Origin of the sequence: Ruminococcus sp. AF17-12 (genome assembly GCF_003479245.1) — a bacterium.
In the GTDB taxonomy this organism is placed as follows: Bacteria; Bacillota; Clostridia; order Lachnospirales; family Lachnospiraceae; genus Blautia_A; species Blautia_A fusiformis.
The window spans coordinates 1-57,671 of the sequence record NZ_QUGY01000009.1 but is presented as its reverse complement, the minus strand read 5'-3'; the positions used below and the strand labels follow the sequence as shown (position 1 = coordinate 57,671).

Below are 57,671 nucleotides of genomic sequence, written 5' to 3'. Positions count from 1 at the left end.
AATCTAAAAACTGGTATTATGATAATGGAAAGCCATCACATACATGGGGTGGAGCTAATAATTTTTATCAGCATTGGGAATCCAGAGCTGGTATAGCAAAAACATCAGATTTACTTACAGCAGGAGATGTAATTTCAGTAGACTTTACCAAAGATGGAGATATAGACCATACTGCAATTATAACTTCCAATATTAACAATACAAATAAATCTAAATTGTTGACACAACACAGTATTGATAGAAGTGAATTTTTACCTACAGGAGATTATTTTTCTTTAGCAAATCTATATAGTCAAGATTATAAAATATATGGATATGAAATGGATAAAGCACCAATAAAATAAAATACGAAAGGAGCTTTTGCTCCTTTCATTTTTTATTTATTATTGGATAATATTTTCCAGTTACTATCCTTATAAAGTGTTAATTCATACTGTGATACCTGTGCCGCCTTTGTCTGATTGTCAATGAACTTCACAGATACCTTGACTTTCACATTGCCCCCGTCCTTTGTAAACACGGGATTGCCAAGCTCGGAATAGAGATAGTCCCCATTTATCGGTTCAAGGGCATTTCCCTCTACATAATAAGCAAGCTCCGTTTCTGTAGCGGTAGGGTACAGCTTGAAGAATGTTTCCAGAAATGCCGTAGCGTCATTTACGGTATCAGCGTCTACGCTTGCGTCTGCTTCTGGTGTCTTAGGTTCATAGTCTGATTTTTCGATTGCTGGTGCAAGGGTAGGGTTCTGAATGATTACCATATCCCCGTCAGCGTCTACATAGACTTTTACAGTATAGGTTGCTTTCACATAGGCAACATAAAGTCCCACCACTAAGATAATGAGAAGCAGGAAACCGACATAAAAGCCAGAGCTGGAAAAACCGTTCTGTGTTACGCCTGCAAGGGTCTGTATGCTTTTTCCGATACTGTCTGCCATATCATTGATGAAGTCCAGCTTATAGGCTTCCTGCACCACATAGCCCGTAGCATTGCTTAAATAAAGGCTTATCGTCCAGACAAAATTGGTAATGCAGTAAAGCCCGTACTGCACCGATTTTCCAATCCCGTCCAGCCAGTTCCACGGCAACCACGACCAGCTATTATCCACATAAAAATCAAGCTGGTAATTCGACAGCGGATATTTAGAGTAAAGATTTTCTGTGTTTATGGTATCGTCCACAAGCCCCGTCGCATGAGCCACCGTCCCCAGAAGTGAAAGCAGGATAAGGGAGAGTGCCACGACAAACAGAGCCATTTTGAGAACGTGAAGTATCTTCTTTTTTGTGAACGCACCTTTTATCCTTTCTTTCATCACTCCACCTCATTTCTCTGTACGGGCGGTCTGGTATCAAAGGCGTGTAGCAGTTCTTCAAAGACTGGGTGTATCTGCACCACACCGACACGCCCGTATAAGTCCTGCAATAAGCATTGTCCGTTTTCCAAATCACGCAAGCGTTTCTGGTTGTTCTCATCGTCCTTGTCGATACCGAAAAACTCTAAGGTCTGCTTTATCTCGTTTATATCCGTGCTTCTAAATGCAAACTTTAAGCCGATATTGTTTTTCAGACTTTCTTTTGACACGTCCCCAGAAGATTGTGTAACAAAATAAACGCCTGCCTGCATAGCACGTCCAGCACGAACCAGCTTATTTGATAAAGTTTCGCCTTGTGCCACGTTTAAGAACGCCCACGCTTCGTCCAAATCGACAATCTTAAAAATGCTTCTGTCCGAATGGATAAAATCAAGGGCAAAGGTACTAATCACAATCAGCATAGACACCGACAATAATTCAATGGTCGTGTATTCCTCAAAGGTCGTGTCCTTATCTGGCAATACTAAGTCCGCTACTTGAATGATATTGAGTTGGTTATCCAGACTGATTGCATTTTCTACCGTACCGTCTGAAAACAGCAGGTGTGCAAAGTCGTAGTCCGTGAAGCTGTCGATATGGTCTGCGATATTTCTTGCTATGGGCGTATCTTCACGGCGTAGCTCGTCTATCACATGAAGCAACACCTTTTCGATAATACGGTAATCCCCACTTTCTGCACCGACACCTAGCTTTTCTTCAAACTCGTCAACATCTATCGGCAGTTCAAACCAGTATGATATTGTTTCTTCGCCAGTTGTTCCTCTCGTTTCCACCAGCACCCTTGTTTCCTGCATTGTTCCTCACGTCCTTTCTGTTGTTTCATCACATCTTTTATGGTCTGGTACGACATACCAAACACATACTTTGAAAAATCTTCTAACTGTCTTTCTTCATAGTCGGCAGGGTTCAGTCGTTTCATTTCATGCCATACCTTACGCTTGTAAGAGGGCAGGTCAGAAATATAATCACAGCCGACTTTTGACTGCATATCCTTAAAAATATCGCTCATTTCATCACTCCAATCTGAAATTTTGGTAAGAAAAAAGCAGTCAATCCTAAGACTAACTGCTTTGTGTGTATGGATATGAAATTGTCAAACTGGGATTTACGAAAATCTTTTTTGAATCTTATACAGCCATATACTACAAATAACAGCTATAAATAATATAAATATAACTGCAATAGAAATAGCATAATCTTTCGGTAATATAACTGCAATCACTCCAGAGAACAAAAGACAAATTCCTATCAATAAAACAGGCTTTCCTAATGCTTTTGCATATCCTTTTCTGTCGTTTGTGGTTTCAAATACTTTGCCATGAACAGAAGAATAATTTCCTTTTAATAGAGAAAAACTAACAAATATGAGAAGAGCAGAACAGAACCACATCATTATACTAAAGCCTATCATAATATATCCCTCCATCAATTCTAATTTTCTTAGTTCTATAAACTGAAATTTTGTTATTTCATTTTTTCTTGACACTCGCTACATTCTTTATCGTGAATAGAAATAATGCCACCGCACTAATTTGCCGTTTTCTTCATATCCATATTATACCATTCTCATACCAACACCACAATAAAATTTTATGCACCGATAATCTTATTGAACAGCTCTAACAGTACATCTTTCACACCGCCAGCATTGAATACCAAACCGACAGCAATCAAGGCAACTACCAAGAAGCCGATAAGTTTGGAAAACTCACGCTTGAAACCTAAGTAGATACCGATAACTACAATCGCCATAAGCACTAAGCTCTGTGCGTTGCTTAAAAACCATTGATACAAATTTTGCCCGAAATTCATGTTATTTGTCCTCGCTTTCTTTTAATTGTTTCATTTCATAGTCAGCTTCTTTGCCGACATTCAAAATACACATCAAGACTACGCCGATACCCATTCCCATAGATACCAGCAGGAAGTCTTTTAATAATACCCACATTTTTCATCACTCCTAACTTTCTACTAAATCTTTTGCAGGGGTCGTCTGCTGTTTGATTATCATTTCATGCTTTTCACTCAAGACTGCCTGCTTTTCAATCGTTTCCATGTAGTCTGTACCGTTTCCCTTATCAATCTTTTTCAGCATTTTCAAGGTCGGTGCTACCTGCCTTTGTACCCAACGCAATGTGCGGTCTAAGGTATAAGGCTCTGGCTTTGTCGTTAGTTTCAGACTTTGCCGATTATCGCCGATAAACCAAGCCCAGCGGTCATTGAGTTTCCAGTCATTTTTTCGCTTGTCTGGTTCTTCATCAACAAACCGCACATACTGGTTGATGATAGAAAAGGCGGTCTGCTCTGCGTCATAATAGGTCAGCAAATCTCGTACTGCATAATAAGCACGTTCATTTCTAAGCCGTATCTCAAAACGGTTGATAATGTCGGCTTCTTCCAGAGGTGTCCCTAACTTGACGTACTGCTCATAGTCCTTTTCATAGATACAAAAATACACATCTGATTTCAGCGAACCAAGATAAAGGGTACGTCCCATATATTCACTGTCGTCCTCTCTGTGCTTGATAAGCTCGCCCGACTGGTAAAACTTATAACTTCTGGACTTTCCGATATATTCCCGTTTCCTGCATTTTTCCGCAAGCTCTGGAATATCCAAAATGCCCGTATGGTCGTTGATAGCAAGGTCGATACGCTTCATCACGCCACCGTCTACGAGTGCGTCCATGAGAAAGTCATACCAGCTTCTTTGCTGTGCCAGCAGGTAACTTTCAAACTGTCTGCAACCACGCCCCTTTAACTCTAAAAGGACACCTTTTTCTTCGTCAGCCGACGTATAGATAAAGATGTCCCCTAAAGAGTAATGCTCCGTATAACTGTAATGTCCGTAATCTTCATGGAGCATATAATTGATATTCAGTTTTAATATATCTTTGATGATGTGCTGTATATCCAGCGTGGGAAAACGAATTTTTACATAATCAAACAGCATGGTAAGCGGTGCTTCTGGATTGAACCTTGCCAGTTCCTTATGCAGAGTTTCCAAAAGCTCCTTTGACGGCTTCATTTTTCCGCTTTCTATCTTGTTGAGATATTCCCTTGTGATACCAGAAGCCACCGCCAGCCTGCCTTGTGAGATACCGTAAGCAATCCGTTTCTCCCGTAATTCTTTTATCCATTGTTCTTCATTCAGAACCATACCCCCAATCTGTAAAGTGTGAAGTTTTTTAAGACGACTTCACAACTGAATTTTGCCAGGAAATCATGCCAGAAGCCTTATGTTTCCTATGTTTTTTGTCTATTGTCTATTTGCAAACGTACCCCTCTGTTAGATACCGAGGGGTTTTACCTGCTGGCGTGGCTGACGCCACACCAGCAACGGCTAGTCCGTGCCGTCGCCTTTCGCTTCGCACGTCGCCGTCCCGTCCTGCCTTGCTTGTGCAAGAGAGCTGATAGTCTGTAAAAAATCATGTCCTTTTGGGACTAAAGGCGTGTAAAACTCACTTATGACGCTTGTTCCCACATCACAATAGCCACGCCCCTTGATACGCTTCTGGAAAAACTGCTTTTTCACATCTGAACCAAACAGCATACCGTAACCTAATTCGCTGATACGCCCAAGTCCCACACGGAAATTGAAGTTATCTCTGATACCATCTGAAAAATACTTTGCGTCTGGACGCTGGCAGGCAACAATAAGGAAATAACCTGCTTGTCGCCCTAACATAACGATTTTCTTTAACTGGCTAAGTAAGCTCACGCTTTCTTTTGTCCCCAACATTTCAAAAAACGCTACATATTCATCAAAGATAAGAAAGCAGGGTGGAAGTCCCAGATAGGCGTAGTTTTCGCCCGTCTTATAGTTCGGGTGTTGCTTCATTTCCTCACTTCGCCGTACCATGCCCTCATAAAAGGCATTGACGCAATCAATCATTTCTTCTTTGGTGTGATAGACATTAGGCATGACTGTTCCCAAGTCTGCAAGGTCGCTGTTCTTTGGGTCTAAGATATAAAGGACAGCGTTGGTATGCAGTAAGGCTTCAATGAGCGTCAGCAGAAAATAAGTTTTACCGCCACCAGTCCCACCAGCAATCAAAGCGTGAGGGAGTGCGTCATATTCCCACACAAGATTTTTCATCAGCCTAAGACAGCCGTTTTCTGCCCATACTTCATCAATGGTAATGCGGTTTGCTATCATGTCATAAAGCAGGGTGTATTCAATATAGCCGTCATGTAAGGTCTTGTCGGTCAGCTCGCAATACAAGCCACTTTCCAATTTATCCTCTAACCGTAAAAGCTGGTCTTGATATTTTCCTAACGTGATTTCACAGCGGATATGGAGCAATCCCTTTTCCATTTGATAATAAATCTTTGGAAACCAGACGATTTTTTCCCTTGATCTGCTTTGCAGGTCAGTAAAAAAACCGCTGTCTTGTACGGTATCGGCTTCATACCACTTATTTTCCAGTATCATTCGTGCCAGCTTTTGACGGTGCAATAGCTTCTTGAAACTGTCGTAACAGAAGCGGTAATACAGAAAAGCGACCAATGCACAAACACCAGTCCACATCTGCACCCGTATAGGTTTTTCGTGATACCGTATCGGCTACTGGATTGACAAGCTCCACAACTGCATTGTACGGAAATTCCCTTACTGGTACTTCTGGCGGTACAGACACGGGGATAATTCCACCATGCAGACTGCACTTCAAATCATAGATACGCTTTTTAAGCTGGGTACTCGGTGTCCCGTCCTCATTCTGCAAGAATACATCACGCACTGCTGTAAATTTTAATTCTCCAAATGTTTTCTCTTTGTCAATAACAAAACCGTTTGATAATCTCATAATATTTTCACTCCTTTACTTTTCTTCAACTGCTACAATATCATCAGCAAGTAACACATAATCGGTATGTCCCATATCCCCAATTGCGTAACCTCTGCCGTATAATTTCGGATTGACAAGTTTTACTTTCTGTTCATACTTGAAATGCTTTTCGCCAGCCTGCACGGGAATTTCCACGACAACATTTTCGCCTTTCTGCACATCAGAATAAAGGTTGTAGCTTCGTCTGGCTAAGACCCTGCGGTTATTTTTATCTCTTTCAAAGATAGGCTCGCTTTCGCCTGCAAATTCAAGTGTTCCAAAAGACTGTGCCATATCTGGCACGACATATTTCATTTCCATATTGTTTTACCTCGTTTCTTTCTATATTTGATAAGTTTTTGATAGTGATTTCTTATTCTGGCGGTTAGGGAAGTACCAGCAAGTCCCCAGATAGTAAAGGGTAAAATAAATGCTTACGCACCCTTGACTATCCGTGTTCTTGCAGGTAAGTAGCAGACAAGCCAGAATAAGCGGAAGTCTGCCGACACGGTATCGGCGGAGAACGTGATTTTTCTTTTCTCATATCGTTACCGCCTTATGATTTCTTCATTTTACGGCGTTTGCAGAAGAAGATACCTGCCAGTCCAGCACCAGAAGTTAGTAATAATGCAAGCAGTCCGTAAAGGTTCGTGTTATCGCCCGTTTTTGGACTGTCTGTTTTATGCGGTGTATCTGGTGTCTGTGGTGTTTTGGGTTTCTCTGGTTCTTCTGGGACTTCGGGTTTTTCCTTAAAGGTAATCGTCTGTCCCTCGTTGTCAATGTCTTTATGCTCGGTAACTTTCTTCGGCTCGTCTGGATTGCTTAAATCGTACAATTCTTCAAAAGTTACAAGCTGTTTGCCGTCAAGAGAAGTAGCGTCAAAGGTAAAGGCAACTTCCGCTTTCATAGTTTCGCTGTCTGCGGTAAAGGTGTAATCACTTTCCACACGTTTTCCATTGATAAGAAGCTCTGCATTTTCTTCTTTCAACATCTGCCAGCCTACAAGTTTGTACTGTGTGCCGACTTCTAAGCCCTCTAAGGTTATGGTATCAATGATTGTTACCTCTTTTCCAGCTTCAAGCTCTTTGTTGCCGTCCTTATCGGTAGCAGTCGTATGAATTTTGATGATACACCCTCAATGTCTGTATGGATTGTCTTTACCACTTCATTTTTCTTGTATAGCTTGCCCTCAACCAGTACCGCATTATCATTTAAGGAAATGATGTCAAAGGCAGTATCTTTCAAAGTGGCACTTCCTTGTGGTTTTGTATCGCCCGTTTCTAAATCTCGTTTCTGAATTTTCACACCGCCACGGATAACCTTGTCTGATACAGAAAACTGGTTACTTCCAGTCAATACGGCAAGGTCGCCGTCCTCGGTAATCTGTGTTACATATAAGCCCTTAATCTGTTCGGACTTATCGCCAGCCTGCATATATGCACCGTCCAGCAAGTAACCGTTTGGAGCTTTTGTTTCTTCTACGGTTAGTGTTCCAAGTGGAAGAACGGCTTTGCCGTCCTGCATATAGAAACTGTCGCCAGATACCTTGTATGCGTCCGCTAATTTTGTAACATAGTGGATTGTACCGTCGCTGTCTGTTTCGGCGATTGTCTTTGTAACCCATGTTCTTGTAGCTTCGGCAGGGAGATTGTCTTTATTGTAGAAGCCAGTATAATACTTCCATGTAAATTCCGCACCTGCTAAAGAAGCGTTCCCCTGCGGATTGTCTTTCTGTGTTTCCATATCAATCTTGAAGAGTTCAATCAAAGTGTCTGTTACCTTTGGTGTATCTGATACGTTCAAGGTCGCTGTCTTTCCAGCTTCAACCTTTAAGGAATATATATTTGTATCAACCTTATATCCTGCTGGTGCGGATAATTCCTTGATATAGACTGTGTCAGCCGTTACCTCTACGACATCTGTATTTCCGTTTTCATCAGTCGTAAGGGTGGCAAGCTGTTTCGTGCAGTCCTTATCAGCAAAGACACCGTATGTCGCACCAGCGATAGAGTAATTCCCGTTACCGTCTGTAATGCTGGTATTACTGGAAGTCTTTTGAAGTTTCGCATTTCCAACATTGAGTTTCGCCCAGAATTGTCCCAATTCCTGCCCCTCGCCAGAGTAGATATAACCGCCACATTCATAGCGTCCTTTATTCTCTTTGACAAAGGCTTTTGCACCAGCGAAAACTTCGTCCTGCGTTGCCTTTGGAATTTCATCATAAGAAGCTCGCACGTTATCGCATTGCCAGCCAAGATGTACGCTTAATCTCTGCCAGACAACAAGCTGTCTTAAAAGGTAGGCGTGGTTTTTGCTTATTCCGTTGTGGCTGTCTGTGTACTGTTTTACATATTCGATAGATAAGGCAACGTCGCTTATCTGGTCGGCACTCATACGGGTGCTTGCGTCAGCTCTGGTCTTGTAGCCATTCTTAAAGTCTGTGTTAATGTCGATACAGTAAGCGTCCTCGCCCTCAACGGTCAAATGTCCCTCATTAAAGGTAGAACCAATCGAACCGTCATTCATTACTTTTTCAACGATACCGACACGCTCTTTTGACTCCGTCCAGTATTGCTTACTTTCTGCATGAACGGGTGTAGTCGGCAAAGCAGTAACGACAGTTGCAAGAGCTAAGAAGCCCGTACACAATCGTTTTAACATCTTTTTCATAAATCTAATGCTCCTTTCATTTTTGGTAATAAAATAACCGTCCATAATGAACGGCTGAAAATAGAAAAGGAACGTCATTTTAGGCGTTCCATAGTCTATGAGTTATTCAATTTTTCTTGTTTCAATACTGATGTGCTGTACCATATCTTTGCATATCTAGGAAAACTTGCGTATCAAGGCTCATTCAATGGTAGTAAATAAGTAGTAAATTGATGTGTTTGTTTCCTTGAAAATGCTGATAGATACTGTGTTTTAGCGGATAATCAGATTTTTATTGTGTTTTTTACATAAAAAAGTATTTTATATGAAGAAAAAGGGCTGAACCATATAAGGCGGCCCAGCTCTTTTTCAAAATCTCTGTTTATTTTTCTTCCATACGCTTCTGCACATCTTCCACTGTATATGCTTCTGTCAGTGCTTTCATATCATTCGGTGTAGTGTCTGGATTATACGACTTGATCACTTTCATCAGATCTGCACAGCTGTATGCATTTTCATAAATGTCCTGTGTATATCCGTAAAGCTTATTGAAAGAAGCTTTATCGGATGCACTCCAGAAGCCCTGATACAGACGCACTGTATTAGAATCAGCGTCGTCGGTATTTGCCTCTGGATAACCGGTCATTGCATTGTACAGGATCGCAAAGGCAGGACCGCCCATGGATGCATATTTACCGGCAATGTAATCAATTTTAGGATTTCCAAAGGAATCCTCAGTATTGATCTCATCATGGTTTTCCTGGGAGAAGCAGTCAACTGCTCCAATCTTGATATTGGAGCCCTGCTCATCTTCTTTTGCTGTAACGATCTTCATGATCTCATCTACATTGAAGGTACAGAGAATTGCATCATAATTTCCGTCTACAAAAGTATGTTTCAGATTATTGATCCCTTTTGGGGCTGCCATATAGCCTGGACAGATGGTAATGCTGATATCATCTTTTCCTGTATCTGCAACGGTTGTTTTCTCAGATGCCGCAAGCCTCTCAACATCCTCGGAATAAGTCAGCCCCTCCTTCTCCGCCAGAGCTTCCAGAACACCGATCGCTCTCTGAAGATGCATGTAGTTTCCAGCGGAGGAACCACCTGTCAGTACAATATATTTGCTGGTGTCTGCATCTGCAAAATACTCTGCCATATTATAGCCGGCTTCATAATCTGCTTTTGCATCCGGTCCTACGCTTCCAAGAAAATACTGGCCGTTTTTTATCTTGTCATAATCTTCATCACTGATGTTTCCAGAACCAAGAACATAATACATTTCTTCCTCATCGCAAGTTTCTACGATCTTCTGGATATCCTGTCCATAAAAAGAAATGATCCCGCTCACACCCTGCTGCTTCATTGCGCGGATGAAATCGCACTCATCCTCCGCAGAATTGATATTTCCTGAAAAATAAAACTTAACCGGAAACCCCTGCTGGATGTATTCTCTGTAATAGTTCATGAACATGTTCATTTCCGGGCTGTCCTGATTATATACTACAACACCTATTGTATATTGGATATCTCCGTCTTCGACAGCAGCAGAAACTTTTTTCCCGCCAACTGTAAAAACGGCAAGCAGCAACAACAGAATGCCCAGTACTTTAAAGTTTTTAAAAATCATACTGTTTTGTGCCTTTCTTTATTTTTCCGTTACATAATGGCAGGCTACTTCATGTCCGGACTCTACTTCTGTGAGCACAGGGCGGATCGTCCTGCATTTCTCCATACAGTGTTCACAACGATTCTGGAATGGGCAGCCATGAGGAACATCCAGAGGGCTGGGGGCCTCACTTTCGATGCTCTCGATCTTTTTCTCCTGATCCATATGAATGGAAAACTGTGCCCCCAGAAGAGCCTGCGTATACGGATGAAGAGATTTTTTTGCAACGTCCTCTCCAGGAATTACCTCCACGATATTTCCAAGGTACATAACAGCAATCTGATGAGCAAAGGAACGGATCAGAGCCAGATCATGACAGATAAAAAGCATGCTGATGTTTTTTTCTTTCTGGAGACGTACCAGAAGCCGGATCACGGATTCCTGTACGGAAACGTCAAGTGCAGAGGTAGCCTCATCGCACACCAGAATCTCCGGTTCCAGGGAAAGTGCCCTGGCAATACTGATACGCTGACGCTGTCCGCCACTCATGTTATGGGGATAACGGTCTGCAAAATCTCCGGGAAGCTCTACCATTTCCAGAAGCTCTCTGGCTTTCGCTTCCTTTTCGTTTCTTTTCAGCTTTCCGTAATTGATCAGCGGCTCTGTAAGGATATCCACGATCTTCATTTTGGGGTCAAAGGACGCCAGCGGATCCTGGAAGACCATCTGCATGTTCTGACGGTTCAGCCAGGTTTCTTTTTTGGAAAGATCAGAGAGGTTTTTTCCATGGTAAAGGATCTCTCCGCTAGTCGGCTTGTCAAGAGAAATGACCATGCGGACAAAGGTTGATTTACCGCAGCCACTCTCTCCTACGATTCCCAGAGTTTTTCCTTTATAAACGTTCAGGTTCACATCGTTGCAGGCTGTTAAAGTTCTGCCGCCGGAAGCCGGGAACTGTTTTACGATATGTTTTGCACTGAGTACGATATCGGATTCCTTAAACATAACGCCGTCCCTCCATTTCCGGCACTGCAGCCAGCAGTTTCTTTGTATAGTCACTGGTCGGATGCTCCATGACCTCGTCTCGTGTTCCCTGATCCACAACTTTTCCGTTCTGCATAACAACAAGTTGATCTGCCATATAGGCTGCTACGCCAATGTTATGAGTAACAATGATGATACCGGTTCCGAAATCATCACGGAGCTCCATCATCTGGCGTACGATCTGTGCCTGTGTAGTAACGTCCAGCGCACTGGTCGGCTCATCTGCAAGAAGCAGCTCCGGGTTAAAAGTCATGGCCATGGCAATACCAACTCGCTGGCGCATACCACCGGAAAGCTGGTGAGGATAACTTTTCATGATATTTTCCGCGTCCGGAAGACGCATTTTCTGAAGCATGGAGCATCCCTTCTTCCATGCTTCTGCTTTGGATATATCCGTATGTGTACAGATATATTCCACATACTGACTTCCGATCTTACGGATAGGGTTCAGGGTTCCGCCGCAGTCCTGGAAGATCATGGAAATGCGGGTACCCCTTAAATTTCTCCATTCATTCTTTGTATTGGAAAGCAGAGAATGTCCGTTAAACTGAATATCTCCGGTGCTGACCCGGCCACCTCCGGCAAGTGCGCCGAGGACAGCACGGATCACGGTTGTTTTTCCACTTCCACTCTCGCCTACCACACTGATGATCTCCCCCTTCTTCATGGAAAGGTTGAAATGTTCAATGGTAGGTGCCTGTTTTCCGTACTGAACGGAAAGATCCTTGATCTCAAGCATAAATAAGCGCTCCTTTACTCGGCAAGAGTGATATCCTTTGTCAGCCAGTAATAATCCATTGGATACATCTTAACACCTGTTACCTTTTTGTTGGAGAAAAGGTAGGTTGTCTCATAACCAAAGAATACAGTTGCAGCATCATCCATGATATCCTGCTGAATATCGATGATGAGATCTTTTCTCTTGTCCTCATCAAATGTCTGCGCAAGCTCGTCAAGAAGCTTGTCAACCTCCGGGTTATTGTATCCTGCAGTATTGTTTGCAGAGGAGCTGTACCAGTTCTCTCTTAAGTAGTTCTCAGGGTCTCCAGTGTTTGCTACCAGCACGTTCCAGATCAGAAGGTCATACTGACCGGAATCTCTCATGTCAAGAAGTGTCTCATAACTTACTGTGTTCAGGTTTACGTTGATACCGATCTCCTTCAGACTGGCCTGTGCTGCCTGTGCGTATACACCAAGCTCGGCACGGCTTGTGTAGATAACAAAATCAAGAACAAGAGGATCTCCGTCAGGAGTTTCTACAAATCCGTCACCGTCAACATCTTTGTATCCGGCCTCATCAAGGATCTTCTTTGCGCTGTCCGGATCATAGGAATTCTCATCCTTCAGATCATCGAATCCAAAGTCAAGTGTTGGAGGAACCGGTGCTTTACCAGCTGTTGCACCACCCTCGAGAAGAGTGTTGCAGTATGTTTCCTTGTCAAGACCACGAAGAAGTGCCTGGCGAAGAGCCTTATCGCTGAGTGCATGATCCTCGTTCTGGTTCATGAATGCATAGGTGGAACGAAGAGACTGAAGCTCCTGGATGTCGTAATTGTCATTTCCCTCAAACTCAACCAGGTTCTCTGTTTTCAGGTTGTAAGCGATATCGATCTCACCTGTCTGAAGAGCCATGGAACGTGTTGTCTGGTCATCCACACATTTCAGTGTAACTTTATCAAGGGGAACTTCTCCATCCCAGTAGTTCTCATTTTTTACTACGATACAGGAATCCGTCGGGCTGAAAGATTCTACTGCGTAAGGTCCTGTACAGATCGGTCCTTCCATGGCAAATGTAGAATCATCTACATTTGTATCTACGATCAGAAACAGCGGGTCTGCAAGGCATCCGGCCATGTTTGCATTTGCTCTGTTCAGGTGGAAGATCAGGTTCTGTCCATCAACCTCGATGCTGTCGAGATCAAAGAATTCCGGAACACGGTCACTCTTTTCAGCGGTACGCTCGATGGAAGCTTTTACCATCTCTGGTGTCATATCGTCGCCGTTGGAGAATTTTACGCCCTCACGGATCTTGAAGGTCCATGTTTTTCCATCGTCGCTGTTCTCCCATTCTTCTGCAAGACATGGAACGATCTCACCGTTCTCATCGAATTTTGTGAGGCACTCTCCGATCGCATAACGGGATACTACCCAGCTGAAATACTGCTCTGTCGGCTCCAGTGTATCTGCAAAGCTTGTTACTCCGATGGTGATCTCCTTATCACTTTTTTTGTCACCTTTTGCCTGAGCCACTGTTGTCATGGAAAAAGTTATCATGCATGCAAGTGTAGCAGCCAGCACTTTTTTAACTACGTTATTTCTCATTTCATCCTCCTAAAGATAAATAATACTGATCATATGGTGTTGGTTTGTTACAGAGTTGTTTTATTGATCCTGGCGCGGATCCAGTACATCACGGATGCTGTCTCCAAGCATGTTGAAAACAACAACACAGATCACGATAGCGATACCAGGGTAGATCATAAGCCATGGCGCTTTTGCCATGTAGGTCCTTCCTTCATTCAGCATCAGTCCCCATTCCGGTGTCGGCGCGGTTGCACCAAATCCCAGAAATGAAAGGGAAGCCAGTTCCAGCATCATGGTTCCGATATCTGCCGCTGCAGTTACCACCATCTGGGTTACCATGTTGGGAAGAACGTGTACAAGAAGAATTTTCCAGGTCTTTGTTCCGTTTACCACAGCTGCCTCTATGTAAAGACTCTTCTTGACTTTCAAAACCATACTTCTTGCAAGGCGGGCATATTTTGTCCAGCTTACAGCCGCAATGGAGATAACGGCATTGACCAGATTCGGTCCGAGCATACCGGCAATGGCAATGGCCAGAACAAGGCCGGGGAATGAGATCATCATATCCGCGATACGCATGATCACTGCATCCACAACACCACCGAAATATCCGGCGATAACTCCTAAAAATGTACCGATCACAAAGATCACCGCAACCAGACATAAGGTCATGATCAGAGAGGTTCTTGTTCCGAAGATAACACGGGAAAGAAGATCTCGTCCAAGCTTATCCGTTCCGAACGGATGAGCGGAGCTTGGCTCCTGCAGTGATTCGGTCATAACTGCATCCAGAGGATCATATGGTGAGAGCTGCGGCGCAAAGATCGCAACACCGATCACCACGAGACCCAGAATAAAGAAAAGAGTGAACTGTTTATTTTCTTTGAATGTTCGTAATACCTTTTTCAATTATCTATCCTCCTTAAGTCTTGGATCGAGATAAGTATAGGACAGATCCACAAGCAGGTTGATGCACATGTACAGGATCGCGATCCAGAGTACATAGCCCTGTACAAGAGGATAGTCACGACAGGAAATTGCCTTTACTGCCATATTTCCCATTCCAGGCCAGTTGTAAATGATCTCTACAACTGCAGTACCTCCCAGAAGACTTCCAAGGGAAAGCCCCAGCAGTGTTACCAGCGGAAGCATTACATTAGGAAGAACGTGTTTCCAGAGAATGACGCTTTCCTTGATCCCACGCATTCTTGCACCTGTGACATAATCCTGGTGAAGTTCCTCCAGTACTGCACTTCTTACCTGTCTGGTATACTTTGCAGACATGGCAAGTGCAAGTGTCAGCGCCGGAAGGATCATGGATTTAAAATCTGTACTGCCTCCGGCAACATTGATCCAGCGAAGCTGAACACCAAAGATGCTGAGAAGGATCAGGCCCAGCCAGAAGCTTGGAACAGATACTCCCACAAAGGTAATTCCTCTTACAAAATAATCCGGGAATTTGTTCTGATATACAGCGGCCAGTATTCCAAGCGGTATGGAAATAATGACCATCATCAGAAGTGCCAGCAACGACATCCTCAGCGTCGGCCAGAAACAGGATACCAGTTTATCCGTTACCGGCATTTTGAAAGAATAGGACTGTCCCATATCTCCTGTTACAACACCTTTCAGCCAGGAACCATACTGCACAAGAAATGGCTGGTCAAGGCCGAGATCATGTCTTGTCTGTTCCAGAAGTTCCGGTGTTGGAAGATTACCACACTCTGTCAACATGATCTCCGCAGGATCACCAGGTGACAGGTAGGTCAGTCCAAATGTGAAAAAGCTGATTCCAAATAATACAATGATAATCTGGAGAAATCTTTTTCCTACTTGTTTCTTTGTCACGTTTTACTCCTTTCCTCATTTGATGCGATTTTAACATTGCCGTTTTAATTTAGTTAGATAAAAGAAACTATTGGATTCTTAATATGCAGAATATGCATGGAATTTTAGAAAATTTGCACGAAAAAAGCCCGTGACGAAATACGGGCACACAAAATAAATATGCTTCCTATCTTCCGTAAGAATCATTTTAAAACAATTGCAAGCAGGTCTCCTGACTTAGGATCCTTACCCTCAGACACCTTCCCGGTCTATTTCTCACGCACTCGACCAGTGGTACTTTGTCTGAGGATTTCCCCTTACAGTGACGGGATCGTACCGGATTTACACCGGTTTCCCTATTAATCCTCTCAGAACTTACAACGGCTGATGTGAAAATCAGCAAATGCTGTCAAATTACTGAAACATTATATGATAAAACTATAGTTTATGTCTATGGAAAAATGTTATATTTTTAGAAAACTCATAAATTTTGTTAAAGATGCTTGAATTGTATATATCCCCCATGGGGGATTTGACAATTGGATTTATCTGATCTGCTAAAAAAACACGGATTTTACCTCGCTATTTTTACAAATAGAATAGCAAATGGTAAAACCCGGTTTTCTTACTGTTTCAATATGATTTCAGACAGAAGCGTTCTGAAAAGGTTGTTTACTATCAGGTCAGAGTCTCCGTGATCGCTGCATATGCGATCATTGGTCCGTCTTCAATAATGTTCAGACTGGCTGTCTGATAAAGTACGACTCCGTTTTCAGTTGCAATAGATGTGTAAAGTAAATTTCCATAGTAATCTCTCAGTTCACCCAATTCTTCTCCCTTAAAGAAGTACTCTCCAGGCTTCTTGGATGGATACCAGCATCCGGTATACGGCGCATATTCATAGACTACATTTTCAAGAAGCATCTGACGGTAATGCTTCAGACCATGACACGCCTTTCCCTGGAGATGAAAAACAAGGTGACGGACGTCTCTTTTATCCTGTTCTACTTCCTCCCAGGTCCAGTAGCTGTGTCCGCCTCTTTCGATAAGAATACTTGGAATTCCAAGAGAAGAAGCATAATTGTAGGCGCCACCTGTGGCAGTTGTGGAACGGACCACATATTTTACGCCGATATGCCGTGCCATATGTAATGACTTCTCTGCTGTTTTTTCATCTACAACCCCTACATAATAAACATAGGGATGAAGCTGTTCGAACCCATCTCCACTATGCAGGTCGATATAATAATCTGCTATAGAAAAAAGTTTCGTCACTATAGTATAGGCAATACGATCTGCAGCTGTTCCCTCAGGATCTCCGGGGAAAACGCGGTTCAGGTTCTTGCCATCCTCATAGACCAGACTCATAGTGCGATGCTCAAAGCCGCTGACATTGACCAGTGGAACGATGATCACATTTCCCTTCAGTTCTTCCGGCTGAAATTCTTTTGCAAGTTCCATTGCCGCCTGGATCCCCACATACTCCGCACTGTGTATTCCTGCTGTGATCAGTATCGTCGGTCCGTCTTTCACTCCGCATATCACAGTTGCCGGCATTGCTATGCCGTATCCTGTGATCTTAATTTTTCCCTGTGCCTTCTCTCCTTTTTCAATCACCCAGTCATCAATTTTGATCATTGGTTGTTTCCCTTTTCCTTTTTTATATTTCCGCACTTTTGACGATAAGTATATCATGCCTAACCGAAATTGTACATATTCTTTTAAGATTCCGGGAAAACAGAAAAAAGCTTTCGTAATCGTTCATTTTGATCCGACGTACAAAAGCTTTTTTCCTGAATGATATATAATTTATCTTTTTACCAATTCTTTGGTAATTTCTTCCCAGCTGACTCCTTTTTCAACCATGAGTACCATCATATGATAAAGAAAATCTGAAATTTCGTATTTAATTTCTTCTTTATCCGGATTTTTGGCTGCAATGACGATCTCTGTGCATTCTTCACCGACTTTTTTCAAAATCTTGTCGATTCCTTTATCAAAAAGATAATTGGTATAGGAACCTTCCTTTGGATGTTCTTTTCGGTCAGTGATCACATCATACACATTCTGGAACACGTGAAGAGGATTGGTATCATCGTACTCCTTTTTCATCAGCGGTTTGAAGAAACAAGTACGGTTTCCTGTATGGCAGGCTGCGCCCACCTGCTCCACTTTGGCAAGGATCGTATCATTATCACAGTCAATGGTAAGAGACTTTACATACTGTACGTGGCCGGATGTCAGACCTTTGGTCCAGAGCTCATTCCGGCTGCGACTCCAGTATGTCATTTTTCCAAGCTTCAATGTTGTGTTAAAAGCCAGCTCATTCATATAGGCCAGCATCAGTACTTCATCCGTCCGGTAATCCTGGACAATAACCGGAACCATTCCGTCACTGTTTAATTTAAAGTCCGACCATGCAATATTACTTTTATATGTGTTTACCGGAATTCCGGCTTCTTCGCAGGTTTCCTTAAATGTATGCAGATCATTTTCAAGACTGCTTACATAAGCACCGCAAAGTCCGGACACAGCTGGTTCTCCTAAAAGCTCCAGAACGTTCTCAGATCTGTTTTCATCGGTATGAAGAACAATGGAAATCTGAGAAATCTCTGCAATTTCATTTTCGACAGTGTCCAAAGCCAGAACAGTGTCTGCATATGTTTCGATCAGATCCTGATTTTCTGTGAATTCTCTCAGATCAGAGATGCTGATCATCATACGCTCTTTTCCAAAGCGCCGGGATACTTCTTCCAGAAGCTTGATATTATTCTCTTTCGAAAAATTCAGTACAACTTTGGCACATCCCGCATAGATCAGCTTTTTTACATCTTCCATACGTTTGATATTTCCCGCTGCGATCACCGGGATCTCAGATACCTGACAGATATCACGGATTTTTCCGATCGCACGGTCATGCTCTGCATCTGCGGAAGAAAAGTCAAATACTAGAAGCTCATCTGCCCCATTGTCACCGTAAAATTTTGCAAGTGTTTCTACATTTCCGTCTCCGAAAAGATTTCTCTGTCCAAATCCTGTTACCGCCTTTTCTGAATGAAGATAAAGGCATGGGATCAACTGTTTGTTCATAAGTGGTCTCCTTCTGTATCAGAGGCTTCCCTTGGTAGAAAGCACGTCTGTGATCCGGGAATCGTACTGTGTTGCTGCATCAAGGGCTTTCGCAAAGCTTTTAAACATGGCCTCTGCCACATGATGGCTGTTTCCTCCGGAAAGAACCTTGATGTGAAGATTCATTGCTGCGGAATAGGATACTGCATAAAAGAATTCCTTTACCATCTCTGTAGCCATATCTCCTATTTTTTCCGTAGAAAACTCTGCATCCCATCCAAGATAAGGTCTTCCGGAAAGATCTACTGCGCAGAGCACAAGCACTTCATCCATAGGAAGGATACAGCTGCCGTAACGTTTGATCCCTTTTTTGTCGCCAACTGCCTCACGGATAGCGTTTCCAAGGACGATCCCTGTATCTTCAATGGTGTGATGATCATCTACATTCAGATCACCGTGGACTCTCAGCGTAAGATCATACAGTCCATGGCGCGTAAAACCGTCCAGCATATGGTCAAAAAAGCCAATACCTGTATCAATATCGGAACTTCCTGTTCCATCAATATTCAGTTGCAGACGTATCTGCGTTTCTTTTGTGTTTCTTTCGATCAGTGCTTCTCTTGCCATTATTCGTTCTCCTTGTCCTCTTCCTCAAAACGGACTGCAATGGAATTTGCGTGTGCAGTCAGCTGTTCCGATGTGGCAAACTGGATGATGTCCTTGTGGATCTTTCGGAGTGCTTCCCTGGAATAATATACAATACTGGATTTTTTGATAAAATCATCTACAGAAAGTGCGGAGAAAAATTTGGCAGTTCCATTGGTAGGAAGTACATGGTTTGGTCCTGCAAAATAATCTCCAAGGGGTTCAGAGCTGTGCTCTCCGATAAAGATCGCACCTGCATTTCGTACCTTCATCATATCTTCAAAAGGATTCTTTGTGACGATCTCCATATGTTCAGAAGCAATTTCATTGGCAGCCTCAATGGCCTCGTCCATATCTTCTGCGATCAGGATATAACCAAAGTTCTCCAGGGATTTCTCAATAATGGCTTTTCTGGAAAGTACCTCAACAAAACCTCTGACTTCTTCATCTACCTGATCTGCAAATTTCTCATTTGTTGTGATCAGGATCGCAGATGCCATCTCATCATGTTCTGCCTGAGAAAGAAGATCTGCTGCAATATAACGAGGATTTGCAGTCTCATCTGCAAGAACGAGGATCTCGCTTGGGCCGGCAATAGAATCAATGCTTACGTATCCATAAACTGCCTTTTTTGCAAGCGCAACAAAAATATTTCCGGGTCCTACGATCTTGTCAACCTTTGGAATACTCTCGGTTCCATATGCAAGTGCTCCGATGGCCTGTGCACCACCCACTTTATAGATTTCATCTGCTCCGGCTTCGTTAGCAGCAACAAGTGTGCTTGGATTTACTTTTCCGTCTTTTCCAGGAGGTGTTGTCATTACAATACGGTCAACACCGGCAACTTTTGCAGGAACGATATTCATCAGCACGGAAGACGGATATACAGCCTTTCCACCGGGAACGTAAACACCTACACAGTTCAGAGCGGTTACCTTCTGACCAAGCAAGGTTCCGTCTGTTGTGCTTGTGAACCAGCTGTTCTGAAGCTGCTTTTCGTGATAGCTGCGGATATTCACCAATGCTTTTTTGATCACATCGATCAGGGAAGGATCTACCAGCTTGTATGCTTCCTCGATCTCCTCAGGGGTTACACGGATCGTATCCTTTGTCACTTCGACTTTATCAAATTCTCTGGTAAATGCAAATAACGCGGTATCTCCCTCTGCTTTTACTTTGGCAAGGATATTTGCTACTGCATCCTCGTATTTTCCGTAATTATTAGGGCTTCTTTTTAAGAGAGTTTCCAGAATATCTTTTGTAGATTCTTTGGTGAGTTTTACCTTACGCATAATAAATTCTGCCTTCTTTCTGTATTTTGGAGGTTCATCTGTTGTTCAGTTTATTTGATCACACTTCGAAGTTCCGTGATCAGTTTGCGGATCCGTTCATCTTCCATTTTCATGCTGACCTGATTGACTACCATACGTGCAGACAGCGGGCAGACTTCTTCCAGCACCTTCAGGCCATTCTCGCGAAGGGTGCTTCCGGTTTCCACGATATCCACGATAACCTCGGAAAGTCCTACGATCGGTGCAAGCTCGATGGAACCGTTCAGCTTAATGATCTCCACAGTCTGATGCTTTTTGTTATAGAAATAATCCTTTGCAATATTTGGATATTTTGTAGCTACACGGATCAGCTGATTGTTATTCAGGACTTCTCTGGCGCTTTCAGGACCGCATACGCACATGCGGCATGCTCCAAATCCAAGATCCATAACCTCATATAACTTTCTTCCTTCTTCCAGAATGGTATCCTTACCTACGATACCGATATCTGCTGCACCATACTCTACATAAGTCGGCACATCCGGACCTTTTGCAAGGAAAAACTTCAGCTTCAGTTCCTCATTGGTAAAGATCAGCTTTCGGGAATCTTTGTCACGCATCTCCTCACATGTAATACCGATCTTCTCAAACATATCCAGTGTTTTGTTGGCCAGACGCCCTTTTGTGAGGGCAAATGTAAGATATCTCATCAGTCCTGCTCCTCCTTTGCCGGGCACAATGCCACTTTTTTACCTTTATTCCGAAGCTCCATTGCTTCCTGGATCGCTTTTTTCAGATTTCCCGGATCATAAGTGATCACAATGGTTTTATCGCCAGCCGGAACGGTCAGCTTCTGTCTGGAAAGCGCGAGCATCAGGTTATCAACCACAATGGCAAATCCAATGGAAGAAGCCGGTTTTCCGAAATGCTTCATCAATTCGTTGTAGCGTCCGCCCTTGATCAGGGGTTCACCGGTTCCATATGTATAAGCCTGGAAAATGATCCCTGTATAATAACGGAACTTACTGAGCATTCCAAAATCAAAAGCAATGTATTTCTCACAGCCGTATACTTTCAGGATCTCATAAATTTCTTCCAGTCGTTTTACTGCAGAAAGTGCTTCCGGATTGGAGGTGAGCTTTTTTGCTTTTTCCAGCACTTCTGCTGAACCGAACATCTGAGGCAGTTCAGCAAAAGCCTTGGAAAGGTTATCGCCTAAATTCTGTCCCTTAAGAAGCTCTTCCACACCAAAATAATTCTTCTGAGAGATCAGCTCACGAAGATGCTCTTCTATCTCCGGCTCCAGATCTGCCTCTGCAAGCAGGGATTTATAATAATCTACCTGACCTACGCTAACCTGGAATTCGGTAAGTCCTGCTGCCTTCAGACACTCCACGGTCATAGCAAGGATCTCAGCATCTGCTGCTGCAGAATCATCTCCCATATGCTCAACACCCATCTGAGTATTTTCCTTCATCTGACCTCTGTAACTGGAATTGTTGATAAATGTATTTCCGGTATAACAAAGTCTTACAGGTCCCTTTTCCGGATCAAAATAAGTTGCACATGCTCTGGAAACAGACGGTGTAAAGTCAGGTCTGAGAACAAGTGTGTTTCCCTCTCTGTCAAAAAATTTATATAAATCCTTGGATGGGATCGTTCCTACTTCATTGCTGAACACTTCAAAATACTCAAATCCCGGTGTTTCTATATCTTCATATCCATATCTTGAAAACACCTGGTGGAGCTCCTTCTGGAGCCGTTTTTTGCGGCTGCATTCCTCTCCATAAATGTCCCGCACACCTTCAGGTGTATGAAAAATACGCTGCATGTTCATTTCCTCCGTAACACGTTTTGAGATTTCCTGTGCTTCACTTTAATTCGCTACCATGCTACCACAGAAAAACTTAAATTTGATTATATAGGAAACCTTTCCAAAAGTCAATCCCGTAATTGCAGATCTTTCTGGATCCCTTCCAGATAAGGAACCAGAAATCCATTTTTTCCAGAAAGATAAAATTCCTCGTCCAGCTCTTCCCGACGAAAACTTTTTCGCCCGCCGTCTTCCATTCTTTTCCAGAATTCCTTCAGCTTACGAAGGGTAAGATAATAAAAAACATTATCTGCGCTGAAATAGATCAGAAAAAAAGCAATCCCCTTCTGCTTTTCAAACTCATCCATAAATGCTACCTGATGAGGATGAATATTCGCAAGGGGAAAAGTTTTTACACAGCATTCTTTTGCATCGAAGCAGACAGGGATTCCCTGTACTGCTCCGATATAATCTACGGTACTTTTCTGTTCAAAATATGCCAGCGTGATATGCCGGGAGGTTTTATCCATTTTAACCGGAGTGATCGGCGTCGGGATTTTCTGGATGAGAGCCAGTCCCTTTTCCCTGTACTGCTCATTGGTACGATTGATAAGTTCCTCCAGAGTAGAACCACGAAGTCCTCTGCTGTTCCATGTTGCCATAAAGTCTGCCCTTTAATTTAGAAGTTTGATGGATGGGAAATAACGGATCTCCGCTTTTCCGACGATCTGATCAAACTGTACATATGTATTCTGCCAGTATCGGGAATCCTTGGAATTGTTACGGTTGTCTCCCATCATAAAGTAACAGTTTTCCGGTACTTCGTATGGTCCGAAGCTTCCAAGAGGAGTTTCCGACACAAAGGAATCATCCAGAGGTGTCTCTGAATCATTGATATAAACTTTACCATCTTTGATCTCTACTTTATCTCCAGGAAGACCGATGATACGTTTGATGAACAGCTGGGACTCATCATCCGGATATTTGAAGATCACAATGTCAAAGCGTTCCGGATCTTTCCATTTTTTTGAGATCTCGTGACCAAATACATCCATATTCAGACCATAGGCCAGACGATAGCCAAAGATACGATCCCCGGTCATAATGGTATTTTCCATAGATTCTGACGGGATCTTTGCATTGATCAGTACTACATTGTTGATAACCAGGACTACAACTACCACGATGATGATCATCTTGACGTAATCCCATATTTCATTCCAGATTTTCATAATAACTCTCCTCCAACTTTTCCTCTTTTAGTGTTCTGAGAAAGATTTCCGGAAGCGGTGCCATAAAGACCTTCCCGGATAAATATGACAGGCTTCCTTTCATAGATGGAAACTCCATTCGAAAAGAATGAAGCAGCTGTCCTTTCAGCTTTTTATCGGCTTTTCCATATTTGGGATCACCAACAATCGAATGTCCCTCCGAAGCAAGGTGAGCTCGAATCTGATGTGCACGTCCTGTGATCAGTTCAACCTTAAGAAGAGTACGGGTTCCATTGGTACCCAACGGATAATACTTTGTTTCCACTGGAAGGGCATTTTCTTTCTCTTGTTTATAGATGGTTACTTTATTGCTTTTTTTATCTTTTGCCAGATAACCTTTGATATATCTTTCTTCTTTTAAAACTCCCTCCACAAGACAGAGGTAATATTTATGAAGTTCCCTGGACTTGAACATCCCTGAAAGTTCCTGCAGACCGGAAAGGCTTTTGCCTGCCGCTATAAGCCCGCTGGTATTGCGGTCAAGGCGGTTGCATACGGAAGGACGAAAGGTTCTCAGATCATTCTCTGTAAGAGAGCCATTTTTCAGAAGATAGCCAGTCAGATATTCTACCAGTGAAGGGGTTCCGTCATCAGCAGGCTGAGAAAGCATTCCTGCCGGTTTGTTGATCAACAGGATATTTTCATCCTCGTAAATGATATCCAGAGCATAATGTGCCCGTGGAGCAGAATCATTTCCGCTGAATTTTTCAAATGTTTCATCACTTAAAAACAGTTTTACATGATCTCCTGAAAACAGCTTTTCATTCCCGGTGGCTTTTTTTCCATTGAGCGTGATATTTTTTTTCCGCATCATTTTGTAGAAAAAGCTCTTTGGAGCTTCACGGAGAAGCTTGGCCAGATATTTGTCAAAACGCTGTCCGGCCTCGTTTTCGTTAATGATAAATTCTTTCATTATATAATGCTCCTACAGACAGATTGCCAGGATCGTATGTTTGATCAGTTCTTCCCTGGAAAGATCCGGGTATCGCTCATCCGGCGTGAATTTAATCCCGTTTCTTAAAGATTCTTTGTGCTCATTCATGGAATCCAGACGTTCCAGATAGGGTTTCAGGTCCCTCAGGATCTTTACATCTACTTTATATCCGTTTTTACGGATGATTTTCTGTGACTGCTCTGCAAGGTAGGCGATATCTGCTTTTGGATCACTGGTATAACCCACTACTGTATTTCCGCACACGGCAACAGCGTCCAGATAACCGCTTTTCTCATAAAAAGTCATGTACATTTCATAGGACATGACCAAGTCACCGGCATGCTTGCGGATCTCTTTATAGAGCTTTTCATCCATAGGATGACGTAACAGGATCATGATCAGGCTTACCATGGATTTACATCCTGGCAGACAGCCTACTACGGTCAGAACCGTCCAGACTGTCATTCTTGTTCCGTTGACGGCCCACGCCACAAAGAAAATGAGCAGTGGAAGCGAAAATAATCCTGCGGTGATCAGGAGTCTTCGTTTTTTTTCGCTGTTAAAATAACCGAAATCACCTTTTTTTGTTTTTCTTTTTCTGGTATCTTTCATGTGCCGAACTCCTTGTCTGTGTTTTTTTGGCTTTTTTATGAAGCTCTCTGGGACGGATCAGACATTTCGGTCCAAAGCCGACCAGATCCATACGTCCGGTCATCTTAAGTCCTTCCAGGACCAGTTCGCGATTTTCCGGATTTTTATACTGCATCAGTGCTCGCTGTATTGCTTTTTCGTGTGGATTTTTCGGCACATATACCTTTTCGCCTGTCAGCGGATGGATTCCTGTGTAATACATACAGGTAGAAAGTGTTGATGGCGTTGGATAAAAATCCTGAACCTGCTCCGGCGTAAATCCAAGATCACGGACGTATTCCGCAAGCTTCACGGCTTCCTTCATTGTACACCCGGGATGGGACGACATGAAATACGGAACGGCATATTGCTGCTTACCAGTCCGCGCATTTGCTTTTTCATATTCCTTCAGAAAGCCCTCATAAACCTCGTGCCTGGGTTTGCCCATAAACTTCAGGACTTCATCAGAAACATGCTCCGGTGCTACTCGCAGCTGACCGCTGATGTGATATTTCACAAGCTCATTAAGAAAAGTTTTATCCGGGTCTGCCATCAGATAATCAAACCGAATGCCGGAACGGACAAAAACTTTTTTAACTTTTGGGATATTCCTGACCTTTCTGAGAAGCTGAAGATAATCCTTGTGGTCTACCGTCAGATTCTTACACGGAGAAGGAAACAGGCACTGCCGCTCCTTGCAGACTCCTTTTGTCAGCTGCTTTTTGCAGGAAGGATAACGAAAATCAGCCGTAGGGCCTCCTACATCATGGATATAGCCTTTAAAATCCGGATCCTCCGTCATCTTTTTAGCTTCTTTCAGAATGGAATCGTGACTTCTTGTCTGAAGGATACGGCCCTGATGAAAGGTCAGCGCACAGAAATTACAGCTTCCAAAGCATCCTCTGTTGCTGGTCAGACTGAATTTGATCTCTTTCAGTGCCGGAATCCCGCCTTCTTTCTGGTACATGGGATGATATCGTCCTGTATAAGGCAGATCGTAAACATCGTCCATTTCCATCTGCGTCAGAGGCTGAGATGGTGGATTCTGTATCACATATCCACGGTTCCCATAAGATTCTGCCAGAGGCTTTGCTGTAAATGGATCTGTGTTTCGGTACTGAATGGCAAAGCTGTCCGCATAAGCTTTTTTATCGGTCTGTACCTGTTCAAATGACGGAAGGACCACCGGATCGTAAACCCTGCTGATATCGTGGCTTTTAAAAACCGTCCCTGCCACATATGTGATCTCCTGGACCGGAATCCCGCTTTGCAGGGCTTCTGCGATCTCCAGGATGGAATGTTCCCCCATTCCATAAGAGATCAGATCCGCACCGGAATCGATCAGAATACTGTGCTTGACCTTATTTTCCCAATAATCGTAATGTGCCATTCTTCGAAGGCTGGCTTCGATCCCGCCAAGAATGATAGGCGTATGTTTATAGGTCTGCCGGATCAGATTGCTGTATACAACAGAAGCCCTGTCCGGTCTTAATCCCATTTTTCCTCCCGGAGAATAGGCATCTGTGCTTCGGTGCTTTTTGGAAACCGTATAATGATTCACCATGGAATCCATGTTTCCTGCTGTAACGAGAAAACCCAGGCGCGGTTCCCCGAACACCTGGATGCTCTCTTTCTTTCGCCAGTCAGGCTGAGGGATCATGCCTACACGATATCCTCTGCTTTCCAGAAGACGTCCAATGATCGCAGATCCAAAAGACGGATGATCCACGTAGGCATCTCCTGTCACGTAGACAAAATCCAACTCATCCCAGCCTCTTGACTTCATATCTTCTCTTGTAACTGGTAAAAAATCCTGCATTTATAATTCCTCGTATGTATGTGTATTAGTACTGTCTGCCCTGTGTTCATATGCTGTGATGGACTGCCTGGGCACGATAACCCTCTGCAATGATATCCAGCTGCCTGTGGAAGCGTTCCAGCTGACGCAGATCCTTGGTTTTGAATACCCGCAAGAACTCATCCTGTATTTTGCTGACTTCCCGTTCACTGGAAACACGGTAGAGATTTTCAATATTATTCAAAATATCCTTTACAAGATTGGACTGCATCTGAGATGAATTCTGGGCATCCATGATCTCATTGCGCACAGAAGACATTTCATGATCCAGCGAAATGATCGCATCGGATGCTTTACTAAGACGTTCTGCTACATGAGGAGGCATATCACCTTTGTATTTATACTGAAGGGAATGTTCGATCGTTGCCCAGAAATTCATTGCCATGGTACGGATCTGTATTTCTACCTGAAGCCGTTTCGGCCCATGAATAGTCTCCACTGTATAATAAAGGATCATGTGATAACTCCGGTAACCGCTCTGCTTGATATGCGTCAGATAGTTCTTTTCACTTTTGACTTCCATATCTGTTCTTTTTCGGATGATCGCAGCAACGGTATCGATATCTTCTTCAAACTGACAAATGATCCGTACTCCTGCCAGATCTTCCATTTCTGTTTCCAGCTGTTCGATCGGGATATCTTTACGCTGCATTTTCTCCAGGATACTGGAAACGCTTTTTACTCTTCCACTGACTTGTTCAATGGGAGAATAACGATCATTTTCGTGATACTCTTCTATCATATGTTTAAACTTGACTGTCAGTTCTTTGACAGCCAGCTCGTAAGGGCACAAAATACTTCGCCATAACTGTATTTCCATGTTGCTCGCTCCTTATCATCTGCCGCCAGTCTCTTTTTGGTTTTGGTGACAGCGGCATACATTTTTTATTATAACATATGTTTTGAAAAAAAAGGGATTGTTTATCAATTTTTTATTAAAAAAATATAGAATTATTTTCCTTTTTGTGTGATGCATCCACAAATCTATATATATGTATAATTCTGTATTTTATGAATATTTTTTATCAGGGCATAAAAATACCCTGGAGAAAACTTACGTCTCTCCAGGGTAAAAGTTCGAACATACTCCGAACGGGATCAGTCTTTCAGATTTTTGAGAACCTGTACAAGATAGTTCCATACTCTTTCTGTGGAAGCAATGCTGAGAACCTCCTCGGATGTATGGATATCCTTCATATCCGGTCCAAGGGATACACAGTCCAGTCCTTCCATTTTTTTATAGAAAAGCCCGCATTCAAGGCCTGCGTGGATCGCTACGACTTCAGGCTTATGTCCATACATTTCTTCAAAAACTGCAACCATTTTATCTCGTAATGGAGATTCCTTTCTGTACTCCCATGCCGGGTATGCACCCTGTACTTCATAGTCACCACCAAGAAATTCTGTGAGATATTCAATCTTATCAGATAATGCACTGCATGCAGCGTCTACAGAGCTTCTTACACTGGAACTTGCAAAAAGCTCGTCCCTATCCAGACGGAGGATACCGATATTGCTGGAGGTTTCCACCAGGCCTTTGATGGTTCCGCTCATTTTCTGGATTCCGAATGGTACATTCTGCAGATAAAATACGATCTTTTCCTGACTTGTAGGATGAAGAACCTCTGCTGTTGCAGTACCCTTTTCTGTTATTTCAAAAGTAATGTTTTCGTCAGAACCAGTATATTCTTCACGGAGCTGCTCCTGGAGCTCTTTTGCGTAAGCTTTTACCTCAGCAACGGAATCCGTAAGAAATTCTGCGGTGCACTCTCTTGTAATGGCATTGTCTTTCTGTCCGCCTGTAAGAGAAATAAGGGCATATTCCGCTTTTTTCTTAAGTCCGTAAAGAAACCGTCCCATAAGTTTATTGGCATTCGCTCTGTTCTTGTCAATCTCGGCACCGGAATGTCCGCCCATAAGTCCACAGACTTTGACCTGTACCTTTTCTCCTTCTCCTTCTACGCGCTGGACAGGGATATGGCTGATACCGGAAAGACCGCCGGCACAGCTGATCCAGAGACTTCCCTCCGCTTCAGAATCCAGATTGATAAATCTTCTTCCCTTCAGCACGCTGCAGTCCAGACCGACTGCACCAAGAAGACCAATCTCCTCATCAACCGTGAGCAGTACTTCAAGAGGAGGGTGTGGAATATCTGTACTGTCAAGAAGGGCAAGGCCATAAGCAACTGCAATACCATCATCACCGCCAAGCGTTGTTCCGTTGGCTGTGATATAACCATCTTTTACAGAGATGTTCAAACCATCTTTTGTAAAATCATGATCTACATCCGGTCGTTTTTCACATACCATGTCCATGTGGCCCTGGATGATCACTGTGGGAGAATTCTCATATCCTGATGTGCCTGGCTTGTAGATCACTACATTATTCAGCTCATCCTGTACATATCTGAATCCATGATCCTTCGCGAATTCCACAAGGAAATCACTGATCTGTTTTGTATTTCTGGAACCATGAGGAATCTTGCAGATTTCTTCAACATAATGAAAAACTCTCTTTGGTTCACAATTTTCTAATACTGGCATAAATTCTGCCTCCTTCTGCTTCATAAATTCATTTGTCTTTTATAATAATCATATACTGTAAAAAAAGCAAGGACCTGTTTTTATGAAACGAAAAATAATCATATTTTTCTATATCTGCCTGTTGTTTTTTCTGCTTTTTCACCCAAAAGAAGCTCTTACCGGAGTAAAAAATGGACTTGGATTGTGGTTGAATATCATGATTCCCACTCTGCTGCCATTTCTGATCCTGACAGGAGCATTATTAAAAACTGGAAATATCCGGAAGCTTCTGAAACCATCTGCTTTCTTCTGGAAAACGTTTTTCGGGCTTTCACCTGCTGGAGCCTATGTTCTGATCCTGGGTCTGTTATGCGGATATCCTATGGGAGCCAAACTGGCACATGATCTGTACATAGACCAGCAGATTTCCCGCAGAGAAGGGGAATATCTTCTTACGTTTAGCTGCAATGCAAGTCCCGCATTTATCATTTCCTATCTTTCCGGGATACTCTTGAAAAATAAGATATCAGCAGTACAGATGATCCTCACTTTTCTGGCGGCAGATCTCTTTTGTATGCTGTTTTTTCGTTTCGTTGTATATCGCGGGCATACCGTGGACTCTGTCTGCGTAAACAAGATAAAAAAAGAGACATACCAACAGGACTCCATAGGAGTCATCCTGGATGTCTCGATCCTGGACGGATTTGAAACCATCACACGTCTCGGGGGCTATATTCTCCTCTTCTCACTGATACTCGCCAGTATCAGCTTTTACTGGCCATTTCATGCACAAAGCTGTATGTTGTTCACAGCACCACTGGAACTAACTACCGGGCTGAAACAGATTGCCGGCGCACCGCTGCCATGGAAAAGCAGATACCTTGCTTCTATGCTCCTGACTTCTTTTGGTGGCTTTTGCGTCATGGCTCAGACAAAAAGCGTATTGGAAAACAGTTTGTCACTGATCCCCTACGCTATTTCAAAATGTCTGAACGCCAGTGCGATATTCCTGATCCTAGTTTTCTCCGATATCGTCTAACAGATCTTCGTCTTCTTTTGTTATAGAAGAACTGTCATCATCCTGGAAGGTATTGGAGATTGCCGCTGCCTGAGCAGTCTGTGGTGCAAGCTCCTGACGATTATGATTAACAACCTCAAGGCAGCTCTGCAGAGCATCAATAAATGCTTTATATTTACCACCGGCATCTTCAAGTGTCTGATTCAGGACAGAACCGATATTAGCCATCATATCATCTGTGTATGTGATCGCACTGAGACGAATGCTGTTTGCATCCTGTGTTGCAGAATCAAGAATCTCCTGAGCCTGCTTGTTTGCAGCATTTATGGTCTCATTTGCCTGTGCATATGCTTTCTGCATGATCTCATGCTGTGTAACAAGTTCCTGAGCTTTGGCCTGAGCATCTGCGATCAGACTGTCAGCTTTAGCCTGAGCATCCTCAAGGATCGCATCCTTATTGCTGATGATCTTCTGATAACGTTTGATCTCATCCGGAGTTTTCAGACGAAGTTCACGTAAATACTCCTCAATCTCTTCTTTGTTCACTACGATCTTGGTAGTGGAAAGAGGCTGGAATTTACAGCTGTCCACATACTCTTCAATCTCCTGAATAATCTGTTCAATTCTGCTGCTCATAATACACTCTCCTTATTTCTCTGTTTCTCTTTTTTTCAATTTCTCTTCGACTGCATCCGTAATCTCACGTGGAGCGAATTTGCTCAGATCTCCTCCGAAATTAGCAACTTCTTTCATGATCGTGGAGCTTAAGTATGCATATTCCAGACTGGTTGTAAGAAAAACGGTGTCCACATCCGGTGCCAGAACACGATTAGTCTGGGCCATCTGCAGTTCATATTCAAAATCCGTGACAGCACGAAGCCCTCGAACAATCACCTGGGCATGGTTTTCCCTGGCAAAGTTCACTGACAGGCCCTCGAATGCTTTCACCTCCACATTCGGGATATCTTTTGTCGCCTTTGTTAGTATCTTAACACGTTCTTCTACAGAAAACAACGGACTTTTTGCAGAATTATGCAAAACTCCCACTATAACCCGGTCAAATGAAATGCTTGCCCGCTTAATGATGTCAAGATGGCCATAGGTTGCCGGGTCAAAGCTTCCCGGGTATACTGCTGTTATCATATGTCTGTCTCTCTTTCATTTTTTTAGGAAAACATGCTTGTTGGTTTTATATTCCTTGGAACGTACCAGATGATATCCAAGGTCCTCTACATAAGAAAAATCCGTATGTAGATCTTCCTCCACAACGATCAGCGTGTTTTCATCTGCAAGAGTGCTGTCAGCCAGATACTCAAGGACTGGTTGTTCCAGATGCTGTTCGTATGGTGCATCCATAAAAATACAGTCAAATGGTTCTCCGCCTTCCAGTGAACGCAGTGCCTGAAGCACATCCATGTTCAGCAGTTTACCACCATCCGTGAGTTTTGTAAATGAAAGATTTTCGCGGATGCAAGTACATGCTTTGGGATTTTTTTCCACAAACACGGCATACTCGGCTCCACGGCTCAGAGCTTCAATACCGATCGCTCCGCTTCCGGAAAACAGATCCAGAAACCGACAACCCGGTATTTCAGGCTGGAGAATGTTAAAAAGAGTTTCCTTAATACGGTCTGTTGTTGGTCGTGTCTCATTTCCGGGAATGGTTTTTAAGTTTAATCTACGTGCTTTTCCTGCTATGACTCTCATTTCAGATTTAATCTCCAATCCAGATCACCGCGGGCCAGTCCAAGGATCAGAAGTTCCGCAGTGGCAATATTTGTAGCAACCGGAATGTTGTACTGGTCGCAGCGTTTGACAATGCTCATGATATCCGGCTCTACCGGGTCCATCATGACAGGGTTATAAAACAGGATCACCATATCCAGATCCTGACGCTCTACCATCTCCATAAACTGCTTGTCTCCGCCTATACTTCCGGCAAGAAACTTGTGAACGTGAAGACTGGTTGCTTCCTCAATTCTTCTTCCTGTTGTTCCGGTTGCATATACTTCATGTTTGGCAAGGATATTCTTGTATGCAATACAGAAGTCTTCAATCAGAACTTTCTTACTGTTATGCGCAATAATTCCTAAATTCATAATTCACCTCTCCATTCTCTGCCCTTGGGTTACATCCCTTTTCTCCCCTTTATATAGGTAAAATCATATAACTCTGTAACTGATTCTAGCATAACGCCCAAAAAAGTGCAATTTAATTCATGTAAATTCATGAAAAATTAATATTTTCCCCGGCGTTGCTCCATATACTCTATTCTTCCCAGCTGTTTCCTGTAGTATAATCAATTTCAATTCCCGGCTGTATGTTATAAACAAAAACATGGAAAGATATCTTCTGGTCTTTAACGGATTCGGCTTCCATTTCCACACCCCGGGCTACCAGTTCATCTCCCTTAAAAAACGGAGTTACACGATACATGCAGGGATTTCCTGTACTGTGCACGTAATCTGCAACCTCATTTTCAAAAGGAAGCATTCCCGTCACATTGAGATATCTGGTTCCTGTGATAAGATTTTTCCTGTTTGCATTCTCTCCAGTCAGCTGATATCCGATAAGATGGCAGCGATTATACAGATACCTGCCATCTACATTTTCATATTTTACAGTATGCCATCCTGTAGGCTTCACCATTCCGATCGCTCCTCGCTCTTCATCAGGCATCAGCTCCGGTGTGACCTTGGATTCTGCATAACCACAGCGCCCCAGGGAATCTAGTTCACTATAAAATTCGTATGCAGGTCCTGCGCTTTTTTCATCAGAAAAAGAGGGTATATTTCCATTGATCTCCACATATGGACTGCCGCTGTATTCCGGAATCTGATCCAGAGAAACAGATTCTGTCTGCCCTCCTGTCTTTGTCTGAGATTGTTTCAGTAATCCTGTCACTGCATCGGAAGCGGATTCCGAAATATCTTCCCAGAGGATCTGCGCATTTTCTTCTATATATGTAAGAAATACCTGTCCGAAGATCCGGCTTTGATCTTTTACCTCTTTCAGGCTCCGCGGCGGCATCCAGCCATTACATACTGCAAGGATGACACACAGGATAATGGCTGTGAGTATTTTTCGCCTGGGCTGTTTTTTTCGTTTATATTTTCGCTTGTATGTAGGATAACGCTTCTTTTTCACGGGACCCCCTTACTTTTTTTGTCTGACAGATATTATATGTGATGCAGAGATTATTATAACCGCAACTCCCATCAAAAAGCAACCATACATTCGGTTTTTTGCCGCGGTATAATTTATGAACGGAAATATTTTTATATGTTAAATTTCCTTTAACTGCCAGTGTATTATTTTATGGTTTTCACATACTAGCAATGTAACATCAAACCAAATAACAACCAAGGAGGAAATGAATTATGCCAAGTAACACTTCTTCTAACAAAGCAGTTGTACCGGAAGCAAAGGGCGCACTTGACCGTTTCAAATATGAGGTAGCAAACGAGCTGGGTGTTCCGCTTACAGACGGATACAACGGAAACCTGACTTCCAAACAGAACGGATCCGTAGGTGGATATATGGTCAAAAAGATGATCGAAGCACAGGAACGCCAGATGTCCAGCGGCTCCCAGGGCGGCCAGCAGTACTAAATCTGTACGCGCAGGTAGATCTATTACTATGCTGAGTTGATCTAAGCTCATGCAAAAAAGATGCTGTCTGACAGAACTGAAAAACTGCCAGACAACATCTTTTTATTTTATATAAGATCCAAAAGTCTTAAAATCCTATATTTATTTACAGCAATTCCTGTACTTTTCGATATACAACCTCTGCAAATTTCTTATGTCCTGCTGCATTCAGATGTTCCTGATCTGCGTCACAGCAATGTACATAGGATGCTGCCGGAAGGAAACTGATATGACGTTCAGCTGCGATTTTTTCATAAACAGGCTGCAGATTTCTGGAAACAATCACAGACTCTCTGGAAAACTCCTGGTCATATCCTTCCTGCCATACTTTTTCTCCCAGGTAGATCGGAGCCATGAGAAGGACTTTCGCTTTTGGCGCATATTCCTGGACCTGATCCAGCAATCTTATGATTCCCTTTCCGATTACATCTGCGGATGCTCCGAAAACAGTTTTACAGTCATTGGTTCCCAGCATCAGCGTGATCACATCCACCTGGGCATGTGTTTCCAGAAGTGTGGGAAGAAGTGCAGTTCCTTTTCTTCCGTCGCGGAGCGGATCTTCGAAAACCGTTGTTCTTCCGCACAGTCCTTCCTCGATCACGCGGTATTCTTCTTTATTCAGTTTTTCCTGGAGAAGGCTTGTCCAGCGTACTCCCCACGGTAGTCTCTCTCTGCTCTCTCCGTCATATCCCCATGTATTGGAATCTCCAAAGCATAATATCTGTTTCATTTCACCATATCCCTATCTAATTAGTATGTTTATTTGTTAGGTGAATCATATCATGCTATTCTCATTTGGTCAAATACACAAAAAAAATAGCCTGCTATAGTTTGGCTCTATAGCAGGCCATCTTACATACTCTTTTATATACTTTTTATCAGAGATTCTTTTTACAGTCCGATAAATCCTGTAACATCTCCGTTGATCACATAATGTGCACCATTATCTTCGGGTTTAATGTAGATTTTGAGATCTTTCAGTTCAGAAGCTTTTTTGCCCATATCCTCTGTCCAGATCTTTTTGATCCTGTCAGCAACCTCTGAAGTATGTATCTCTTTGCCCCAGTACTGAACATATACTTCTGTCACTGGCTCAGCTTTCTTAGCTGCTGTTGTCTTAGCAGCCGTCTTGGTTGTTGTTTTCTTAGCTGCAGTTGTTTTTCGTGTTGTTGTCTTCTTGGCAGCGGTTTTCTTAGCTGGCTCTTCTGATTTTACAGCTGTTGTTTTCTCTTCAGCAGATTTTACTTCTGCTGTTTTTTCTTCTACTGGTTTCTCAGCGGCAGGTTTTACCTCAGCTGTCTTCTCAGCTGCTTTTGTTTCTACAGAAGCTTTTGCATCGTCTGTCTTCGTTGTCTCAGCCTTAACGGCTTTCTCTTCGGATGCGGTTACTACAGATTTTGCAGGAGTCTCGCTTATTGAAGCCGTTTTTACAGTTGTCTTGGTTGCAGCTTTCTTTGTTCTAGCCATGTTTATAGCCTCCTTACAAGGGATTTGTTAATCTTTTCTCATGCAATACAATACTACGATTTGAAAGTTTTGTAAAGAAAAGTTTCAAAAGTCTATTAGTTAAGGCTGTAATTTACAGCATGTACACGATAAGTTACACTGCTTTTACTATATGTCCAGTTATGACGCAGCAGACAATTATGATGACGTCCGTCCCCATCCAGATTACACTCTATCACTTTAAATGAATCACTGTAAACTTCTGTAACGATAGCCGAATGTCCATTATTATTGATGCGCACATAGTCTCCTACCTGAACATTATTATCATATATTCTCTGAAGGCCTGATACTCTCTGCCCTTCCCAGATATCATAAAATACTTTTCTTGCAAACCCATCACACTGGATAGCCCCGTCAAACTTATTGCAATCATACTCGCCATTACCTGGTATCGGATCAATTCCGCTCTGAGTTCCGTGATGTTTGCATGGAACATCACTGATCGTATCCTGAAATCTTTCAGGAGCTCCGCTGCTGTCCAGATTATCTGTCAGATCTGAATAACTGTTTACAACATGGTTCCAAAATTTCCCATCAGGAAATTTGATTTTTTCATCTTCAATTCTCTGCTGCAGATTTTTCTTTTTAATAACAGTAAGATTAACAATTACCGGCTTCGCTGCATTATAAAACGTTGTACTTTTTGTAGTAACTGTGATCTGCACTTCTCTCTGAATATCGTTTTCTTGCCATTCCTTCAAAGTAACCGTTCCATCAGAAGCTACCGATGCAATAGCACTGTTGCTGCTGGAATAAACCAATGTTGCATTCTGATCTGCTTTTGCCCCGAGATTGAATGCTCCATCATAGATCTTACGTTCCTGCTGCTGTACACAGCTGACAGATGGAGTTCCTTTTACCGTAGTGATCGTCAGTTTCCTGGTTGCCGGAGCATAGGAAGAAGATTTCGCTGCAGTGATCTGGATTGTAACTTTTCCAAGCTTCTTTGCCTTTTTAAAGTTCAAATTACCTTTGGAATCCACAGAAACAATACTGGTATCTAAGGACTTATAAGTAAGTTTCCCACCTTCTGAAGGAACTTTGGCACCAAGAGATTTCATTGTAGTGGAATACGCTATTTTTGCCCCATTCTTTACAGCAGTGGTAATATTCTGTCTTTTCAGCACATTAATCTTAATTGCAATATTCTGTGCCTGATAATGTTTGGTCGCCGCAACTTTTACAGTAACTGTTGCCACTCCCTCTCCATTAAGCATAATCTTGCTATTTTTTACAGATGCAATTTTTGCATTAGTGGTTGAATATGTCACTTTTGCAAATTCTTTTTTTCCTGAAACACTGATTTTGTAGGATTTGCCTTTGTCTGTATAAAGTTTTGTAATACTTCCTGGTGTAACTTTTACCGGCTGTTTTGCTTTGCTGATCTTATAAGCTATTTTTTTTGTACCTGTAAAATTGCCCTTTCCTGTGATTTGTAAGGTTGCTGTTCCAGGTTCTTTATTATTAAGATATTTATATGTATAATCTTTTTCATTCTGTAATGAGATCATTCCGGCCGCATTGGCTTTCGGCATATAAATAGAAAATGCGGGAGTTTTTGCCTGTCCATCCCAGGTGTAAATCGTTGTCTTCAAATTAACTTGAACTTTACCGTCAAGACTGCATGCTTTGATGGTAAAATATTTAGAAACAGAATCTTTGTAACTTCCCTTTCCTGTGATTTTTGCAACAGCTTTTGTTCCCGTTTTTGTATTATTAGAATAAGTTACTGTATAATCTGTGCCGCTTTTTAATGTTGTATTTCCAAGTTTAACAGTTACACCTGGCTTCTGCGGACTTCCATTGTAAGTTGCGGTTTTTACAGTTACCTTTGCCGTTTTGATGCTCTTTCTAACTACTGGTTTTGAAGCAACTACCTTTAAAGTGATACATTTACTGTTCGTTGGCATGGTCGTATATTTTTTGCCTGAGCTGTCTGACATGGTAAATGGAAGTTCTATAGAGCACTTCAGGTTCGGGATCGTTTTCAGTGTTTTAAGATTATCCATATAGTACAGCATATATCTTGCATCATTGACGCTAGATGTATTAAACTTACTGAGGTTTAGAGATTCCAGGCTGCTACAGGAGTTAAACATATATCCCATCTTTACCACTTCAGAAGTATTGAAATGGCTCACGTCCACAGCTTTTAACGCATAGCAGCGTGAAAACATTCCTTCCATAGATTTTACTTTTGATGTGTTAAATTCAGAAACATCCAGAGAAGTCATTTTTTTAAGCTCGCCAAACATAGAATTCATATCTACTACCTTGGATGTATCAAAATTTTTAATATTGAGGCTTGTTAAAGACTCATTTCCATAAAACATGAAATACATATTCTGTACATTAGAAGTATTAAAACTGTTCAGATCCAGAGACTTGAGCTTGCTCATAGTACAGAACATTTTGCCCATATCTTCTACATTTGATGTATTAAAGTTTCGTACATTTAACTGTGTAAGACTTTCGCACCGTTCGAACATACCGTTCATATATACAACATTTGCTGTATTGAAATTACTGACATTCAACTGTGTAAGGCTTTCACAGCAATAAAACATCTCCTCCATAGTCGTAACATTCGCTGTATTAAATCTACTGACGTCCAACTGTTTAAGATTCCGACATTCACGGAACATTCCGCTCATCCTTGTCACTCTGGAAGTATTAAAATTCCGGACATTCAGCTGTGTAAGGCTTTCACAGCCTAAAAACATGCTATTCATATCATTAACTTTTGAAGTATCAAATTTACTGACATCCAGAGTTTTTAATTTACTGCAATTTCGGAACATTCCCTGCATATGAGATACATTTCCGGTTTTCAATGAACCAGTATCCAGCCGTGTAAGGCTTTCACAATCTGAGAACATAAAGGCCATGTCTGTCACCTTACTGAAATCACAGTTTTTAAAAGTGATCCTGGTAAGATTCCTGCATCCCTTAAACATAGCTCTTGTCTTTGTGATTCCGGAAATTTCAACTATGGCTGTTTTAATATCATCCTGCCATTTACTCCAGCCCCTTTCTGCATCCCAATAATAATCTGAGGTATCATAGTCACCGTTTCCTTTTAATGTAAGACATCCGGATGTATCAATTGACCAAGCAATATCTCCGGTGATTCCTCCATCCATCATGCTTGCGGAAGCACTTACAGCATCTTCTTCTCCATCAGAAAAGTCATCACTTTCTGCCATTTCTTCTGTTTCCGGTTCTTCCGAAAGATTTTCAGTGTCCTCCGACATTTCTATATTATCCGCTTCTTCCGGCTCTTCTTCTAATTCCTGTTCTGTGCTATCAGGTAATTCTGCTGCTTCATCGTCTGCTGAGATTCCATCTTCAAAAATATCTTCCTCAGAAAAACTTTCCTCTGGACTGTCAGTCTCCTCATTTACATTTTCCTGGACTGTTTTCGGTTCTGTCTCTGAAGCCATGGTTATCCCTGCATTGCCAAAGATCATAGACCCTGATAAAACGACACACAGAAGTTTTTTGATCATTTTTCTCCTCATCCTGTTTTCTCCCTTTTTCTTTTTATACTAAAACGAAGTTCTGATTCTTCGCTTTGCTCCATCCAATTAGATCCCCAGATTTTCCAGTTCTTCACTCATATACCCTTTGAGATGCTCCTTTAAAGCCTTATGCTGAGGCAGGATAAGATCAAAATCCAGTGCCAGGATCTCACCAGCTGCTTCACTTGCATTCTTCAGGATTCCCGCATCATTGTAGATATCACCGATCTTAAATTCCATCAGTCCGCTCTGGCGGATACCGAAAAGATCTCCTGGGCCCCGAAGCTTCAGATCTTCTCCGGCTATATAAAATCCATCATTGGATTCATTGAGGATCTTCAGACGTTTAGAAGTATTTTCTTCATTATTTCCCTGGATAAAAATGCAGTAAGACTGATGCTCTCCACGCCCTACACGGCCCCGAAGCTGATGAAGCTGGGCAAGCCCGAAACGTTCTGCATTTTCCACCATCATAACGGTAGCATTTGGCACATTCACTCCAACCTCCACAACTGTGGTAGATACCAGTACCTGGATCTCGCCGGAAGCAAACGCCTCCATGATCCTGTTTTTCTCTTTTGGCTTCATCTTTCCGTGAAGGATTTCTACTTTGATCTCCCCCGGAAGGATCTCCTGAAGCTTTCTGGCATAATCTGTAACATTCTCTGCCTCCAGGCCTTCGCTCTCTTCCACCATAGGACAGATCACATAAGCCTGCCTTCCCATCTGCACCTGCTTTTCAATAAAAGAATACGCCTTGGGACGGTAGGAAGTTCCTACTACGCAATTCTTGATCGGAAGTCTTTTTGCAGGAAGCTCGTCAATGATCGAAATATCCAGATCTCCGTATAAAATGATCGCCAGTGTCCGGGGAATGGGGGTTGCGCTCATAACAAGTACATGAGGCGGATTTCCTCTGGTCGTCAGCGCTTCCCTCTGGCGAACGCCGAATCTGTGCTGCTCATCTGTGATCACAAGCCCCAGATTCTTATATTCCACCTTTTCCTGGATCAGGGCATGAGTTCCGATGATCACATTCACTTCACCGTCTGCAATCTTCTGATAGATCTCACGCTTCTGTCTGGCTGTGGTAGATCCTGTCAGAAGCACCGGATGGCAGGAAGCGATATTCTGTTCTTCCATCAGCCTCAGAAAGCCTTCGTAATGCTGATTTGCCAGAACCTCTGTCGGTACCATCAATGCACTCTGAAATCCATTCTCTGCTGAAAGTACCATAGCTAAAAATGCGATCACGGTCTTGCCGCTACCAACATCCCCCTGTACAAGCCTGGACATCAGCTTATGACCGCTCAGATCCCGTTCGATCTCATGCCAGACATTCTTCTGGGCTCCGGTCAGGTCATAGGGAAGCCCTTCTATGATTTCCTCGGTTGTCCATACTGGTTTCATTGGAAAAGTGTTTGGAGCCTCTTCTGTTTTCTCCTTCAAGAGCTGTATTGCCAGCACAAAAAGCAGAAATTCATCGAATACCAGACGTTTCCTGGCTGTGAGAAGCTCCTGCATATTTTTCGGGAAATGGATAGTCCGGATCGCATAATTGGCATCTGCGAGCTGATAGCGTTCCCGTATCTCCTCCGGCAGATATTCCCCATGGAGAGGCCTTGTATCCAAAATCTGATGGACCAACTTCGTGATCATCTTGTTGGAAAGTCCTTTCGTCAGACCATATACAGGCTGCATACTGTGAATGATCTCCTCATAAGCTGCCGGGGTAAAAATCTCCGGATGTTCCATCTGCGGACGGCCTTTTTTTCTGATGATCTTTCCTCTGAGGATAAACACACTGCCCTTTTTGAGTGTTCCCCTCAAATAAGGCGCATTGAACCAGGCAACCGGCAATCGGCCGCTTGCATCTGCCACAGTTGTTGTCAGAACCTGGAGATTGCGTATCTGGTTAATATAAATACCTGTTGCTATAGTGGCACGGATAGAGACTGTTTTGTCCTCCTCTGCTGATGCAATCTCCACAGGCTCCTCATATATATCGTAAGTCCGCGGATAATAACGGAGAAGCTCTTCCGCAGTCGTGATCCCGATCTTCTGGAAAAGCTTCTCTGTTTTCTCACCCACGCCTTTTAATTCACGTAAAGGTGTCTTATCATTCATTTTTTTTGCTCTTTATTCTACAGAAATCAGATAGTAGTAAATTGGCTGTCCACCCTGGTTCAGCTCAACCTCGCACTCCGGATATTTCTCGGTAAGAGAATCAGAAAGTGCCTCTGCATCTTCCTCAGATACATCTTCACCATAGTAAACACTGATAATCTCAGATTCCTCGTCAACCATCTCTGCTACCATCTCCTCTGCTACCTGAAGTCGATCTCTGCCTACTGCAAGGATACCTGCATCACCGATTCCCATGATATCTCCCTCATGGATTTCCTTGTTATCAATGCGTGTATCACGGACTGCATAAGTAATCTGTCCAGTCTTCACTCTGGAAATCGCATCGGTCATGGAAGCAAGGTTCTCCTCGCCGCCCTTCTCCGGAACAAAGCTGATCATTGCGGAAATTCCCTGTGGGATTGTCTTGGTTGGTACTACAATGATCTCCTTGTCCTCAGTCAGATCTCTTGCCTGGTTAGCTGCAAGGATAATATTCTTGTTATTCGGGAAAATATAAATTGTTTTTGCATTTACTTTCTCAATAGCATTGAGCATGTCTTCAGTACTCGGATTCATAGTCTGGCCGCCTTCGATCAGATAATCTACGCCAAGCTCACGGAAGATCTGAGAAAGTCCCTCACCTACGGATACGGAAATAAATCCATGATCCTTTGGAGGTTCTTTGTTTTCTGCCTGTTCTTTTGCAAGTTTTTCCGCATCTTTGATCAGTTTTTCCTGATGTTCTTCTCTCATATTGTCAATCTTCATACGGGAAAGCTGACCATACGTGAGTGCGCGTTCAAAAGCCTGTCCCGGATGATTGGTGTGCACGTGTACCTTGACAATCTCATCATCAGCCACCAAAACAATGGAATCACCGATGGAATCCAGAAATTCACGGAAACGGTCGATCTCATCCTGTGGAAGCGGTTTTTCAAGAAGGATAATAAACTCTGTACAATATCCAAATTTGATATCTGCCTCTGCCTGAGGAGAAATCTTTGTGATCTTAGGAGCTGCTGCCTCAAACTGGGAATAATCCACTTCTTTTCCATGATATCCGTCGATGGCACCACGGAAAACTTCCAGAAGTCCCTGTCCGCCAGAATCCACAACACCTGCTTCTTTCAGGACTGGAAGCATCTCTGGTGTTCTGGCAAGAGTTTCCTCTGCATGCTGAAAGATCCCGTCGAAAAAAGCATCCAGATCTTCTGCAGTATCAGCAAGCTCTGCTGCTCTGTCTGCTGCAGCTCTGGCTACAGTAAGAATGGTTCCCTCTTTTGGTTTCATAACTGCTTTGTATGCAGTTTCAACGCCTCGCTCCATAGCTGCGGCAATGGCAGGTGCATCCAGATCTGTAAGTTTACGCACACCTCTGGTAAATCCACGCAGAAGCTGTGACAGGATAACACCGGAATTACCTCTGGCTCCACGGAGGGAACCGGAAGAAATTGCCTTTGCCAGGGATTCCATATCCGGATCTGTAAGAGCACCTACTTCAGAAGCAGCAGACATGATGGTAAGCGTCATATTGGTTCCCGTATCTCCATCAGGTACAGGAAACACATTCAGTTCATTAATCCACTCTTTCTTCGCTTCCAGATTCTTTGCTCCGGACAGAAACATTCTGGAAAGTATTTTAGCATCTATGGTTTTGTTATTCACCACAAGTTCCTCCTCTAAAACTAATCTATTGCACGCACGCCCTCAACCATAATGTTGATCTTTTCAATCTCCATTCCTGTAAAGGCTTCGACTTTATATTTTACATTGTTGACAAGATTGTCCGCAATAGTACTGATATTCACGCCATATGCTACGATGACATGAAAATTCAGCCGGATCTTATTATCATCCGTGATCTTAACACTGATACCATGTTTCAGGCTGTCAATACGCAAAAGCTTGACCAGGCCATCCTTCATACTGATAGCTGCCATTCCGATGATACCAAAACACTCTACCGCCACACTGCCGGCATAAGTCGCAATGACATCTGTATCAATTACGATCTGACCCAATCCGGAATCTATACGTCCATTCATATGGTTACCTCCATTGTTTCATTCAGATTAAATTATATAAAACCATTATAACCTTTTTTTTATAATTACGCAATGATAGAGTTCAACTTGTTTTATCTTATAGAAAATTAAGCTCATCCACTCTATTGAAGGGGAATCCAGGATTGTGATGGAGCATGCCGACCGATACTATGAAGCCGGTTTTTCTTTTTCGTTTATCTACTTATAATCCTTTTACAAACGCAACTGCATTTTTTATATCTTCTTCATCTGGATGCCCTTTTGCAATTCCACCAACCAGTTTAAATGGACCAAATGTGTCATAACCCTTGCACCCGAATTTTCCTATCACTTTAGAACGCTTCTTATCCAAAATCTGCTCAATGGATTTATAATTCGCACTTCCACCATAAGTACAGATCAGAAATACCTTTTTGTCGTCCGGTAGATTCTTCTCTGCAAATCCCAATATCGACTGATGAAATTTTGAAAAATAGATTCCTGATGCAAACCCAATCATATCATAACTGCTCAGATCTGCATCGGGTTGTTTTACAGCATCAATCAAATCGATCTGGCACGCTTCTGCTATGCTCTTTACTAATTTTTCTGTATTTCCATGATGTACCGATGCATATATGATTGCTTTTTTCATTTGTTTTCCTTTCTGCCTGCGCCATCAATCAGGTCATAACTCATGTCCAAAAAGTCCAGTATCTTTGCTTTACTGACCGAACCATCCAGTAAAATCGTGATCCAGTGCTGCTTGTTCATATGGTATCCAGGTAAAAATCCATGAGTCTGAATAATCATATTCGTCATGTCCGGATCACACTTTACATCCATGATATCAACCGGATCTTTTCCTTCTAATCCCAGTTTTGATTTTTCAATAGTCATGATCACTGCATACCATTTTCTGTTTTTATGTCGAAGTACTGCACTGTCTGGCGATGTACTCCATAAATATTCCGGGACTGTTCCGTACTGTTTCTGCACATATTTAAAGATTTCTTCCGTCTTCACAATCTATTCAACTCCTGACGTTTCTGATATCCTACCTATAATCATACCACATTTTCGGATTCCGAACTACCTGGTGAATTCTTTTGCATTTTCCCGTTTTTCCTATCCTCATATGCCAGTTCAACAAGAATATGTTCTATTCCGATTCAGGAAAGAGACCAGGCCAAAGAAAAAACGATAAATTAATTCGCACTGGGTAATTTTCTATGTTTCAAATTGATCTAAACCATACACACAACGCTTAATTCCACCATGATCCGCCCTGTTCCCGGAGGTATGGAATACTTTCCTTAAAACTCTTTGCAGAATTTTTGATAAATTTCCTTTTTTTGCTTGCAAAAGAGCAATTCATCTGTTAAAATGGTGACTGTTGATAAAAGGAGGTGCTATTCATGGCTAAATGTGCAATCTGCGATAAAGGAGCTCATTTCGGAAACAATGTGAGTCATTCCCATAGAAGATCCAACAAAATGTGGAAATCTAACGTTAAATCCGTCAGAGTAAAAACAACTGCCGGCGGAGCAAAGAAAATGTATGTATGTACTTCTTGTTTAAGATCCGGAAAAGTTGAAAGAGCGTAAGTAATATCGTATGCCCCCGTAGAATGCGGGGGCTGTTTTTTTATCTTCAAGACAGATAAATCACAAGCGGGAAGCATGCCAGGTGCATACTTCCCGCTTATCTGCAAAACATATGATATCCGCACAGCAGACATATGACTGCCATTGCGATTACAATAAAATTCTCTGTAATAAGGATACCAAGAACCATACCCACACCAATAAAAAACAGCATAAAACCAGTTAGCTTTCCCACTCCTGTCTGCTCATTTCCTGTTTTTTTATTACAGTATATGCATGAAATCTAAATGGAATACTACTCTTCTTTCCCGTCAGTATCCTCTGTATTGCCTGCACCTGGCACAAAACGGTTCACAAAATCCGGCACCATATCCAGAACCTTGGTAAGGCCATCCTGATTTTTTACGTTTACAAGTTTGGTGCTTCCATTCTGGATCACAAGTACTGCACAGGGAGACATCTTTCCGGCAAGACCTCCGCCGCCGTTATTCTTTTTATCCCCTTCAAAAGCTCCGGCTCCCACGCCGAAGGATACATCGACCAGAGGAAGGATAATGGTATCACCTACATGAATGGCATCGCCAACCACTGTTTTGGCCGATACAAAGCCATCCATTCCTTTAAATAATGAATTCACGGTATCTTTGAAATTATTCTCTTTCTCCATGTTTTACCTCCTTATGTCTCCATCGGTGGATGACGTATTTTATATTTTTATTGAAATAAAGCTCTGCTGCTGTTTTGAGAACTACAATTCCATAAATCCTTCCCTTTAACAGGATCTCTCCCTCAAGAACATTTTCATCATCAAAAAGGGGCGCTGCTTCGATCTTGTTTTTATGAAAAGGAATCGTCATTCCTAATACAGCCAATACCATACCTGTAACTGCCGGATCTTCATTGCCAAATGTGATTTTTCCGGTGATCCTTGTCGGAAGCACATGATAAATCAGTTTTTTTGCATTTTTCCACAGAAAGGAAAGAGCCTCTCTGGTTCGGGGATGGTCTAAAAATTCTTTCCACCAGTTTATCTTATCACAGAAATTCCGGATTGTTAATGCAAGACTTTGAATTTTTTTCAGAATCCTTTTGGGGATTCCAAGAAAATTCTGTACGATTCGGATCAGATTTCCAACTGCAGTTTTTATTCTTCCCACTATATTCAAAATTAAATCTGCAATCTTTGTCCGAAGCTTCTTTTCATCTTCCGATTCTTCCGATATTTCTTCGGAAATCGATATCGGCTCCATTATTACATTTTCCAAAATTTCATTTATATCTTCAACAGTATCTTCCTGAGGCTCAGACATTTGCAACTCTGCGGTATCGTTCTGATTTTCGTTTTTTGATGTCTTTTCATGGCTTCTGGAAGCCTCTGCCTGTTTTTTGGCATTTTGATTTCCGGAGTTGGAAAGAGCTCTTGGTTTCTTTTTTTTACGAAACAGATTTTTTAATTTTTCCAAAGGAATCCCTAAAAAACATAATTTTGTTTTCAGAACGCCCTGCTCCCAGAATACCTGTGCAGATATTATATGAAGCAGCCAGCTCACTTCACCGAAAGCATGTATTTCCCGAAGACTATCCGTTCGGTCTTTTTTTATTTTCCCTCTGTATCTGATCGGACAGAATAAAAGAAGCAGCAGGATCATAAGAATCAGCCCGATCAGGATCCCCAGAAGGATCAATATCCATTTTATTATCAGCCATAATATATGCAGCATTGGTTCACCTGTTTTTCAGATATTCTTTTATTTTAAAATTTCCAGTTTCGGTATAAACCTGTTCGATCATATCCTGTACCATCTGTATAGCACCGGATTTTCCTCTGGCCATTCCAACGATCAAAGGACAGGTGGCCCTGGCTCCTCGTTGGACAAGCATGCCTGCCGGAAAAAATTCTAAAATATTTCCGGGATTATCAGACAAAGTAACAACGTAGATATCCGGCACGAATTTGCCAGCAGTGATCCTGGTTCTTATTCTAGTAGGATTTTTTACATCATTTCCTATGTAATAGTTTTTCATCCATTTCAGCAATCTGCCCTCACCTCCGTTATAATGCCAAACAGGGCTGCGTATGTACACAGCCCTGTCCTGTTGTTAAAAATACTTCTGCTGTTTCGCCCAGACGCCCTCACTTCGCATTTCCAGATACTCCTGATAGGCCTGTTCCACGATATGCTTCTCGTTGGAAAAACGGAGAAGATGATAGATCTCATGAAACTTATAGTATCCGGAATCTACAAAATATTCCTCTCGCTGGGGTTTGCTATGATAATTATCAGCTATCATGAGATACCAGTGTACCTCTTTCATTACCACATCCTCCGGAACGGTGAAATTATACTGGCTCTTGCCGATATATTTCACGATAGAGGCCCGAACACCTGCTTCTTCCATTACTTCACGTAAAGCAGTCTGCTCAAAAGTCTCTCCTTTTTCTACAGTTCCTTTGGGAAGCACCCATCCTTCATAACGGTTCCTGTAGGATTTATACAATGCCAGGATCTTACCCCGATGAATTACCACACCGCCACAGCTTGTTGCTTCTATCATATTGCAATCCTCCTGTAATGCGTGTGTCTTTTGCACTGGCTATAGTATACCTCTTTTTCACCTTATAGGCAAGGGGCAAGAAGCAGATACTGTTCTCAATTTAATCGAAATAATATGCATCAAAAACATCTGCCGCAATGGGAACTGCCGCTTCACTTCCGGTTCCGCCGTTTTCCACGATCACTGCAATGGCGATATCCGGATCATCTACATTAGAATAACCCACAAACCAGGAATGACTGGAGCCATTTTCATCAAACTCCGCAGAACCGGTCTTTCCGGCAACAGTATATCCTCGTCCGTTCAATGCAGAAGCCGTACCGTTTTCAACTACATTTTTCATTAGTTTTCCAAGGATATTGGCTTCATTTCTTGTCATCAGACGTTTGTATTCTGTTTTTTCTGTTTCTCTGACCGTATCACCGGAATTCTTCACGATCTTATCGATCATGGTTGGCTTCATCAGTACACCATCATTGGCGATGGCACTTGTGATCAATGCCATATGCATCGGAGAAACAAGAGTGTTACCCTGGCCGATCGAGGTCTGCATCACAAGTGCATTCGGAGAATCTTTATCAAGGGTAAAGCGGCTGGTTTTATAGGAATTCAGCGGAAGAGCCCTATTAAAGAGCAGATCCTCTGCAGTACTTTTCAGAGTATCTCCTCCCAGACCAAGTCCCATATCTGCAAATGCACAGTTACAGGAATGTGCAAATGCGGAATAGAAATCCTCCTGTCCATGTACTGCACCATTGTAACACTGGATCGTGTGGTCATCCACTGTGATACTTCCCTGACACAGATAGGAATATCCCTCCAGTGATCCCTTTTGTCTGAAATAATCCAGTGCCGTGACGATCTTAAATGTTGATCCCGGAGGATAAGCTCCATTGGTTGCACGGTTTAAAAGGCTACTGTTACTTTCATCATTAACAAGGGTATCCCAGTTCTGTGCGATCGTGTTCGGATCAAAATCCGGTTTGCTCACCATAGCCAGGATACGTCCGGTGGATGGTTCCAGTACAACTACCGCTCCTCTGCGGTCTCCCAGAGAATTGTATGCCGTTGTCTGAAGATCTGCATTCAGACTGGAGATCACGGTATCACCCTGATTCTTTTTTCCCAGGAATTCATTTTTCATCTGTTCCAGAAAAAATGAATGGGAGGTGAGAAGCTGGAAATTTGCTTCCGATTCCAAACCACTCTTACCATTGGTATCATATCCTACTGCATGTGCAAAAATATTGGAAAACGGATACGTTCTCTCTTCTGTTCCATCTTCATACACATTGGTCTGTGCCAGAACCTCACCATCCGAAGACTGGATACTTCCACGTACTACCCGGTCCGAAAATGTATCCTGACGGGTGTTGTACGGGCTGTTGATAAAATCTTCGCTTTTTATGGCGTCAAAATAGACCAGATATCCGATCAGACTGACAAAGATCAATATAAAGAAGGCCGATACAAAAGTTAAAGGCCGGTTCTTTTTTCTACGGAGTCTGGCGATTTCTCTTTCTCTCAGGCGTTGCTCTCTTTCCTCTTCTTTCAATCGTTTCTTTTCGCTGCGTTTCAATTTGTTCGTCCTCATCTTCCCTCAGAATATACAGTCCCTGAATGATCGCAAGCATCAGGATGGTACACATGACAGAACTGCCTCCGTAACTCACCAGCGGAAGTGTAACTCCTGTCATTGGAATAAACTTGGTTGCACCGCCGATGGTCAGAAATACCTGAAAAGCATATTCAGTTCCGAGCCCCAGTGCGATCAGTTTATAAAACGGATTCCTGATCTTTAGTGCAATAGTAACGATCATCAGAAAAAAGCTTGTGCATACAAGAATCAGGCAGATGGCAAAAATGCCACCCAGTTCCTCGCAAATAGCACTGAAGATAAAATCATTTTTTACGACCGGAATCTTCTCCGGAGAGCCCTGACAAAGTCCCATTCCAAACCAGCCTCCGGTTCCGATCGCAAACAGAGACTGCACGATCTGATAACCTTCATTTTGATAGACAGCCATCGGATCCTTCCAGGCACTGACTCGCTGACGGACATGTCCAAAAAGATGATATGCGATCACCGAACCAAAGCATCCTCCGCCAAGTCCCAGAAATAAATAGCTCGGATTTCTGGTTGCCACATAGATCAGTACAAGGTAGGTGACAAAAAAGATCACTGCACTACCCAGATCCCTGGAAAGAACCAGGATCCCTACATGGATCACTGCAACGATCGTAGCCAGTACTACTTTGCGAAAATCCACCTTGGTACACAGAAGTGATGCCATAAAAAATACGAAGGTTATCTTGATCACCTCGGAAGGCTGGATTCCCATAAGGGAAAGCTTTGCACCGTAGCTTGTGCTTGCCAGAACAAGAACCGCCGCCAGAAGTACAATACCAATTCCCGCATAAGCCCATGTAAGATCCTTTAAAAATTTCATTTTTCGTATCATTACCGGTATCACCAGTGATACTGCACTACCTGCGGCCACGATCAGAAGCTGCTTAGTTGCAGACGGAAGTGAAAGCCTGCAGAGCATGATAAATCCTACGCTCAGGAGCATGCACATATTATTTAAAAGAAGCAGCGATGCATTCGGATAAATAATTCGATAAAGGATCTGGATCGCTGCAAAAAAGATCATCATTTCGATATAGAACAGGATGACCCTGAAATCCATGCTTTTTAAATAGATCACAAGAAATGCTGTAAAATCAATAAAAAAGATCATGGTCAGCTGCTGATGGAGCAGTTCTCTCTTTTCTTCCTCATCCTGCCGCCACACCATATAAAAACAATGAAAGGTATAGACGATCATCAATGTGAGGATCACATACTTAGATAATTCTGTAATTACATTAATCATACACTTTTACTCGGCTCCTCTTTTAAAATGGCCTTTTGTATACCTGCGTCCGGAAGGTTTTCCGTTTTCCTGATAAACCGTCCGGAATTCTTTCAGGATCGCTTTTGCTTTCTCTGGCTCTTCGATCGTAAATGCCAGTCGCAAAGAGTGAAGGTTCATTTTTTTTACCTGATCTTTTTCACCTGGAAGTCCGTAAGGAATGCTGTTATAAATGATATTATAACAATATTTTGCTTTTTCGGAGATGTTTTTCCCCCATGGATCACAGCTGCATTTTACCGGAAATTCACTGTTATAGCGGTCTTTCAGATAAGCCGTCTCACATTTTCCTGTACATCCGAAAAGATTTTTCCTTACACACTGCGCGGAAAGCATCAGTGGGATATAACCATATAAAAGCAGCTCCGAAGAAGTATTGTCTCGGTGTTTCAGTTCACCCTCATTCAACTCAAGGGGAACTGTATTTCGAAGAACTCCCTCTTCCCGCCAGAAACCAACACTCTGATCATTCCAGGTATACATGGATGCATCCAGGACACATTTTCCACCATATCCCATTTTTTTCAGTACTGCGTAAGATTCCAGGTTTCTTACCAGAAAACCCTTCATACCCTGCTCCAACCATTTTTGAGCTGATCGAAGCCACTTTTCGGGGATTTCTCCGCGATGGATATGTGGCGTAGAAAGATATAATTCACTGCTGGCAGCAAGTTCCGGTGAAAAATACTTTTCCATAGTATCAAAAGGAAAATAAAAACCTGTAATCCCTGTTTCGTTCAAAAGTATTTCCGCAGTATCCGAACGTTCACAGGATACATATACAGGCAGGCTGTCTGTCACCTTTTTGTGACAGGCAGTCTGATGCTGAGATTTCGTCTGCTGCTTCGTAACCTGTGCTCTCTTCTGACATCCGATCAGTGCTTCCCGCATCTGCCCCAGAGCATCTCTTCGTACTTCATTGAGAACTTTAACCGGAACAAAAATCCTTCCATTTATTTCAATGTTCAGATCCTCCCACTGAAAATCTGTATTTCCCAGTTTCTCCATCTGCTGACGGATCCTCTGTTCTTCCATTGGCTGATTTTTTGCAAACTGTACCTCACCGCCCATAGCAGTTACTGTCTGGCCCTTGCAGGTTATTTCAAGTATAACAGGACTTTCAGGAGAAAGTATTAAATTCCCATGAATTTTTTCTTTAATTTTTCTGATCTCCGGCTGGATATTACCGGATTTTTTTTCATTGGCAAAAGCCATCATTTCCGGCCCACGATACATATCATAGTATCCTTTGCAGGATCCTCCCCGGCTGAAAAGCTCAAGAAGATACTTCCGGTCTTCTTCCAGAACGTGATATTCTTTTCCACTTAAATACATATCCAGATATTTTCGATATACTGCCGTGACGCCCGCTGTGTACGCCGGCTGTTTCATACGTCCTTCGATCTTCAGAGACATAACACCCGCCTCCAGGATATCCGGAAGAATATCCAAAGTGCAGATATCTTTCAGGCTTAATGCACAAAAATCCTTGTCTCCTTTATATTTTCTGTGATCCATGGTTACACTGTAAGGAAGCCTGCACGGCTGTGCACAGCGGCCACGGTTTCCACTTCTCCCACCGAAAATACTGCTCATCAGACACTGGCCGGAATAGCTGTAACAGAGAGCTCCATGGATAAAAGTCTCTATTTCCAGAGGACTTGCCTTATGCATGGCAGATATCTCTTCCAGAGAAAGCTCTCTGGCCGGAACCACACGCGTTGCTCCCTTTCCCTCCAGAAACCGCATTCCTTCAGGTCCGGTTACTGTCATCTGTGTGCTTGCGTGAATATCCAGATCCGGAAAACTCCGGCGTATAAAAGAAAATACCCCCAAATCCTGTACGATCACCGCATCCAGACCAGCCTCATAATACGGAAGCAGATATTCAAACAACTGATCATCCAGTTCACGGTTCTTCAAAAGTGTATTCACAGTAAGATATAATTTGCGGTTATGGATATGTGCGGTCTCAATGGCAGTGATCAGCTCTTCCTGGGTGAAGTTCTGCGCATAAGCTCTTGCTCCAAAAGCCGGTCCACCTACATATACCGCATCAGCTCCGGCACCAATAGCTGCCTCAAAGCTTTCATAAGAACCTGCCGGCGAGAGCAGTTCTGTTATCATATTTTTCAAAGTATTCCCTCATCTCCCATCTGTTAATCAAATCTGATGGCCATAAAACAAAAGAGGATTACCGAAGCAATCCCCCATCCTTATTTAAGCAGTTCATCAAGTTCTTTCTCCAGTTCTTTCACTTTACCATCCAGAAGATTCTTCTGTTCCTGAGCTTCCTGTTCTGCCTTCTTCGCCTCTTCGATCTGCATTTTCAAAGAGATCAGTTCATGCTTCAGATCATACATCTCCTGGTCTTTCTGCTGCAGATCCTGTTCAAAAATCTCCGCCTGCTTCTTTGCCTTAAAATAATCATCTGTAATATTCAGACTGAGCAGTGTATGCTTGGTCTCCATGGCCTGTCTGGAGTATCCCGGCATCTGACTCAGCTCACTGATCTTATTATTCATATAGGCTGCAACCTTCTGAAAATATTCCTCGGACTCATACCCGCCCAGAGTAATGATCTTTCCATCGATAACAACCTGTGCTGTATTCTTTACCGCCATTCGTAAAGCCTCCTGAATTTATCTGTTACTGGTAATTTCCTCAATAACATTCCTCTGCATTGCCGGTCTTACAACCCACAATTTCTTTTATTATAACTGATTCCCGCAAAAATGTATAGAAGTTTTTCTATTATTTTGTCGATTACAATATTTTCCTTAAAGATGCAAATGTTTTTCTCAATTATGAGTGTTGGCTTTCATGTGTTCGATCACCCTTTTCCAGGAATCAATACCGCAGGTTCCACTTACCTTTACGCCTGTGTTTTTCTGGAAAACTTTCAGAGATGCTTCTGTATCGTCTCCGAAATGGCCATCCACAGTAACACCAAGTACAGACTGCAGCACAGAAACTGCAACGCCGGAATTCCCTTTCCGGATGATCGGAAGCTGGGTCTCAAATTTTCCTGTCAGAACTACTGCCTTTTCTGAAGTCTGTACAGGATACACTGCTTTTCCGTTCCAATCATAGATGGTGTAGCCCTGTTTCCACTCTTTCTTTGCATTCTCAAGGCTCTTGTATGCTCCAATCTGGCTCTTGCTGTCAGCCCAGGACTTTCTTGTGCGATAATACTTATCTACCGTTGGCGTGGTGGTCTCAGCCCCGATCAGTTGCTTGAACCGGTTCCAGTCACCTTTTGCACGGATCGCTGACGGGCAGTTCTTTGCACATACATCATAATGCTGCACAACTCTGTCTGCCGAGATTCCCAGCTGTTTCATAAGCTGTTTGCACACCTGGACTGTATTCTGGAAAGCTTTCTCATAGTTATAGCCCGCCTGGACGCACATCTCGATTCCTACTGAATTTCTATTGTTGACAGTACCGAACAGCCGACCGCCGTAGTTGACGCCCACGTGCCATGCTCCACGGTTGTACGGAAGCGCCTGATACGCCTCTGTGTCATCCACATATACATGTGCAGAATAGCCTTTAAAGTTTCCATCATGTTGAGCCTTAGCATGTGCTTTCGCATTTGCACCCTTGGCATAGTTATCTGTGTTGTGAATTACGATATATGCCGGTTTATGACCTGCATAGCTGTTGTTGTTACTGATAAGACTTGTGTTGATATTCATGGTTGTACTCTCCTTTTCTGTTTTTGATGTCTTATTTGATGCCTTAATAGATAATATGCCATTCAAAATGCTGATGATCTTCTGACCATAATTCCTGCCGGATACCTGAGCTTTTCCCATAATCTTTAACATATGTTTCCTCCAATAAAAAAAGACGATTACTCGCCTCCTAAAAATACTTGAATTATTTTTTTCGAAATGGTATATTGATAATACAAAGGAACAACCGCCCACAAGGGGTTGAACTCAGTGAATAGCGAAATAGAAATTCCACCCTACACTCAGCCAAAGTTTTGGGGTGGTTTTTCTATGTAGAAAATTACTTACAAAACGTCAAAACGAACGTAAGCAATGCCAGAATGAACATACCAAAAGCCATGAGGTCTTTGAAATCAAAATGATTCTTGTCCATCAGCACCACCTCCATTCTATGTAGAATAGAGGTCAGCCACCCTGCAACACGATTGCTCCGTGTTCTATATTATCATATCGTCCTTTGATGTTCAACGAATTTCACAAAGGGATCACTCGCCCTCTGAATCTTTGTATTTCGTCCTGTCCCAGATACCTTTTACTTTTTCCCAACCGCCGGTCGCAACCAAATACACTACAAACGCCGCAATAATCGATGCGAAAATATAATACCAGGTGACAGCTGTCTTATAATACGTGCACAGGACTGCCAGTGCCACCGGACACAGGATCAGTGATGTGACCAGTGCTACAATACTTGTCGGGATCTTATTAAGTCCCGGGAGCTCTTTGATCACCTGCACAATAATCGATACCAGGAACGCCAGCACCCCGATCAGCGCCAGACCATATGTTACATACTGCATCATTACATTTACATTCATGTTCATTCTCCTTTTCTTTCCAGATCTTCTATTCTATGACATGAGCAAATGATTGTTTCCATGTAGTGTTTCCCTTCTCCGACTGTTGCACCGGCGCAATTACAGTTTAAAGCACATGTTTTGAAATTTCTTATAAGCATCAAAGTATAACTCGTGCTTATCTCCGTTATATGTCAGCTCATAATACATTCCATCCGGCACAGTCGTGCTCAGAAGTGCTTTACTGTTCTGTAATGTCTTACAACTCCATACCACGTACACATACTGTACTGTGATCTGTTTTCCATCGATCTTATCCATGTGTGAATTGGTATATTCAGCTACTTTTACTTTGCAAAGTCTTAAAAATTCTTCATTTCCCATTCCTTACCTCCTACACATGGTCAATTCTCGGAATTCCATACTCAACCGCACGCTCATGTTCGATCTTGCATCCTCTTGCTTTCTGCCAGTCTTTTGCAAAATAGGCGATATCGGCATCAGATAAAAACTCCAGGGACTTTCCAATGAACCACAGAGGTTTTGCTCCTACCGGTGCTGACTGGAAGAAAGAATCAATAACCTCTACAGGTTCTCTCAACAACTCTTCTGCCGCTTTGATTGCCACCTTTCGCTCTGCAAGAATCTCCTCGTCTGCTTTGCCACTCATTGGCTGACTGATAAATAATTTCTTCATTTCTTGTCCTCTCTTTCTTAAAAAAGTGTATAAAAATACCACCTGTCATTTTCTGACTGGTGGATAATTATTGTTTATTTTAAGTCTTGCATTCTTGTGTATATTATCGTAAAATACACATAAGATATCTTAATAAGAACCATTCGCAGTACCCATGATCTTTTAGATCGTACAGCTGAATGGTTCTTATTTTTTATTTCTTTGATAAACACCAATTATTTTTCTATCCTTGTACAATACGATCTCTTCCAAAAAAGGAGAGATGTGTTGATCTGAACAGATTATTGACCTGCTCCATTATTTCGCCCTCTTTCAGCGGGCAATCCGTTATATCAAAAATAAAGTTTCCTGCCTGGCGCTTTTTCTTTTTTACCGCATTATACAGAACGTTTTTTCACCTGTGCTAATAGTCTTCAATTCAGATTCTCTGGTAACTCAGTTACCGAGTAATTCACTTTTTTATGACCTTTACTTTGTCGATAAATCAGGACGAGGATATCCAAGATGGGTATATGCCAGCACGGAAGCCATTCTTCCACGTGGAGTTCTGTTAAGGAAACCTGTCTGCAAAAGATAGGGTTCATACACGTCTTCCAGTGTTCCGGAGTCTTCTCCGATCGATGCGGCAAGTGTTTCAAGCCCCACGGGGCCGCCCTGAAAATTCAGGATCAAGGTCTGGAGAATGCGGCGGTCTGTTTTATCAAGGCCATACTGATCTACTTCCAGAAGATCCAATGCGAAGCAGGCAACATCGTAGGTGATCACACCATTATACTTCACCTGGGCGAAATCACGTACTCTCTTCAGAAGACGGTTGGCCAGACGGGGGGTTCCTCTGGAACGCTTGGCGATCTCGGCAGCTCCATTGGGTTCGATTTCCACGCCAAGCACCTGAGCGGAACGTAGAATGATCGTCGTCAGTTCTTTTTTATCATAAAACTCCAGTCTCTGTGTTACGCCAAAACGATCACGAAGCGGCGCGGAAAGAAGACCTGCCCTCGTTGTTGCACCTACCAATGTAAACTTCGGAAGATCCAGACGAATGGAACGGGCGGATGCTCCCTTGCCGATCATGATATCGATAGCAAAATCTTCCATTGCCGGGTAAAGAACCTCTTCTACCTGTCGATTCAGTCTGTGTATCTCATCTACAAACAGCACATCTCCTTCCTGAAGGTTGTTCAGGATCGCAGCCATTTCGCCTGGCTTTTCAATCGCAGGACCTGATGTTACCTTCATATGTGTTCCCATCTCATTGGCAATGATCGCGGAAAGTGTAGTCTTTCCCAGCCCCGGAGGTCCATAAAACAGCACATGATCCAGTGAATCATGACGCTGCTTTGCTGCTTCGATATAAATTTTCAGGGTATCTTTTGTTTTCTGTTGACCAATATACTCATCCAGACTCTGAGGCCTTAAATTTCCCTCCAGGGAAAAATCCTCTTCTGTAACATCTGTTGTAATGATCCTGTTCTCCATTTGCTATGCTCCGTTCTATTTCATTTCAGTGCGAGCATGTTTGCTCTTACTCACGGCGGTGACATGCTCCCACCACTTAAATCTTACGATTTTGAAGTGGGGGCTTCCTGCTCGATTACCCTTTAGGGCAAAGCTAAAACAGGCTATCCCCGCGTGTCCCGCGGTTTTGTTTTTTATGTTTATCCGGTTACGGATTTTTTTCTTGTGCCGTCAGGCACATTCTTTATAGATTCTTTTTCCTTCTTCACGGATATTGACTGCTGCATTCACATCCCGGTCCATCCTATTTCCACATCCACAAACATACATTCTATCCGACAATGCCAATTCCTTTTTCTTATGTCCGCATACACTGCAGATCTTGCTGGATGCAAAATAACGGTCTA

General features: G+C 42.7%; 60 protein-coding genes, 6 pseudogenes and 1 riboswitch (1 of these 67 running past the window's edge). Of the genes and pseudogenes, 4 read left to right on the top strand and 62 right to left on the bottom strand.

The features are described 5' to 3' along the window. Positions 1-344, top strand: partial view of an amidase domain-containing protein gene (locus DWW77_RS11145; RefSeq protein ID WP_117632411.1) — the end only. Its footprint begins 793 nt before the window's first position; the window shows 344 of its 1,137 coding nt (coding positions 794-1,137); its start codon lies beyond the left edge, outside the window; it ends in the stop codon at positions 342-344. Between the two features lie 32 nt (positions 345-376). Here the strand turns inward: DWW77_RS11145 and DWW77_RS18645 are convergent, their stop codons facing one another. The 34 genes and pseudogenes from DWW77_RS18645 to DWW77_RS10980 form a co-directional block, all read right to left on the bottom strand. Next, positions 377-808, bottom strand: coding sequence for a conjugal transfer protein (locus DWW77_RS18645; protein ID WP_502696230.1), 432 nt, complete (start codon positions 806-808; stop codon positions 377-379). Then, a pseudogene (locus DWW77_RS18640) lies at positions 809-1,312 on the bottom strand (CD3337/EF1877 family mobilome membrane protein); the annotation flags it as partial. It abuts the gene before it with no gap. Further along, a pseudogene (locus DWW77_RS11130) lies at positions 1,312-2,013 on the bottom strand (ATP-binding protein); the annotation flags it as partial. The pseudogenes DWW77_RS11130 and DWW77_RS18640, both read right to left, overlap by 1 nt. Further along, a pseudogene (locus tag DWW77_RS18635) lies at positions 2,011-2,145 on the bottom strand (antirestriction protein ArdA); the annotation flags it as partial. The pseudogenes DWW77_RS11130 and DWW77_RS18635, both read right to left, overlap by 3 nt. Then, positions 2,085-2,381: a conjugal transfer protein gene (locus tag DWW77_RS11125; RefSeq protein ID WP_077746906.1), complete on the bottom strand. Its 297-nt coding sequence runs from the start codon at positions 2,379-2,381 to the stop codon at positions 2,085-2,087. The gene DWW77_RS11125 and the pseudogene DWW77_RS18635, both read right to left, overlap by 61 nt. A 96-nt stretch (positions 2,382-2,477) precedes the next feature. Continuing rightward, complete coding sequence (locus DWW77_RS11120; protein ID WP_021425049.1) at positions 2,478-2,783, bottom strand: hypothetical protein; 306 nt, start codon at positions 2,781-2,783, stop codon at positions 2,478-2,480. 179 nt (positions 2,784-2,962) lie between these two features. Beyond that, the gene (locus tag DWW77_RS11115; protein WP_002323342.1) at positions 2,963-3,184 is read right to left on the bottom strand and encodes a hypothetical protein; all 222 of its coding nucleotides are present in this window, start codon (positions 3,182-3,184) and stop codon (positions 2,963-2,965) included. Between the two features lies 1 nt (position 3,185). Next, the gene (locus DWW77_RS11110; protein ID WP_021651360.1) at positions 3,186-3,320 is read right to left on the bottom strand and encodes a DUF3789 domain-containing protein; all 135 of its coding nucleotides are present in this window, start codon (positions 3,318-3,320) and stop codon (positions 3,186-3,188) included. A 12-nt stretch (positions 3,321-3,332) separates the two neighbouring features. Continuing rightward, positions 3,333-4,529: a MobT family relaxase gene (gene mobT / locus DWW77_RS11105; RefSeq protein ID WP_117839143.1), complete on the bottom strand. Its 1,197-nt coding sequence runs from the start codon at positions 4,527-4,529 to the stop codon at positions 3,333-3,335. 183 nt (positions 4,530-4,712) lie between these two features. Beyond that, a pseudogene (locus DWW77_RS11095) lies at positions 4,713-5,897 on the bottom strand (FtsK/SpoIIIE domain-containing protein); the annotation flags it as partial. Further along, positions 5,788-6,177 (bottom strand): YdcP family protein, encoded by a 390-nt coding sequence (locus DWW77_RS11090; protein ID WP_286188013.1) that lies wholly within the window; start codon positions 6,175-6,177, stop codon positions 5,788-5,790. The pseudogene DWW77_RS11095 and the gene DWW77_RS11090, both read right to left, overlap by 110 nt. A 15-nt stretch (positions 6,178-6,192) precedes the next feature. Next, positions 6,193-6,519, bottom strand: coding sequence for a YdcP family protein (locus DWW77_RS11085; RefSeq protein WP_003059926.1), 327 nt, complete (start codon positions 6,517-6,519; stop codon positions 6,193-6,195). Positions 6,520-6,754: 235 nt separating this feature from the next. Beyond that, positions 6,755-7,318 (bottom strand): VaFE repeat-containing surface-anchored protein, encoded by a 564-nt coding sequence (locus DWW77_RS18630; protein ID WP_502696229.1) that lies wholly within the window; start codon positions 7,316-7,318, stop codon positions 6,755-6,757. Continuing rightward, positions 7,300-8,868, bottom strand: a pseudogene (locus tag DWW77_RS11075) (SrtB-anchored collagen-binding adhesin); the annotation flags it as partial. The pseudogene DWW77_RS11075 and the gene DWW77_RS18630, both read right to left, overlap by 19 nt. Before the next feature lie 361 nt (positions 8,869-9,229). Further along, positions 9,230-10,477 carry a type 1 periplasmic-binding domain-containing protein gene (locus tag DWW77_RS11070; RefSeq protein WP_118608708.1) on the bottom strand — a complete coding sequence of 416 codons (1,248 nt, stop codon included), beginning with the start codon at positions 10,475-10,477 and terminating at the stop codon, positions 9,230-9,232. A gap of 18 nt (positions 10,478-10,495) precedes the next feature. Then, positions 10,496-11,461, bottom strand: coding sequence for an ABC transporter ATP-binding protein (locus tag DWW77_RS11065; protein ID WP_118608707.1), 966 nt, complete (start codon positions 11,459-11,461; stop codon positions 10,496-10,498). Further along, on the bottom strand, positions 11,454-12,239 hold the full coding sequence (locus tag DWW77_RS11060; protein WP_118608706.1) for an ABC transporter ATP-binding protein: 786 nt from the start codon (positions 12,237-12,239) through the stop codon (positions 11,454-11,456). The genes DWW77_RS11065 and DWW77_RS11060 overlap by 8 nt, the downstream gene beginning before the upstream one ends. A 14-nt stretch (positions 12,240-12,253) precedes the next feature. Beyond that, on the bottom strand, positions 12,254-13,822 hold the full coding sequence (locus DWW77_RS11055) for an ABC transporter substrate-binding protein (protein ID WP_118608705.1): 1,569 nt from the start codon (positions 13,820-13,822) through the stop codon (positions 12,254-12,256). 60 nt (positions 13,823-13,882) lie between these two features. Next, complete coding sequence (gene nikC / locus DWW77_RS11050) at positions 13,883-14,713, bottom strand: nickel transporter permease (RefSeq protein WP_118071437.1); 831 nt, start codon at positions 14,711-14,713, stop codon at positions 13,883-13,885. Further along, a complete protein-coding gene (gene nikB, locus DWW77_RS11045; RefSeq protein ID WP_118062895.1) occupies positions 14,714-15,652 on the bottom strand; it encodes a nickel ABC transporter permease in 939 nt (312 codons plus the stop codon). A 184-nt stretch (positions 15,653-15,836) separates the two neighbouring features. Then, positions 15,837-16,025: riboswitch (cobalamin riboswitch) on the bottom strand. Positions 16,026-16,309: 284 nt separating this feature from the next. Next, on the bottom strand, positions 16,310-17,269 hold the full coding sequence (locus tag DWW77_RS11040) for a M14 family metallopeptidase (RefSeq protein WP_059085712.1): 960 nt from the start codon (positions 17,267-17,269) through the stop codon (positions 16,310-16,312). A 171-nt stretch (positions 17,270-17,440) separates the two neighbouring features. Beyond that, positions 17,441-18,019, bottom strand: coding sequence for a bifunctional phosphoribosyl-AMP cyclohydrolase/phosphoribosyl-ATP diphosphatase HisIE (hisIE, locus tag DWW77_RS18625; protein ID WP_044961526.1), 579 nt, complete (start codon positions 18,017-18,019; stop codon positions 17,441-17,443). Between the two features lie 327 nt (positions 18,020-18,346). Continuing rightward, positions 18,347-18,721, bottom strand: a pseudogene (locus tag DWW77_RS18620) (HisA/HisF-related TIM barrel protein); the annotation flags it as partial. An 18-nt stretch (positions 18,722-18,739) separates the two neighbouring features. After that, positions 18,740-19,327: an imidazoleglycerol-phosphate dehydratase HisB gene (gene hisB, locus DWW77_RS11030; protein WP_021976578.1), complete on the bottom strand. Its 588-nt coding sequence runs from the start codon at positions 19,325-19,327 to the stop codon at positions 18,740-18,742. Next, positions 19,327-20,637: a histidinol dehydrogenase gene (gene hisD / locus DWW77_RS11025; RefSeq protein WP_118608704.1), complete on the bottom strand. Its 1,311-nt coding sequence runs from the start codon at positions 20,635-20,637 to the stop codon at positions 19,327-19,329. Before hisD ends, hisB begins: the two co-directional genes overlap by 1 nt. 50 nt (positions 20,638-20,687) lie before the next feature. Then, entirely contained in the window at positions 20,688-21,326 is a 639-nt protein-coding gene (hisG, locus tag DWW77_RS11020; protein ID WP_021651484.1) for an ATP phosphoribosyltransferase, read from the bottom strand. Beyond that, positions 21,326-22,447, bottom strand: coding sequence for an ATP phosphoribosyltransferase regulatory subunit (gene hisZ, locus DWW77_RS11015; protein WP_114002513.1), 1,122 nt, complete (start codon positions 22,445-22,447; stop codon positions 21,326-21,328). Before hisZ ends, hisG begins: the two co-directional genes overlap by 1 nt. Before the next feature lie 110 nt (positions 22,448-22,557). Then, complete coding sequence (locus DWW77_RS11010) at positions 22,558-23,091, bottom strand: Holliday junction resolvase RecU (RefSeq protein WP_015524919.1); 534 nt, start codon at positions 23,089-23,091, stop codon at positions 22,558-22,560. A gap of 12 nt (positions 23,092-23,103) precedes the next feature. Next, complete coding sequence (gene lepB, locus DWW77_RS11005) at positions 23,104-23,661, bottom strand: signal peptidase I (protein ID WP_022426337.1); 558 nt, start codon at positions 23,659-23,661, stop codon at positions 23,104-23,106. Beyond that, positions 23,645-24,613, bottom strand: coding sequence for an RluA family pseudouridine synthase (locus DWW77_RS11000; RefSeq protein ID WP_114002512.1), 969 nt, complete (start codon positions 24,611-24,613; stop codon positions 23,645-23,647). The genes lepB and DWW77_RS11000 overlap by 17 nt, the downstream gene beginning before the upstream one ends. Positions 24,614-24,625: 12 nt before the next feature. Then, positions 24,626-25,246 carry a hypothetical protein gene (locus tag DWW77_RS10995; protein ID WP_021651487.1) on the bottom strand — a complete coding sequence of 207 codons (621 nt, stop codon included), beginning with the start codon at positions 25,244-25,246 and terminating at the stop codon, positions 24,626-24,628. Then, a complete protein-coding gene (locus tag DWW77_RS10990) occupies positions 25,209-27,083 on the bottom strand; it encodes a YgiQ family radical SAM protein (protein ID WP_110103520.1) in 1,875 nt (624 codons plus the stop codon). The genes DWW77_RS10995 and DWW77_RS10990 overlap by 38 nt, the downstream gene beginning before the upstream one ends. Before the next feature lie 46 nt (positions 27,084-27,129). Beyond that, positions 27,130-27,942, bottom strand: a complete 813-nt coding sequence (locus DWW77_RS10985; protein ID WP_015524915.1) for a GTP pyrophosphokinase — start codon at positions 27,940-27,942, stop codon at positions 27,130-27,132. A gap of 278 nt (positions 27,943-28,220) precedes the next feature. Next, complete coding sequence (locus tag DWW77_RS10980; protein ID WP_118608703.1) at positions 28,221-29,666, bottom strand: aminoacyl-histidine dipeptidase; 1,446 nt, start codon at positions 29,664-29,666, stop codon at positions 28,221-28,223. A gap of 82 nt (positions 29,667-29,748) precedes the next feature. Between DWW77_RS10980 and DWW77_RS10975 the strand changes: the two genes are divergently transcribed. Beyond that, positions 29,749-30,684 carry a hypothetical protein gene (locus DWW77_RS10975; protein WP_118608702.1) on the top strand — a complete coding sequence of 312 codons (936 nt, stop codon included), beginning with the start codon at positions 29,749-29,751 and terminating at the stop codon, positions 30,682-30,684. Here DWW77_RS10975 and DWW77_RS10970 read toward each other — a convergent pair. The 5 genes from DWW77_RS10970 to DWW77_RS10950 all read right to left on the bottom strand — a co-directional run bounded on the left by DWW77_RS10970 (position 30,661) and on the right by DWW77_RS10950 (position 33,810). Continuing rightward, positions 30,661-31,299 carry a F0F1 ATP synthase subunit B family protein gene (locus tag DWW77_RS10970; RefSeq protein WP_015524911.1) on the bottom strand — a complete coding sequence of 213 codons (639 nt, stop codon included), beginning with the start codon at positions 31,297-31,299 and terminating at the stop codon, positions 30,661-30,663. The two genes, DWW77_RS10975 and DWW77_RS10970, sit on opposite strands and share 24 nt — an antisense overlap. Before the next feature lie 12 nt (positions 31,300-31,311). After that, positions 31,312-31,806, bottom strand: a complete 495-nt coding sequence (gene coaD, locus DWW77_RS10965) for a pantetheine-phosphate adenylyltransferase (RefSeq protein WP_015524910.1) — start codon at positions 31,804-31,806, stop codon at positions 31,312-31,314. Between the two features lie 15 nt (positions 31,807-31,821). Further along, a complete protein-coding gene (gene rsmD, locus DWW77_RS10960) occupies positions 31,822-32,370 on the bottom strand; it encodes a 16S rRNA (guanine(966)-N(2))-methyltransferase RsmD (RefSeq protein ID WP_015524909.1) in 549 nt (182 codons plus the stop codon). Continuing rightward, positions 32,367-32,762, bottom strand: a complete 396-nt coding sequence (locus tag DWW77_RS10955) for a methylglyoxal synthase (protein ID WP_015524908.1) — start codon at positions 32,760-32,762, stop codon at positions 32,367-32,369. Before DWW77_RS10955 ends, rsmD begins: the two co-directional genes overlap by 4 nt. Positions 32,763-32,931: 169 nt before the next feature. Next, on the bottom strand, positions 32,932-33,810 hold the full coding sequence (locus DWW77_RS10950) for a DNA/RNA non-specific endonuclease (protein WP_330603438.1): 879 nt from the start codon (positions 33,808-33,810) through the stop codon (positions 32,932-32,934). Between the two features lie 233 nt (positions 33,811-34,043). Here DWW77_RS10950 and DWW77_RS10945 point away from each other — a divergent pair, with 233 nt between their 5' ends. Next, positions 34,044-34,274: an alpha/beta-type small acid-soluble spore protein gene (locus tag DWW77_RS10945; protein WP_021651493.1), complete on the top strand. Its 231-nt coding sequence runs from the start codon at positions 34,044-34,046 to the stop codon at positions 34,272-34,274. Between the two features lie 145 nt (positions 34,275-34,419). Here the strand turns inward: DWW77_RS10945 and DWW77_RS10940 are convergent, their stop codons facing one another. The 8 genes from DWW77_RS10940 to DWW77_RS10905 form a co-directional block, all read right to left on the bottom strand. Further along, positions 34,420-35,043 (bottom strand): GDSL-type esterase/lipase family protein, encoded by a 624-nt coding sequence (locus tag DWW77_RS10940; protein ID WP_118608701.1) that lies wholly within the window; start codon positions 35,041-35,043, stop codon positions 34,420-34,422. A gap of 161 nt (positions 35,044-35,204) precedes the next feature. Next, positions 35,205-35,780, bottom strand: a complete 576-nt coding sequence (locus DWW77_RS10935; RefSeq protein ID WP_173733329.1) for a DUF6465 family protein — start codon at positions 35,778-35,780, stop codon at positions 35,205-35,207. A gap of 95 nt (positions 35,781-35,875) precedes the next feature. Next, entirely contained in the window at positions 35,876-39,331 is a 3,456-nt protein-coding gene (locus DWW77_RS10930) for a BspA family leucine-rich repeat surface protein (protein ID WP_173758997.1), read from the bottom strand. 78 nt (positions 39,332-39,409) lie between these two features. Then, positions 39,410-41,470, bottom strand: a complete 2,061-nt coding sequence (gene recG / locus DWW77_RS10925) for an ATP-dependent DNA helicase RecG (protein ID WP_015524901.1) — start codon at positions 41,468-41,470, stop codon at positions 39,410-39,412. Between the two features lie 12 nt (positions 41,471-41,482). Next, a complete protein-coding gene (locus tag DWW77_RS10920) occupies positions 41,483-43,135 on the bottom strand; it encodes a DAK2 domain-containing protein (protein WP_118608699.1) in 1,653 nt (550 codons plus the stop codon). A gap of 20 nt (positions 43,136-43,155) precedes the next feature. Beyond that, positions 43,156-43,515 (bottom strand): Asp23/Gls24 family envelope stress response protein, encoded by a 360-nt coding sequence (locus DWW77_RS10915; protein WP_015524900.1) that lies wholly within the window; start codon positions 43,513-43,515, stop codon positions 43,156-43,158. Positions 43,516-43,717: 202 nt separating this feature from the next. After that, positions 43,718-44,149, bottom strand: a complete 432-nt coding sequence (locus DWW77_RS10910) for a flavodoxin family protein (RefSeq protein ID WP_118608698.1) — start codon at positions 44,147-44,149, stop codon at positions 43,718-43,720. Next, positions 44,146-44,520: an MmcQ/YjbR family DNA-binding protein gene (locus tag DWW77_RS10905; protein WP_118608697.1), complete on the bottom strand. Its 375-nt coding sequence runs from the start codon at positions 44,518-44,520 to the stop codon at positions 44,146-44,148. Before DWW77_RS10905 ends, DWW77_RS10910 begins: the two co-directional genes overlap by 4 nt. 392 nt (positions 44,521-44,912) lie before the next feature. Between DWW77_RS10905 and rpmB the strand changes: the two genes are divergently transcribed. Next, positions 44,913-45,101: a 50S ribosomal protein L28 gene (rpmB, locus tag DWW77_RS10900; RefSeq protein ID WP_015524898.1), complete on the top strand. Its 189-nt coding sequence runs from the start codon at positions 44,913-44,915 to the stop codon at positions 45,099-45,101. A gap of 295 nt (positions 45,102-45,396) precedes the next feature. On the opposite strand, the gene DWW77_RS10895 is transcribed toward rpmB, so the two are convergent. The 15 genes from DWW77_RS10895 to DWW77_RS10830 all read right to left on the bottom strand — a co-directional run. Beyond that, positions 45,397-45,768 (bottom strand): GerW family sporulation protein, encoded by a 372-nt coding sequence (locus DWW77_RS10895; protein WP_118608696.1) that lies wholly within the window; start codon positions 45,766-45,768, stop codon positions 45,397-45,399. Beyond that, positions 45,752-46,822 carry a DUF2953 domain-containing protein gene (locus DWW77_RS10890; RefSeq protein WP_118608695.1) on the bottom strand — a complete coding sequence of 357 codons (1,071 nt, stop codon included), beginning with the start codon at positions 46,820-46,822 and terminating at the stop codon, positions 45,752-45,754. The genes DWW77_RS10895 and DWW77_RS10890 overlap by 17 nt, the downstream gene beginning before the upstream one ends. Before the next feature lie 4 nt (positions 46,823-46,826). Beyond that, positions 46,827-47,138: a hypothetical protein gene (locus DWW77_RS10885; RefSeq protein ID WP_118608694.1), complete on the bottom strand. Its 312-nt coding sequence runs from the start codon at positions 47,136-47,138 to the stop codon at positions 46,827-46,829. Between the two features lie 63 nt (positions 47,139-47,201). Beyond that, positions 47,202-47,657, bottom strand: a complete 456-nt coding sequence (locus DWW77_RS10880) for an NUDIX hydrolase (RefSeq protein WP_015524893.1) — start codon at positions 47,655-47,657, stop codon at positions 47,202-47,204. 100 nt (positions 47,658-47,757) lie between these two features. After that, the gene (locus DWW77_RS10875; RefSeq protein WP_353616935.1) at positions 47,758-49,236 is read right to left on the bottom strand and encodes a peptidoglycan D,D-transpeptidase FtsI family protein; all 1,479 of its coding nucleotides are present in this window, start codon (positions 49,234-49,236) and stop codon (positions 47,758-47,760) included. Continuing rightward, positions 49,154-50,533 carry an FtsW/RodA/SpoVE family cell cycle protein gene (locus DWW77_RS10870; RefSeq protein ID WP_118608692.1) on the bottom strand — a complete coding sequence of 460 codons (1,380 nt, stop codon included), beginning with the start codon at positions 50,531-50,533 and terminating at the stop codon, positions 49,154-49,156. Before DWW77_RS10870 ends, DWW77_RS10875 begins: the two co-directional genes overlap by 83 nt. 6 nt (positions 50,534-50,539) lie before the next feature. Then, positions 50,540-52,699 (bottom strand): peptidase U32 family protein, encoded by a 2,160-nt coding sequence (locus tag DWW77_RS10865; protein WP_118608739.1) that lies wholly within the window; start codon positions 52,697-52,699, stop codon positions 50,540-50,542. 89 nt (positions 52,700-52,788) lie between these two features. Next, positions 52,789-53,196 (bottom strand): cell division protein ZapA, encoded by a 408-nt coding sequence (locus DWW77_RS10860; RefSeq protein ID WP_015524889.1) that lies wholly within the window; start codon positions 53,194-53,196, stop codon positions 52,789-52,791. 177 nt (positions 53,197-53,373) lie between these two features. Continuing rightward, positions 53,374-54,405 carry a peptidoglycan recognition protein family protein gene (locus DWW77_RS18095; RefSeq protein ID WP_286188012.1) on the bottom strand — a complete coding sequence of 344 codons (1,032 nt, stop codon included), beginning with the start codon at positions 54,403-54,405 and terminating at the stop codon, positions 53,374-53,376. A 392-nt stretch (positions 54,406-54,797) separates the two neighbouring features. Then, a complete protein-coding gene (locus tag DWW77_RS10850) occupies positions 54,798-55,130 on the bottom strand; it encodes a ribonuclease (protein WP_110103919.1) in 333 nt (110 codons plus the stop codon). 99 nt (positions 55,131-55,229) lie between these two features. Continuing rightward, positions 55,230-55,493, bottom strand: coding sequence for a DUF6275 family protein (locus tag DWW77_RS10845; RefSeq protein ID WP_110103918.1), 264 nt, complete (start codon positions 55,491-55,493; stop codon positions 55,230-55,232). 10 nt (positions 55,494-55,503) lie between these two features. Continuing rightward, positions 55,504-55,806 carry a DUF4406 domain-containing protein gene (locus tag DWW77_RS10840; RefSeq protein ID WP_022426487.1) on the bottom strand — a complete coding sequence of 101 codons (303 nt, stop codon included), beginning with the start codon at positions 55,804-55,806 and terminating at the stop codon, positions 55,504-55,506. A 223-nt stretch (positions 55,807-56,029) separates the two neighbouring features. Continuing rightward, positions 56,030-56,191: a CdiA C-terminal domain-containing protein gene (locus tag DWW77_RS18520; RefSeq protein WP_158526504.1), complete on the bottom strand. Its 162-nt coding sequence runs from the start codon at positions 56,189-56,191 to the stop codon at positions 56,030-56,032. Between the two features lie 83 nt (positions 56,192-56,274). Then, complete coding sequence (gene ruvB / locus DWW77_RS10835) at positions 56,275-57,285, bottom strand: Holliday junction branch migration DNA helicase RuvB (RefSeq protein ID WP_015524888.1); 1,011 nt, start codon at positions 57,283-57,285, stop codon at positions 56,275-56,277. Positions 57,286-57,495: 210 nt separating this feature from the next. Further along, a partial coding sequence (locus DWW77_RS10830) for a zinc ribbon domain-containing protein (protein WP_147419591.1) occupies positions 57,496-57,671 on the bottom strand: 176 nt, incomplete at its 5' end.

Excerpts from the sequence above, each read along its gene's own strand:
- DWW77_RS11125 (WP_077746906.1), bottom strand. The coding sequence starts at position 2,381 with ATGAGCGATATTTTTAAGGATATGCAGTCAAAAGTCGGCTGTGATTAT.
- DWW77_RS11120 (WP_021425049.1), bottom strand. The coding sequence starts at position 2,783 with ATGATAGGCTTTAGTATAATGATGTGGTTCTGTTCTGCTCTTCTCATA.
- DWW77_RS11115 (WP_002323342.1), bottom strand. The coding sequence starts at position 3,184 with ATGAATTTCGGGCAAAATTTGTATCAATGGTTTTTAAGCAACGCACAG.
- DWW77_RS11110 (WP_021651360.1), bottom strand. The coding sequence starts at position 3,320 with ATGTGGGTATTATTAAAAGACTTCCTGCTGGTATCTATGGGAATGGGT.
- mobT (WP_117839143.1), bottom strand. The coding sequence starts at position 4,529 with ATGGTTCTGAATGAAGAACAATGGATAAAAGAATTACGGGAGAAACGG.
- DWW77_RS11090 (WP_286188013.1), bottom strand. The coding sequence starts at position 6,177 with ATGAGATTATCAAACGGTTTTGTTATTGACAAAGAGAAAACATTTGGA.
- DWW77_RS11085 (WP_003059926.1), bottom strand. The coding sequence starts at position 6,519 with ATGGAAATGAAATATGTCGTGCCAGATATGGCACAGTCTTTTGGAACA.
- DWW77_RS11070 (WP_118608708.1), bottom strand. The coding sequence starts at position 10,477 with ATGATTTTTAAAAACTTTAAAGTACTGGGCATTCTGTTGTTGCTGCTT.
- DWW77_RS11065 (WP_118608707.1), bottom strand. The coding sequence starts at position 11,461 with ATGTTTAAGGAATCCGATATCGTACTCAGTGCAAAACATATCGTAAAA.
- DWW77_RS11060 (WP_118608706.1), bottom strand. The coding sequence starts at position 12,239 with ATGCTTGAGATCAAGGATCTTTCCGTTCAGTACGGAAAACAGGCACCT.
- DWW77_RS11055 (WP_118608705.1), bottom strand. The coding sequence starts at position 13,822 with ATGAGAAATAACGTAGTTAAAAAAGTGCTGGCTGCTACACTTGCATGC.
- DWW77_RS11040 (WP_059085712.1), bottom strand. The coding sequence starts at position 17,269 with ATGATCAAAATTGATGACTGGGTGATTGAAAAAGGAGAGAAGGCACAG.
- hisIE (WP_044961526.1), bottom strand. The coding sequence starts at position 18,019 with ATGGTTCCGGTTATTGTCCAGGATTACCGGACGGATGAAGTACTGATG.
- hisB (WP_021976578.1), bottom strand. The coding sequence starts at position 19,327 with ATGGCAAGAGAAGCACTGATCGAAAGAAACACAAAAGAAACGCAGATA.
- hisD (WP_118608704.1), bottom strand. The coding sequence starts at position 20,637 with ATGCGTAAGGTAAAACTCACCAAAGAATCTACAAAAGATATTCTGGAA.
- hisG (WP_021651484.1), bottom strand. The coding sequence starts at position 21,326 with ATGAGATATCTTACATTTGCCCTCACAAAAGGGCGTCTGGCCAACAAA.
- hisZ (WP_114002513.1), bottom strand. The coding sequence starts at position 22,447 with ATGCAGCGTATTTTTCATACACCTGAAGGTGTGCGGGACATTTATGGA.
- DWW77_RS11010 (WP_015524919.1), bottom strand. The coding sequence starts at position 23,091 with ATGGCAACATGGAACAGCAGAGGACTTCGTGGTTCTACTCTGGAGGAA.
- lepB (WP_022426337.1), bottom strand. The coding sequence starts at position 23,661 with ATGAAAATCTGGAATGAAATATGGGATTACGTCAAGATGATCATCATC.
- DWW77_RS11000 (WP_114002512.1), bottom strand. The coding sequence starts at position 24,613 with ATGAAAGAATTTATCATTAACGAAAACGAGGCCGGACAGCGTTTTGAC.
- DWW77_RS10995 (WP_021651487.1), bottom strand. The coding sequence starts at position 25,246 with ATGAAAGATACCAGAAAAAGAAAAACAAAAAAAGGTGATTTCGGTTAT.
- DWW77_RS10990 (WP_110103520.1), bottom strand. The coding sequence starts at position 27,083 with ATGCAGGATTTTTTACCAGTTACAAGAGAAGATATGAAGTCAAGAGGC.
- DWW77_RS10985 (WP_015524915.1), bottom strand. The coding sequence starts at position 27,942 with ATGGAAATACAGTTATGGCGAAGTATTTTGTGCCCTTACGAGCTGGCT.
- DWW77_RS10980 (WP_118608703.1), bottom strand. The coding sequence starts at position 29,666 with ATGCCAGTATTAGAAAATTGTGAACCAAAGAGAGTTTTTCATTATGTT.
- DWW77_RS10975 (WP_118608702.1), top strand. The coding sequence starts at position 29,749 with ATGAAACGAAAAATAATCATATTTTTCTATATCTGCCTGTTGTTTTTT.
- DWW77_RS10970 (WP_015524911.1), bottom strand. The coding sequence starts at position 31,299 with ATGAGCAGCAGAATTGAACAGATTATTCAGGAGATTGAAGAGTATGTG.
- coaD (WP_015524910.1), bottom strand. The coding sequence starts at position 31,806 with ATGATAACAGCAGTATACCCGGGAAGCTTTGACCCGGCAACCTATGGC.
- rsmD (WP_015524909.1), bottom strand. The coding sequence starts at position 32,370 with ATGAGAGTCATAGCAGGAAAAGCACGTAGATTAAACTTAAAAACCATT.
- DWW77_RS10955 (WP_015524908.1), bottom strand. The coding sequence starts at position 32,762 with ATGAATTTAGGAATTATTGCGCATAACAGTAAGAAAGTTCTGATTGAA.
- DWW77_RS10945 (WP_021651493.1), top strand. The coding sequence starts at position 34,044 with ATGCCAAGTAACACTTCTTCTAACAAAGCAGTTGTACCGGAAGCAAAG.
- DWW77_RS10940 (WP_118608701.1), bottom strand. The coding sequence starts at position 35,043 with ATGAAACAGATATTATGCTTTGGAGATTCCAATACATGGGGATATGAC.
- DWW77_RS10935 (WP_173733329.1), bottom strand. The coding sequence starts at position 35,780 with ATGGCTAGAACAAAGAAAGCTGCAACCAAGACAACTGTAAAAACGGCT.
- DWW77_RS10930 (WP_173758997.1), bottom strand. The coding sequence starts at position 39,331 with ATGATCAAAAAACTTCTGTGTGTCGTTTTATCAGGGTCTATGATCTTT.
- recG (WP_015524901.1), bottom strand. The coding sequence starts at position 41,470 with ATGAATGATAAGACACCTTTACGTGAATTAAAAGGCGTGGGTGAGAAA.
- DWW77_RS10915 (WP_015524900.1), bottom strand. The coding sequence starts at position 43,515 with ATGAATGGACGTATAGATTCCGGATTGGGTCAGATCGTAATTGATACA.
- DWW77_RS10910 (WP_118608698.1), bottom strand. The coding sequence starts at position 44,149 with ATGAAAAAAGCAATCATATATGCATCGGTACATCATGGAAATACAGAA.
- rpmB (WP_015524898.1), top strand. The coding sequence starts at position 44,913 with ATGGCTAAATGTGCAATCTGCGATAAAGGAGCTCATTTCGGAAACAAT.
- DWW77_RS10895 (WP_118608696.1), bottom strand. The coding sequence starts at position 45,768 with ATGGAGAAAGAGAATAATTTCAAAGATACCGTGAATTCATTATTTAAA.
- DWW77_RS10890 (WP_118608695.1), bottom strand. The coding sequence starts at position 46,822 with ATGCTGCATATATTATGGCTGATAATAAAATGGATATTGATCCTTCTG.
- DWW77_RS10880 (WP_015524893.1), bottom strand. The coding sequence starts at position 47,657 with ATGATAGAAGCAACAAGCTGTGGCGGTGTGGTAATTCATCGGGGTAAG.
- DWW77_RS10870 (WP_118608692.1), bottom strand. The coding sequence starts at position 50,533 with ATGATTAATGTAATTACAGAATTATCTAAGTATGTGATCCTCACATTG.
- DWW77_RS10865 (WP_118608739.1), bottom strand. The coding sequence starts at position 52,699 with ATGATAACAGAACTGCTCTCGCCGGCAGGTTCTTATGAAAGCTTTGAG.
- DWW77_RS10860 (WP_015524889.1), bottom strand. The coding sequence starts at position 53,196 with ATGGCGGTAAAGAATACAGCACAGGTTGTTATCGATGGAAAGATCATT.
- DWW77_RS18095 (WP_286188012.1), bottom strand. The coding sequence starts at position 54,405 with ATGTTAAAGATTATGGGAAAAGCTCAGGTATCCGGCAGGAATTATGGT.
- DWW77_RS10850 (WP_110103919.1), bottom strand. The coding sequence starts at position 55,130 with ATGAATGTAAATGTAATGATGCAGTATGTAACATATGGTCTGGCGCTG.
- DWW77_RS10845 (WP_110103918.1), bottom strand. The coding sequence starts at position 55,493 with ATGGGAAATGAAGAATTTTTAAGACTTTGCAAAGTAAAAGTAGCTGAA.
- DWW77_RS10840 (WP_022426487.1), bottom strand. The coding sequence starts at position 55,806 with ATGAAGAAATTATTTATCAGTCAGCCAATGAGTGGCAAAGCAGACGAG.
- ruvB (WP_015524888.1), bottom strand. The coding sequence starts at position 57,285 with ATGGAGAACAGGATCATTACAACAGATGTTACAGAAGAGGATTTTTCC.